Raw genomic sequence first — 56,451 nt, 5'->3', positions numbered from 1 at the left:
CCAGCCGGCGAAAGGATGTCAATGGTGCTCATTACCTCAAGCCCCCTTGGCCGCGGTACGGACCAGGACGAGGCCGCCGTTCGGACCGGGGACCGCGCCCTTGATGAGGAGCAGACCCTTCTCCGCGTCAACCGCGTGGATGGTCAGGTTCTGGGTGGTGACGCGCTCGTTACCCATGCGACCGGCCATGCGCATGCCCTTGAAGACACGCCCAGGGGTGGCGCAGCCACCGATCGAACCGGGGGAGCGGTGCTTGCGCTGCACACCGTGACCGGCGCCGAGGCCCCGGAAGTTGTGGCGCTTCATGACACCGGCGAAGCCCTTGCCCTTGCTGTTGCCCGTGACGTCAACCTTGACGCCGGACTCGAACACGGCAGCCGTGATCTCCTGGCCGAGCGTGTACTCGCTGGCGTCGGAGGTACGGAGCTCCACCAGGTGGCGGCGCGGGGTCACGTCGGCCTTGGCGAAGTGGCCCTTGAGGGGCTTGTTCACCTTGCGCGGGTCGATCTCGCCGAAGGCGATCTGGACCGACTCGTAGCCGTCGGTGTCGTTGGTACGGACCTGGGTAACGACGCAGGGCCCGGCCTTGACGACGGTCACCGGGACGACACGGTTGTTCTCGTCCCAGACCTGGGTCATGCCGAGCTTCTCGCCCAGGACGCCCTTGATCTGCTTTGCCATCTTCTCGACGCCTCTCAGAGCTTGATCTCGATGTCAACGCCGGCCGGAAGGTCCAGGCGCATCAGCGAGTCAACGGTCTTGGGCGTCGGGTCGAGGATGTCGATCAGGCGCTTGTGCGTGCGCATCTCGAAGTGCTCGCGCGAGTCCTTGTACTTGTGCGGCGACTTGATGACGCAGTACACGTTCTTCTCAGTGGGCAGCGGCACCGGGCCCGCGACCGACGCACCAGTGCGGGTCACCGTCTCGACGATCTTCTTCGCCGAGGAGTCGATGACCTCGTGGTCGTAGGCCTTGAGCCGGATGCGGATCTTCTGTCCCGCCATGGCTACTCCGTAGTCCTGTCTCGTGTGGAAACGCTCTGGCTCCCGGTCGGCTGCGGAACGGGATTCCGCGGCCTCTCCTCCGACCCACGCGGTCGGGCGTGTCGCACTCCCTCCGAAAAAATTCCCATACGGGAATTCCCTCATCCAAGGGGGTGCGGTCCTGGACCGCGCATCGGGGGAGAAACACCCACCGAGTGCCTGGTGCGGACCGTGCTGACACTTCCCAGAAGATTCCCGTACGTCCGCCCTCATTGCTGCCCCGAGAGGCAGATTAAGGACGACGAGTACCGTGGGACTCGCTTCCGGTCCTCCCGGCGGGAGGCGCGCAGCATCGGCACACAGCCGAGCAACTTGAGTAGTCTGCCATACGAGACACCCGCCTGGCCAATCGGGCCGAAGAGAATACCCCGCCGCGCGATCACGTCAAACCGCGGCACGCAACGGGGATCCCTGGTCAGGAGCGGGATGCCGTACCGCAGCCCTCCGGCCGGCCGGTGTCGATGCCCTTGGAGCGGTCGTACGGGTCCACCGGGGTGCCGGAAGGCGCCGGTCCACTGTCCCGCGGGTCCGAGAAGAAGCCCGGGTGCAGGTAGCCGTCGGGCCGGTCGCAGGCGCTGTTGGCGATGTCCTGCGCGGCGCCGTACAGCCACAGCCTCCCTTCGGGAGCGCCCCGTTCCCGCCCGTGGAAGACCTGGAAGGTGGCCTCGCGGCGGACGACGGTCCGGGCGACGTCCTCCGGGTTGCCGCCGATCTTCACGAACGGGTAGACGAAGCTGTAGTCCACCTTCACGTCGGCCTGGCCGGGCTTCTCCCCCGCCTCCACCCACATGCGGCCCCGCACCTTGACCACCTCGCCCACGGGCTTGAGCTCGGCCGGGTCGTAGCGGGTGAACAGCTCCAGCGGGTCGTGCTCCCGGCTCGGGTGCTCGTACGCCCGCGCCGTCTCCTCGCGCCGCCCGGTGTCCTTGGGGTCCAGCAGGTCCAGGGCCGCCGCGGGCCGCTCGCCCCGCAGCACGGCCGGATCCAGGTTGGCCGCCACCAGGAACCGCTTCGCCAGGGCCAGCCCCTCGGCGACGCGCTCCCGGGGCACCCCGTTCACGTCCTCGGCGGCCGGCACCTCGATACCGGCGGCGCCCTCCGCCCACTGCGCCGCCGGCGAGCCGCGGAAGGGCTCCTTCAGGGTCGGGCGGTCCGGGTACACGGCCTCCGGGGCCGCGGTCGGACGTACGGACTCCGCGGGCAGCGGGGCGGCGTCACGGGCGTCCTGGCGGGCCTGCGCCTTCCCCGTCAGCCGGTCGACGACCAGCTCGGGCCGTACGGCGACCAGCGCCAGTCCCGCGACGGCGACGACGGCGGCCGCCGCCTTGAGCCGGCGTTTCCCCCGTCCCCGGCCCTCCATCTCCTGCCAGGCGGGCCCGGTCCGCCAGCCGGGCGGCTCGTTGCGCGCCGCCTTCGGCGCCCGTCCGAACCGGCGCCGGCCGGCCCGCGCCCGCTCCTCGTCCTCGGCCCGCAGGCGGGCGGTGACCATCCGCGCCCGCGCCGAGGGCTCCTTCGGCGCGTCGGCGCTCTCCCGCGCGACCTGCTCGCTGAAGCGGGCCCACTCCTCGTCGGATACCTCCGGCCGTCCGCCGCCCTGCCGATCCATGCTTCCCACCCTGAACGCTCCGTCGTACGTGATCTACTGCGGAGCTTCTCACGGGTCCTTTATCCCGCCCTTACGGGGGCCTTGCCCCCGGGGACGACGAAGGGCCCCTCCCCCGCCGCCGGAGCGGTGGGAAAGGGGCCCTCCCGTCAAACATGGTGCCCGCTGGAGCGAGCTACCAGGTCAGAACACGAATTACTTCGTGATCTTGGTGACCTGGCCGGCGCCGACCGTACGACCACCCTCACGGATGGCGAACTTCAGGCCCTCCTCCATGGCGACCGGCTGGATCAGCTGGACGGACATGTCGGTGTTGTCGCCCGGCATGACCATCTCGGTGCCCTCGGGGAGGGTCACGACGCCGGTCACGTCCGTGGTACGGAAGTAGAACTGCGGGCGGTAGTTGTTGAAGAACGGGGTGTGACGGCCACCCTCGTCCTTCGACAGGATGTACGCGGCGGCCTCGAACTCGGTGTGCGGCGTGACCGAACCGGGCTTGATGATGACCTGGCCGCGCTCGACGTCCTCGCGCTTGATGCCACGGAGGAGCAGACCGACGTTCTCACCGGCCTGGCCCTCGTCGAGCAGCTTGCGGAACATCTCGATGCCGGTGACCGTGGTGGTGGTCTTCTCCTGCTTGATGCCGATGATGTCAACGGTCTCGTTGACCTTCAGGACACCACGCTCGATGCGGCCGGTGACGACGGTGCCACGACCGGTGATCGTGAAGACGTCCTCGACGGGCATCAGGAACGGCTTGTCGGTGTCACGCGGCGGGGTCGGGATGGCCTCGTCCACGGCGTCCATCAGGCCGAGGAGCTTGTCGCCCCACTCCTTGTCGCCCTCGAGCGCCTTGAGCGCGGAGACCTGGACGACCGGCAGGTCGTCGCCCGGGAAGTCGTACTCGGAGAGCAGCTCACGGACCTCGAGCTCGACGAGCTCCAGGATCTCCTCGTCGTCCACCATGTCGGCCTTGTTCAGGGCGACGACGATGTACGGAACGCCGACCTGGCGGGCCAGGAGCACGTGCTCCTTGGTCTGCGGCATCGGGCCGTCGGTGGCGGCGACCACGAGGATGGCGCCGTCCATCTGCGCGGCACCGGTGATCATGTTCTTGATGTAGTCCGCGTGACCCGGGCAGTCGACGTGGGCGTAGTGACGCGCCTCGGTCTGGTACTCGACGTGCGCGATGGAGATGGTGATACCGCGCTGGCGCTCCTCAGGAGCCTTGTCGATCTGGTCGAACGCCGACGCCGCGTTCAGGTCCGGGTACTTGTCGTGCAGCACCTTGGTAATGGCGGCCGTGAGGGTCGTCTTACCGTGGTCAATGTGACCGATGGTGCCGATGTTGACGTGCGGCTTAGTCCGCTCGAACTTCGCCTTCGCCACGGGGGTCCTCCTGAGAGTGGTTCTGTACGCCTTGATCGTCGGCGCCAGGTGATCTTTGCTGGATAGCCGGTTCCCCCGGGGCAACGGGAGGGTTGCTCCTGTTGCCCCAGAGGCTCCGGTGGCAAGCCTAAAGCGTGTACTCGGAAGAGTTACTCGCCCTTGGCCTTCGCGATGATCTCCTCAGCGACGTTCCGGGGAACCTCGGCGTAGGAGTCGAACTGCATCGAGTAGCTGGCGCGACCCGAGGTCTTGCTGCGGAGGTCTCCGACGTAGCCGAACATCTCCGAAAGCGGCACGAGGCCCTTGACGATCTTGGCTCCGTGACGGTCCTCCATGGCCTGGATCTGGCCACGGCGGGAGTTGATGTCACCGATGACGTCGCCCATGGACTCCTCCGGCGTGGTGACCTCGACGGCCATCATCGGCTCGAGGAGCACGGGAGAAGCCTTGCGCGCGGCCTCCTTGAAGGCCTGCGAACCGGCGATCTTGAAGGCGAGCTCGGAGGAGTCGACCTCGTGGTAGCCACCGTCGAGAAGCGTGACGCGGACGCCCGTCATCTCGTAGCCGGCGAGGATGCCGAACTGCATGGCCTCCTGCGCACCGGCGTCGACCGAAGGGATGTACTCCTTCGGCACGCGGCCACCGGTGACCTTGTTCACGAACTCGTACGCCGGACCATCGGCGTCCGTGATCGGCTCGATCGCGATCTGCACCTTGGCGAACTGACCGGTACCACCGGTCTGCTTCTTGTGGGTGTAGTCGTGGCGCTCGACGGCCTTGCGGATCGTCTCGCGGTACGCGACCTGCGGCTTGCCGACGTTGGCGACGACCTTGAACTCGCGCTTCATACGGTCGACCAGCACCTCGAGGTGCAGCTCGCCCATACCGCCGAGGATGGTCTGGCCGGTCTCCTCGTCCGAGTGGACGTGGAACGACGGGTCCTCTTCCGCGAGACGCTGGATGGCGACACCCAGCTTCTCCTGGTCACCCTTGGAAGCGGGCTCGATGGCGACCTGGATGACCGGAGCCGGGAAGTCCATGGACTCCAGGATCACGGGCGCCTTGTCGTCGCACAGCGTCTCACCGGTGGTGGTCTGCTTCAGGCCCATGACGGCGACGATGTCGCCGGCGCCCACCGCGTCGATCTCCTCACGCTTGTTCGCGTGCATGCGGTAGATCTTGCCGATGCGCTCCTTCTTGCCCTTGACGGAGTTCAGCACCGCGGTGCCGGCCTCCAGGCGGCCCGAGTAAACCCGGACGAAGGTGAGCTTGCCGAGGTGCGGGTCGCTCATGATCTTGAACGCGAGCGCGGCGAGGGGCTCCTCGTCCGACGGCTTGCGCTTGACGACGACCTCGGCGTCCTTGACGTCGTGGCCCTCGATGGCCTCGATGTCGAGCGGCGACGGGAGGTAGCGCACGACGGCGTCGAGCAGGGGCTGGACGCCCTTGTTCTTGAACGCCGTACCGCAGAACACCGCGGTGATCGTGGGCTCGCCCTTGCCCTTGCCGGAGCCGAGGATGATGCGGCGGACGGCCGCGTGCAGCTGCTCGGCGGTGGGCTCGGTGCCCTCCAGGAACAGCTCCATCATCTCTTCGTCGTTCTCGGCGACCTGCTCGACGAGGGTGGCGCGCCACTCCTCGGCAAGCTCGGCGTGCGAGGCCGGGATGTCGACGACGTCGTACATCTCGCCCTTGGTGGCCTCGGCGGACCACACGAGGGCCTTCATGCGGACGAGGTCGACGACACCCTGGAAGTCGGCCTCGGCACCGATGGGCAGCTGCATGACGATCGGAACCGCACCGAGGCGGTCCTTGATCATGTCGACGCAGCGCATGAACTCGGCGCCCGTACGGTCGAGCTTGTTGACGAAGCAGATACGCGGGACGCCGTAGCGGTCCGCCTGACGCCAAACGGTCTCGGACTGCGGCTCCACACCGGCGACACCGTCGAACACGGTGACGGCACCGTCGAGGACGCGGAGCGAACGCTCCACCTCGACCGTGAAGTCCACGTGACCCGGGGTGTCGATGATGTTGATGGTGTGGTCGACGTCCTCGAGCGGCCAGTGGCAGGTCGTCGCGGCGGACGTGATCGTGATGCCGCGCTCCTGCTCCTGCTCCATCCAGTCCATCGTGGCAGCGCCGTCGTGGACCTCACCGATCTTGTAAGACACACCGGTGTAGAACAGGATGCGCTCGGTGGTGGTCGTCTTGCCCGCGTCGATGTGGGCCATGATGCCGATGTTGCGCACCTTGGCCAGGTCAAGCGAAGTGGTAGCCATAAGGCTTCAGTCTTCTCTCGGTCTCGATGTGGGTTGCGACTACCAGCGGTAGTGCGCGAAGGCCTTGTTGGACTCGGCCATCTTGTGCGTGTCCTCGCGCTTCTTGACGGCCGCACCGAGGCCGTTCGAGGCGTCGAGAAGCTCGTTCATCAGGCGCTCGGTCATGGTCTTCTCGCGGCGGGCGCGGGAGTAACCCACGAGCCAGCGGAGGGCCAGGGTCGACTGGCGACCCGGCTTGACCTCGACGGGAACCTGGTAGGTCGCGCCACCGACACGGCGGGACTTGACCTCGAGCGACGGCTTGACGTTCTCCAGCGCGCGCTTCAGCGTGATGACCGGGTCGTTGCCGGTCTTCTCGCGGAGGCCTTCCATGGCGCCGTAAACGATGCGCTCGGCGGTGGAGCGCTTGCCGTTCAGGAGGATCTTGTTGATGAGCGAGGTCACCAGAGGAGAGGCGTAGACCGGGTCGATGATGACCGGGCGCTTCGGGGCGGGGCCCTTACGAGGCATTCTTACTTCTCCTTCTTGGCGCCGTAGCGGCTGCGGGCCTGCTTGCGGTTCTTGACAGCCTGGGTGTCAAGCGCACCGCGGATGATCTTGTAACGAACACCCGGCAGGTCCTTCACACGGCCACCACGCACGAGCACGATCGAGTGCTCCTGCAGGTTGTGACCCTCACCCGGAATGTAAGCGGTGACCTCGATGCCGGAGGTCAGACGCACACGCGCGACCTTACGGAGCGCCGAGTTCGGCTTCTTCGGGGTGGTCGTGAACACACGCGTGCAGACACCACGACGCTGAGGCGAGGCCTCGAGCGCGGGGGTCTTCGTCTTCTCGACCTTGTCCTGCCGGCCCTTCCGGACCAGCTGCTGGATCGTAGGCACTACTTCTCCGGTTTCTGTGTGCCGTGTAGTGAAGCTAACCTGGAACTTTTCCGACCCACGCGGTCGGGTGTGTCGGATCCGGCGGATCTCCGCGCAAGCGTGGAGGCGCATGAATCTCGGTGGCCGATGCGGCTCGCCGTGCGGTTGATGGACACGCGCGGGAGCCCAGGCACACCCCAGGCACAAGGTCTGAGCGTACCCACCGCATCCACTCCGGTCAAAACATAAGCCTCGACGCCGCCGCCCGCACGGCCGCGCAGCTCAGGCGCCCCTTGGGTGTGGGGCCCCCGAGCCGGGGCGGCCTCGCGGAGGTCACACGGGCGTGGTAGTGCGGGCGAACTACACTGCCAGCGAATCCCAGCGAGTCAGTTCAAAAACGTACGAGCGCCAGGAGCAGGACATTGGGGACGGTCACCTCGGAGCCGACGACGGCGGCAGCCCCGCCCCCCGGCGGCGGCCGCGCCCCCGTGGCACGGCGGCGCGCGGCCCTCGCGCGCCTGTACGGGCCCCTGCTGGCCTTCCTCCTCGCCTCGGGCGCCTTCTGCGCGGCCTGGGCGGCCCGCGGCAGCTTCCCCTTCGGCAACACCGGCCGGGCCATCAACGACCAGGCCAACCAGTACGTGCCCTTCCACCGCGCCCTGTGGGACCTGGTCCACGGCCAGGCCGCCGGCGACGTCCTGTTCAGCTGGCGCGGGGGCTTCGGTCAGCAGTTCCTGTCCGACTACTACACGTATCTGGGCAACCCCTTCTCGTGGCTGGCCGTACTGGTCCCCCGGGCCCACGTGGACCTGGCCGTCTTCCTGATCACCCCGGTCACGTTGGGCGCGGCGGCCGCCCTGATGACGGTCTACCTCGGCAGGCTCCAGAGCGGGCCGTGGTGGCAGCGCGGCGTCCTCGGCGCCTGCTACGGGCTGTGCGGCTGGGCCCTCAGCGACGCCTCGTACATCCCGATGTGGCTGTGGGGCCTGGTGGCCCTCCCCCTCCTCGGCATCGCCGTCGAGTGGTGCCTGGAGGGCCGGCGCTGGCCGGGAGCGGCGCTCCTGGTGGCGCTCGCCTGGTACGGGAACTTCTACACGGCGATGATGGCCACGATGGCCGCCTGCGTGCTGCTGGCCGTCCGGATGCTCACCCTCGACATGGCGGGCGCCCAGCGCCTGCGGGCCCTGTGGCGCGCGGCCACCGCCGCCGGGACGGGCATCCTCCTGACCCTGCCGCTCCTCCTGCCGTCGTTCCTCTCCAGCGGCGCCTCGCAGCCCACGAAGGCCGCGGCCTTCGACCCCGTGCGCGTCGACGTCTTCCTGGCGGGCATGCTCCCGGCCACCCACCTGTGGGGCGGCCGGCCGCGCCTGTACGTGGCCTCGCTGGGGCTGATCCTGGCGGGCGCCTTCCTGCTGAACACCCGGATCGCCGGCCGGACCCGTCTGGTCTGGGCGGCGGCCACCCTCCTCGTCCTGGTCTCCTTCCAGTTCCCGCCGACCCAGTACGTGTGGCACGGGCTGGCGGTGCCGAACGGCAACCCGTACCGCGAGACGTTCGTGTTCAGCGGGATGGTCGTGGTCCTGGCCTGGCTGGCCCTGGCCAACCGGCCCCGCCCGCCGCACCTGGCCGCCGCCGCCGGCCTGCTGGTCGCGGCCGCCTTCGTCCTGCGCCACACCAACGACTTCGGCGGCTGGACCTGGCCGGCCGTCCTGGGCGGCGGCGCGCTCTCCCTGCTGGCCCTGACCCTGCTGTCCCTGGGCGAGAAGCGGCGCTTCCTCGTCCCCCTCGCCGCGGTCCTCATGATCGGCGTGGTCTTCGCCGAATCGACGGTCGCGGCGGCCAACGCGGACGCCCGCCGCTCCCGCGAGCGCTGGGCGGCGCCCGCCCCGACCTCCAACCGCTCGATCACGAACCACTTCGAGGCGGTCCGCCGGGTGGACGGCTGGCCCGCCTACCGGACGGACTCGGGCGCGCCGCAGACCTCGTACAACGACGCCCTGGCGCTTCGGGCGGAGGGCCCGCAGTACTACAGCAGCTACCTCCCGGAGGCCACGTACAAGGCCCTGGAGCCCCTGGGGTACGGCTACAAGAACGACGGCCGGACCTTCTTCGGCGCCGACAACCCGGTCCTCGACGCGATCTTCTCGATCGGTGCCCGGGTCCGCCCGGGCACCGCCCCCGGCACCTGGACGGCGACGAAGCAGCCGGCCCCGCCCCTGGTCACCCTGCGCACGGCCCCGTACACCTCCCCCAACCCCCCGGTCAGTGTCTACGCCCGCCAGGAGAACGTCCTGGGCGCGACGGTCTACGAGGTCCCGCAGACCACCCGCACGGGCACGCCGGCCTCCCAGACCTACACGGCCGCCTGCACCCCGGGCGCGGAGGCCTACTGGTACTCCCCCGCCCTCTACGGCACCCTCCGCGCCGGCGACCGCACCCTCCCCCTGGAGGACCGGATGAGCGGGGTCCTCCCCCTGGGCCCGGTCCCCGCGTCGGGCTCGGTCACCGCCACGGTCGAGACCCGCACCGAGAACGCCACGGCCGGCCCCCACCCGATCGGCTGCCTGAACCGCACGGCCCTGGACACCCGCGTCCGGGACCTGGGCACCACCATGGGCGCCACCGCGGTCCGCGTCGGCGGCCACACGATCGAGGCCACCCTCCCGGCGACCGCCACCGGCACCGCCGTCTTCGCGATGACGGACATCCCGGGCTGGCAGTGCTCGGCCCCCACGACGGACTTCCACGGCCTCCTGGCCGTCCCCCTCACCCCGGGCACCCGCCACCTCTCCTGCACCTACACCCCCAAGGGCCTCACCCCGGGCCTCGCAGCGGCCACCCTCGCCCTCCTGACCCTCACCTCGGTCACCACAGCCGGCCACCTCCGCCGCCGCCGCGAGCGCGGGGCCCGCTAGCCCCCGTACGACGAAGAGGACCGGCCGGAGCCCCAAGGCTCCGGCCGGTCCTCTTCGTGCTGCCCGGGGAGCCCCCGGGAACGCCGCAGGGCGGCCACCCTGTCGGGTGACCGCCCTGCGGTTACTGCGTGTGCTCGACTCAGCCGTTGTACGGGCCGTAGTCGTAGTCCTCCAGCGGGACAGCCTGGCCGGAGCCGGTGCCGAAGGGGGAGTAGTCGATGTCGTCGTAGCCGACGGCCGAGTACATCGCGGCCTTGGCCTCCTCGGTCGGCTCGACCCGGATGTTGCGGTAGCGGGACAGACCCGTACCGGCCGGGATGAGCTTACCGATGATGACGTTCTCCTTGAGGCCGATGAGGCTGTCGGACTTGGCGTTGATCGCCGCGTCCGTCAGGACTCGGGTCGTCTCCTGGAAGGAGGCGGCCGACAGCCAGGACTCCGTCGCCAGCGAGGCCTTGGTGATACCCATCAGCTGCGGACGGCCGGAGGCGGGGTGACCGCCCTCGGTGACCACACGACGGTTCTCGGTCTCGAAGCGGGAGCGCTCGACGAGCTCGCCCGGGAGGAGCTCCGCGTCGCCGGACTCGATGATCGTCACGCGGCGCAGCATCTGCCGGATGATGATCTCGATGTGCTTGTCGTGGATCGACACGCCCTGCGAGTTGTAGACCTTCTGGACTTCGCCGACCAGGTGGACCTGGACGGCACGCTGGCCGAGGATGCGCAGCACGTCGTGCGGGTTGGTGGCACCCATGGTGAGCTTCTGGCCCACCTCGACGTGGTCGCCCTCGTGCACGATGACCTTGGCGCGCTTGGAGATCGGGAAGGCCGTCTCCTCGCTGCCGTCGTCGGGCGTGATGACGATCTTCTTCGTCTTCTCGGTCTCCTCGATCCGCACGCGGCCGGCGGCCTCGGAGATCGGGGCGACACCCTTCGGGGTACGGGCCTCGAAGAGCTCGACGACACGCGGCAGACCCTGCGTGATGTCGTCACCGGCCACACCACCGGTGTGGAAGGTACGCATCGTCAGCTGGGTACCGGGCTCACCGATGGACTGGGCGGCGATGATGCCGACCGCCTCACCGATGTCGACCAGCTTGCCGGTGGCCAGCGAGCGGCCGTAGCAGAAGGCACAGGTGCCGACGGCGGACTCACAGGTCAGGACCGAGCGGGTCTTGACCTCCTCGACGCCGTTCGCGATGAGGGCGTCGATGAGCACGTCACCGAGGTCCACGTTCGCCGGCGCGATGACCTTGCCGTCGATGACGACGTCCTCGGCCAGCATGCGGGCGTACACGGAGGTCTCGACGTCGTCCGCCTTGCGGAGGACACCCGCCTCGTCCTTGGTGCCGATCTTGAGCTTGAGGCCGCGCTCGGTGCCGCAGTCCTCCTCGCGGATGATGACGTCCTGCGAGACGTCCACCAGACGACGGGTGAGGTAACCCGAGTCGGCGGTACGCAGGGCGGTGTCCGCCAGACCCTTACGGGCACCGTGCGTGGAGATGAAGTACTCCAGAACGGTGAGGCCCTCACGGAAGGACGCCTTGATCGGACGCGGGATGGTCTCGTTCTTCGCGTTCGACACCAGACCACGCATACCGGCGATCTGTCGCATCTGCATCATGTTTCCTCGGGCACCCGAGTCAACCATCATGAAGATGGGGTTGGTCTTGGGGAAGTTCGCGTTCATCGCCTCGGCGACCTCGTTGGTCGCCTTGGTCCAGATCGCGATGAGCTCCTGCGTGCGCTCGTCCTTGGTGATCAGACCGCGCTCGTACTGCTTCTGGACCTTCTCGTCCATCGCCTCGTAGCCCGCGACGATGGCCTTCTTGGCCTCGGGCACGACGACGTCGGAGATGGCCACGGTGACGCCCGAACGGGTCGCCCAGTGGAAGCCGGCCGCCTTCAGGTTGTCGAGCGTCGCCGCCACGATCACCTTGGGGTAGCGCTCCGCCAGGTCGTTGACGATCTCGGAGAGCTGCTTCTTGCCCACCGAGTAGTCGACGAACGGGTAGTCCTCGGGCAGCAGCTCGTTGAAGAGCGCACGGCCCAGGGTCGTCTTCAGACGGAAGCTGTCGCCCGGCTGGAACTCCTGCTCGCCCTCTTCGGCGACCGGCGCCACCCAGCCGCGCGGCGGGATGGTGCCCACCGGGAAGCGGATGTCGACGGACGACTGCAGCGCGAGCTCGCCGGCGTCGAACGCCATGATCGCCTCGGCGGTCGAGCCGAACGCGCGGCCCTCGCCCTTGACGTCACGGAGCTCACCGTCGGTGGTCAGGAAGAACAGACCCAGGACCATGTCCTGCGTCGGCATCGTGACCGGACGGCCGTCGGCCGGCTTGAGGATGTTGTTCGAGGACAGCATCAGGATGCGGGCCTCGGCCTGCGCCTCCGCGGAGAGCGGCAGGTGGACGGCCATCTGGTCACCGTCGAAGTCCGCGTTGAACGCGGTGCAGACGAGCGGGTGGATCTGGATGGCCTTGCCTTCGACCAGCTGGGGCTCGAAGGCCTGGATGCCGAGGCGGTGCAGCGTGGGCGCACGGTTCAGCAGGACCGGGTGCTCGGCGATGACCTCTTCGAGCACGTCGTACACGACCGTGCGGCCGCGCTCGACCATGCGCTTCGCCGACTTGATGTTCTGCGCGTGGTTCAGGTCGACCAGGCGCTTCATCACGAACGGCTTGAAGAGCTCCAGCGCCATCGCCTTCGGCAGACCGCACTGGTGCAGCTTCAGCTGCGGACCGACGACGATCACGGAACGCGCGGAGTAGTCCACGCGCTTGCCGAGGAGGTTCTGACGGAATCGACCCTGCTTGCCCTTGAGCATGTCGCTCAGGGACTTCAGCGGGCGGTTGCCGGGACCGGTGACCGGGCGACCGCGACGACCGTTGTCGAAGAGGGCGTCCACGGCCTCCTGGAGCATGCGCTTCTCGTTGTTCACGATGATCTCGGGGGCACCGAGGTCGAGAAGGCGCTTCAGGCGGTTGTTGCGGTTGATGACGCGGCGGTACAGGTCGTTCAGGTCGGAGGTCGCGAAGCGGCCACCGTCGAGCTGCACCATCGGACGCAGGTCCGGCGGGATGACCGGGACGCAGTCCAGGACCATGCCCTTGGGGCTGTTGCTGGTCTGCAGGAACGCGGAGACGACCTTGAGGCGCTTGAGCGCACGGGTCTTCTTCTGGCCCTTGCCGGTGCGGATGATCTCGCGGAGGCGCTCGGCCTCCTCCTCCAGGTCGAAGGACTCCAGGCGCTTCTGCAGCGCCGCGGCACCCATCGAGCCGTCGAAGTACGTGCCGAAGCGGTCACGCAGCTCGCGGTAGAGGAGCTCGTCGCCCTCGAGGTCCTGGACCTTGAGGTTCTTGAAGCGGTTCCACACCTCGTCGAGGCGGTCGATCTCGCGCTGGGCGCGGTCGCGGAGCTGCTTCATCTCGCGCTCGGCGCCCTCGCGCACCTTGCGGCGCACGTCGGCCTTGGCGCCCTCGGCCTCGAGCTCGGCCAGGTCGCTCTCGAGCTTCTTGGCGCGGCCTTCGAGGTCGGCGTCGCGGCGGTTCTCGATCTGCTGGCGCTCGACGGAGACGTGGGCCTCCAGCGACGGCAGGTCGCGCTGACGGCGCTCGTCGTCGACGAACGTGATCATGTACGCGGCGAAGTAGATGACCTTCTCGAGGTCCTTCGGCGCGAGGTCCAGCAGGTAGCCCAGGCGCGACGGGACGCCCTTGAAGTACCAGATGTGGGTGACGGGAGCGGCGAGCTCGATGTGGCCCATCCGCTCACGGCGCACCTTGGCGCGCGTGACCTCGACGCCACAGCGCTCACAGATGATGCCCTTGAAGCGGACACGCTTGTACTTGCCGCAGTAGCACTCCCAGTCCCGGGTCGGACCGAAGATCTTCTCGCAGAAGAGTCCGTCCTTCTCGGGCTTGAGGGTGCGGTAGTTGATGGTCTCCGGCTTCTTGACCTCGCCGTGCGACCAGGTTCGGATGTCGTCCGCGGTGGCAAGGCCGATCCGCAGCTCGTCGAAGAAGTTGACGTCGAGCACTGTGCGTCAATCCCTCTTTCGGGGTCGAGTCTCAATCATGGTCTGAACGGTCCCGGGGCGGCCGGGGGATCGATCGGATCCCCCGGCCAGGCCCGTCAGACCTCTTCGACGCTGCTCGGCTCGCGCCGGGACAGGTCGATACCGAGCTCCTCCGCCGCGCGGAAGACGTCCTCGTCGGTGTCGCGCATCTCGATGGACATGCCGTCCGAGGACAGCACCTCCACGTTGAGGCAGAGCGACTGCATTTCCTTGATGAGCACCTTGAAGGACTCGGGAATGCCCGGCTCGGGGATGTTCTCGCCCTTGACGATGGCCTCGTAGACCTTCACGCGGCCGGTCACGTCGTCGGACTTGATCGTCAGGAGTTCCTGGAGCGCGTACGCGGCGCCGTATGCCTCAAGCGCCCACACCTCCATCTCACCGAAGCGCTGACCACCGAACTGCGCCTTACCACCCAGCGGCTGCTGCGTGATCATCGAGTACGGACCGGTCGAACGGGCGTGGAGCTTGTCGTCGACCAGGTGGTGCAGCTTGAGGATGTACATGTACCCGACCGAGATCGGGTCCGGGAACGGCTCGCCGGAGCGGCCGTCGAACAGGCGCGCCTTGCCGGTCGGGAGCACCATGCGCTCGCCGTCGCGGTTCGGGATGGTGTGCTGGAGCAGGCCGGCCAGCTCGTCCTCGCGCGCACCGTCGAAGACGGGGGTGGCGACGTTGGTGCCGGGGGCGACCTGGTCGGCGCCGATCGCCTGGAGGCGCTGCGCCCACTCGTCCGCGAGGCCGGAGACGTCCCAGCCGCGGCTGGCGAGCCAGCCGAGGTGGATCTCCAGGACCTGTCCCGGGTTCATTCGGGACGGGACACCCAGCGGGTTGAGGATGATGTCGACCGGGGTGCCGTCCTCGAGGAAGGGCATGTCCTCGATCGGGAGGATCTTGGAGATGACACCCTTGTTGCCGTGACGGCCGGCGAGCTTGTCACCGTCGGTGATCTTGCGCTTCTGGGCGACGTAGACGCGGACCAGCTGGTTCACGCCCGGGGGAAGCTCGTCGCCCTCCTCGCGGTCGAAGACGCGGACACCGATGACCTTGCCGATCTCACCGTGGGGCACCTTCAGCGAGGTGTCACGGACCTCGCGCGCCTTCTCGCCGAAGATCGCGCGGAGCAGGCGCTCCTCGGGGGTCAGCTCGGTCTCACCCTTCGGGGTGACCTTGCCGACGAGGATGTCACCGGCGACGACGTCCGCACCGATGCGGATGATGCCGCGCTCGTCGAGGTCGGCGAGGACCTCCTCGGAGACGTTCGGGATGTCCCGGGTGATCTCCTCGGGGCCCAGCTTGGTGTCACGGGCGTCGACCTCGTGCTCCTCGATGTGGATCGAGGAGAGGACGTCGTCCTGCACGAGGCGCTGCGACAGGATGATCGCGTCCTCGTAGTTGTGGCCTTCCCACGGCATGAACGCGACGAGCAGGTTCTTGCCGAGGGCCATCTCGCCCTCTTCGGTGGCCGGGCCGTCGGCGAGGACCTGGGCCTCGACGATCCGGTCGCCCTCGTTGACGATGACCTTCTGGTTGACCGAGGTGCCCTGGTTCGAGCGGGAGAACTTGGCGACGCGGTACGTGGTGTACGTGCCGTCGTCGTTGGCGACGGTGATGTAGTCGGCCGAGACCTCCTGGACGACACCGTCCTTCTCCGCCTTGATCGAGTCGCCGGCGTCGACCGCACAGCGGTACTCCATGCCGGTGCCGACGAGCGGGGCCTCCGCCTTGATGAGCGGAACGGCCTGGCGCATCATGTTCGCGCCCATGAGGGCGCGGTTGGCGTCGTCGTGCTCGAGGAAGGGGATCATCGCGGTCGCGACGGACACCATCTGGCGCGGCGAGACGTCCATGTAGTCCACGTCGGACGGCTCGACGTAGTCGACCTCGCCGCCACGCTTGCGGACGAGGACGCGGCCCTCGGTGAAGCGCATGTCGTCGTCGAGGCGGGCGTTCGCCTGGGCGATGACGAAGCGGTCTTCCTCGTCGGCGGTGACGTAGTCGACCTCGTCGGTGACGACACCCTCGACGACCTTGCGGTACGGGGTCTCGATGAAACCGAACGGGTTGATGCGGCCGTAGGAGGCGAGCGAGCCGATCAGACCGATGTTCGGGCCTTCGGGCGTCTCGATCGGGCACATGCGGCCGTAGTGCGACGGGTGGACGTCACGGACCTCGAAGCCGGCCCGCTCACGGGACAGACCACCCGGGCCGAGGGCGTTGAGACGACGCTTGTGCGTCAGGCCCGACAGCGGGTTGTTCTGGTCCATGAACTGCGACAGCTGGCTGGTGCCGAAGAACTCCTTGATGGAGGCGACGACCGGCCGGATGTTGATCAGGGTCTGCGGCGTGATCGCCTCGACGTCCTGGGTGGTCATGCGCTCGCGCACGACGCGCTCCATACGGGCGAGACCCGTACGGACCTGGTTCTGGATGAGCTCGCCGACGTTGCGGATACGACGGTTGCCGAAGTGGTCGATGTCGTCGGTCTCGACGACGATCTCCCGGCCGGACTCGCCGACGGTCTCGGTCTCGCCCGCGTGGAGCTTCACGAGGTACTTGATCGTCGCGATGATGTCGTCGGTGGTGAGCACACCGGCGTCGAGCGGCTCGTCGGCGCCGAGCTTCTTGTTCACCTTGTAGCGGCCGACCTTCGCGAGGTCGTAGCGCTTCGGGTTGAAGTAGAGGTTCTCGAGCAGCGTCTGGGCGGCCTCGCGGGTCGGCGGCTCGCCCGGGCGCAGCTTGCGGTAGATGTCGAGCAGCGCGTCGTCCTGGCCCTGGGTGTGGTCCTTCTCCAGGGTGGCGCGCATGGACTCGTACTCGCCGAACTCCTCGAGGATCTGCTCGGTGGTCCAGCCGAGGGCCTTGAGGAGGACGGTGACGGACTGCTTGCGCTTGCGGTCGATGCGGACGCCGACCATGTCGCGCTTGTCGACCTCCATCTCCAGCCAGGCACCCCGGGAGGGGATGATCTTGGCGGAGAAGATGTCCTTGTCGGACGTCTTGTCGATGGAGGAGTCGAAGTAGACACCCGGGGAACGGACGAGCTGCGACACGACGACGCGCTCGGTGCCGTTGATGACGAAGGTGCCCTTGTTGGTCATGAGCGGGAAGTCGCCCATGAAGACCGTCTGAGACTTGATCTCACCGGTCTCGTTGTTCGTGAACTCGGCCGTGACGAAGAGCGGCGCCGCGTACGTGAAGTCGCGCTCCTTGCACTCGTCGACGGAGTTCTTCGCCGGCTCGAACCGGTGGTCGCGGAACGTCAGCGACATCGACCCGGAGAAGTCCTCGATCGGCGAGATCTCCTCGAAGATCTCTTCCAGACCGGACTTGGTGGGGACGTCCTGTCCACTCTCAAGCGCCGACTCGACGCGAGACTTCCAGGCGGCGTTGCCGAGCAGCCAGTCAAAGCTCTCGGTCTGCAGCGCCAGGAGGTTCGGAACCTCGAGGGGCTCCTTGATCTTTGCAAAGGAGATGCGCAGCGGGGCGGTGCTGGCACCGGTGTTCGTATTGGTCGAGGCGTTGCGCGAGGCGGCCAAGAGGGGGTCCTTCCGAGGGCTCGGACTCACTACGCGCGTACCGGTCCCAGCCGACACAGAAGACAGAGCCTCCCCAGCTGGACTCAAAAGACCAGGTCAGGGCGTATCAATCCGGTGTGCTCGAGCGTGGGCATGCCCCTGGCGACGGGCAGGGGACAGCTAACAGGCAGCGCAAAGGGTCAGTGTAGCCACTTGGCTCACTGATGTCCAGACCAGGTTTCCGGAAACCGGCAACAGGCCCTTCCCCACGTCCTCAACCAACACCGCGTCCTACCAACACCGCGGCCGATGCCGCAGCGCCCGCACACAGAGCGCGTATCAGTACTGCCCTCTTCGTAGTCGATCCATGCCTCGGATCTCGGATCGACCCGGGCGACCTCACGACGGGACTGAGAATTGCGCGCCGCTGGCCGTTCGTCAAGGCCCCGTGCTCCGAGCGGATCATCTCCGGACCCTGCGTCGGGGCAACGATGATCACCCTACTCCCCAACGAGAGCAGGGCAAGTCAGGCACCGCGAATACGCCAAAGGGCGACCACCCTTACGGGTGATCGCCCTTGGTTGAGGCCGTCAGGCGGCCTCAGAGGTGTTACTTGACCTCGACCGAGGCGCCAGCGGCCTTGAGGGCCTCAGCGGCCTTGTCAGCGGCTTCCTTGTTGGCCTTCTCGAGGACCGGCTTCGGGGTGCCGTCGACGAGGTCCTTGGCCTCCTTCAGACCCAGGGAGGTCAGCTCGCGCACGACCTTGATGACCTGGATCTTCTTGTCGCCGGCGCCGGTGAGGATGACGTCGAACTCGTCCTTCTCCTCGACCTCGGCGGCCGGGGCACCCGGGGCGCCCGGGGCGGCAACGGCGACGGCCGCGGCGGCGGTGACGTCGAACTTCTCCTCGAAGGCCTTCACGAACTCGGAGAGCTCGATGAGGGTCATCTCCTCGAACTGGGCGAGGAGGTCTTCCTGAGAGAGCTTCGCCATGATGGGCGATCCTTCCACTAATTCGGCAGGTGCCGAAAATGTCTAGAGAGGCGGGCGTAACGGCCCGCTACGACCCACGCACTAGGCGGCGTGGGTCAGTGCGCGAGCCGAATTACTCGGCACCGCCCTGCTCGGCGAGCTTGACGCGAAGCGCTTCCGCGGTGCGGACGAACTTCGACGGCAGCGCCTGGAAGAGCGAGGCAGCCTGGGACTGCTTGCCCTTGAACGCGCCGGCCAGCTTGCTGAGCAGAACCTCGCGGGACTCGAGGTCCGCAAGCTTCTTGATGTCATCGGCGGACAGCGCCTTGCCATCAAGGACACCGCCCTTGATGATCAGGTTCGGGTTCTCCTTGGCGAAGTCACGAAGACCCTTGGCCGACTCCACCGGGTCACCGGTGATGAAGGCGGCACCCGTCGGACCAGTGAACTGGTCGTCGAGCGAGGTGATCCCGGCGTTGTTCGCCGCAATCTTGGTCAGCGTGTTCTTCACCACGGCGTACTGGGCGTTCTCACCGAGCGAACGACGCAGCGTCTTGAGCTGCTTCACGGTGAGACCCCGGTACTCGGTCAGCACAACGGCGTTCGAGCTGCGGAACTTGTCCTCAAGCTCGGCTACGTCGGCAGCCTTGTCGGGCCTTGCCATAGAGCGTCGGCCTCCTTCCGGGTGATGAGGACCGCTCAGAAGGGGCTGACATACAAAACGCCCCGACGCAGGCGTCAGGGCGTAGCTCAACCGGATGTACATCCAGGAACGATTCCACAGTCACCTGCGCGGGTCGTCCGCAGTAGCGGATCCTTCGGCCGCCGCACCCTCGACGGGCACGGCAACGACCAGCGGTCTTTGGCTTCTGGGGAAGCGTACGCGAAGCATGCGAGCCGGAGCAAATCGTCCCCCGGACCCGCCCCCCGACGGGTCCGGGGGACGGTCCGTCAGCCCTGGCCGGAGCCGCCCTTGGCCGCCTGGCCGAGGTCCAGGACCTGGTCGGCCGGCGGGGCCGCGACGTCGACCGGCTTGTTGTAGTCCAGGAACTTGATCGTCACGTCCATCGGGCCGCTCTTGGCGTCGGCGCGGTTGCGGAACTGCCTGGTGTGGCCGCTCTCGTCGATCCACATGTCCATGTTCACGGTCGTGACGCCCTCGCCCTCCAGCGCCTGGAGGGACTTCTCGCGGCGCTCCCTGGCCCCGGGCGCGGCGGTGGCGAGGGAGGCCCTCATCTGCTCGACGGTGACCGTGCCGGAGACGTGCCGGGTCTTCACCCCGTCGACCGTCTCCTCGCCGACGGTCTTGAGGTCCTTGGCGCCCATCAGGTCGCCGGCGCGGTCGCCCGGGTTCTCCGCGGGGCCGCCGGCGCCCTGCATCCGCTTCGAGGCCGCCGGGTCCGGGTTCCTCGCGTCGAACTTCAGCCACTGGCCCTCGGAGCCCATGTACACGGCGTCGTCGACCACGCGGATCTCCGCCGCCCCCTCCTGGCCCGGCGCCGCCATCTTCACGGACATGGCCGGGGTGGGCTTGAGGCGGACGGAGGTCTCCGCGCTGACCGGCTGGCCCCCGGAGGTGCCGGTCATGGTGTAGCGGAGGGAGGTGATCTCCTCGGAGCTCTTCCTCACCGTCTCCAGGTAGGCCGCCGGCGTCGCCCCGGCCGCCCCCTGGGCGGGCTTGCCGGCCGCGGAGGGCTCCGCGGACCGCGCGGCCCCCGCCGCGGCCCCCTCGTCCTTCTTGCCGCCCTCACAGGCGGTCGTGGCCCCGCCCACGAGCAGTACGGCGGCCAGTGCGGCCATGGCGGTCTTGTTCTTGCGGTGCACGAGCATGGAGTCCCCACCCCTGGTGTGATCGACCAACCGTTCGACCCTACGGTAAAGAGAACGAAAAGTCGTTCCGGATTTCGGTCGCACGGGTCGCGGTCGCCTGGCCGGGCGGAGAACGAAACGGGCCCCTCACCTCCCCGTGGGGGAGGTGAGGGGCCCGTTCAGCCACTCAGGCGAGCCGTGAGGCTCAGACCGCGGCCGGGTCTTCCTCGACGAGGAGGTTCCGGGTGCGGTTGGAGTCCAGCTGGATGCCGGGGCCCATCGTGGTGCTCAGGGCGGCCTTCTTGATGTAGCGGCCCTTGGCGGCGGACGGCTTCAGACGGACGATCTCGTCCAGCGCCGCGGCGTAGTTCTCGACCAGCTGCTCATCGGAGAAGGAGACCTTGCCGATGATGAAGTGCAGGTTCGAGTGCTTGTCGACGCGGAACTCGATCTTGCCACCCTTGATGTCGGTGACAGCCTTGGCGACGTCCATGGTGACGGTGCCGGTCTTCGGGTTCGGCATGAGACCACGCGGACCGAGCACGCGGCCGAGGCGGCCGACCTTGCCCATGAGGTCCGGGGTCGCCACGACGGCGTCGAACTCGTTCAGGCGGTTGCCCTTGGCGATCTCGTTGATCAGCTCGTCGTCGCCGACGATGTCGGCGCCGGCGGCTTCCGCGGCCGCAGCACGGTCACCGGTCGCGAAGACCAGGACCCGGGCGGTCTTACCGGTGCCGTGCGGGAGGTTCACGGTGCCGCGGACCATCTGGTCGGCCTTGCGCGGGTCGACACCCAGGCGGAAGGCAACCTCGACGGTGGCGTCGAACTTGGTGGTGCTGGTCTCCTTGGCGAGACGGACGGCCTCGAGGGGAGCGTAGAGCTTCTCCCGGTCGACCTTGGCGTCCGCAGCGCGGAGAGTCTTGCTGCGCTTCACTTCTGCTCCTGTGTAAGTGCTTCAGGCATGGAGTCGTGGTACGGACCAGCGCTTGGCCCTACCACTGGGGAACTGCGAGGGGCGGGATCAGCCCTCGACCGTGACACCCATCGAACGGGCGGTGCCGGCGATGATCTTCTCCGCGGCGTCCAGGTCGTTCGCGTTGAGGTCGGGCATCTTGATCGTGGCGATCTCGCGGACCTGGTCACGCGTGAGCTTCGCGACCTTGGTCTTGTGCGGCTCGCCGGAGCCCTTCTCGATGCCGGCGTGCTTCAGGATGAGGCGCGCGGCCGGCGGCGTCTTGGTGATGAAGGTGAAGGAGCGGTCCTCGTAGACCGTGATCTCCACCGGCACGACCATGCCACGCTGCGACTCGGTCGCGGCGTTGTAGGCCTTGCAGAACTCCATGATGTTGACGCCGTGCTGACCGAGCGCGGGGCCGACCGGCGGAGCCGGGTTGGCCGCACCGGCCTTGATCTGGAGCTTGATAAGCCCCGTGACCTTCTTCTTCTTGGGAGGCATTGCTCTCTCCGGGTCCTAGTGAGAGTTTTCCAGCCTTCCGTCCGGTCATCCGGATGGAGGCATACCGCACCACGATAACGGGTATCAGTGCGGGGCTAAAAACCGAGCAGGTCAGACCGCCTTTTTCGGGCCGGTCTGACCTGCTTCGGAAGCGTCGCTCAGAAGATCTGGATCAGTTCTTCTGGATCTGGTCGAAGCTCAGCTCGACCGGGGTCTCGCGGCCGAAGATCTCGACGAGGCCCTTGACCTTCTTCGAGTCCGGGTTGATCTCGTTGATCGTCGCCTGGAGCGTCGCGAACGGGCCGTCGGTGACGGTGACCGAGTCGCCGACCTCGAAGTCCAGGACCTCGATGGTGCGCTTGACGGCGGGCGCGGGCAGGCCGGCCTCCTCGGCAGCCTGCTTGGCGGCCTTCTCCTGCGCCTCCGGGGCGAGCATCTTGACGATCTCGTCCAGGGTCAGCGGGTACGGGTCGTACGCGTTGCCGACGAAGCCCGTGACACCGGGGGTGTTGCGGACGACGCCCCAGGACTCGTTCGTCAGGTCCATGCGGACGAGCACGTAGCCGGGCAGCTTGTTCTGCCGGACGTTCTTGCGCTCGCCGTTCTTGATCTGGACGATCTCTTCCTCGGGCACCTCGGCCTGGTAGATGAACTCCTCGACGTTCAGCGAGACGGCGCGCTGCTCCAGGTTCGCCTTCACGCGCTTCTCGTAGCCCGCGTAGGTGTGGATCACGTACCACTCGCCGGGGAGCAGGCGGAGCTCGTCGCGCAGCGCCTGGATCGGGTCGACGGGCTCGGCGGGGGCGGCCTCCTCGGCCTCCTCCTCGGCGGCGGCCTCGACGTCGCCCTCGTCCTCGGCGTCCTCGTCGGCTTCCTCGGCCTCGACCTCGGCGTCGTCCTCGTCGCCCTCGACGTGCAGGGCGGCGTCCTCGGCGGCGATGCCGGCCTCGGCGTCGGCGAGCTCGGCCTCGTCGGGGTCCACAGCGTCTGCCGCCTCGACGATGTCGAGCTCGTCCTCGACGGACTCGACGGAGTCGTGGCTCGCGTTCAGGTTCGGGTCAGACACGGTGGCTGCTTCTTCCTGGATACAAAAGGTGGTGGAACATGCGAAAAGGGGCGGCACCCATCAAGGGGCCGCCCTCCGCGGGGATCAGCCGAAGACGAACTTGATGGCTTCCTGGAATCCATAGTCAATCACGGTCACCAGACCGATCATGATGACCACGAAGACAATCACCACGGTGGTGTACGTCGTGAGCTGGTTTCGAGTGGGCCAGACGACCTTGCGGAGCTCCGCGACGATCTGGCGGTAGAACAGCGCGAGGCGGCCCAGAGGGCCCTTCTTCCCGCGCTTGCCACCCTTGCGGGTCTTCTTCTCGCGCGTGTCGCTGTCGGCGTCAGGCATGTCGATGGAGCCCAGGGCGTCCGTCACGTCTCTCACCTGAATCCGGGTCGTGGCCGTAGCCGCGCCCGGTTGCGCCGCACGGCGTTGCATCGAAATACGTACCTGCGCACACACATCCGAAGGAGTGTGGAGCAGGGCCGGAGGGACTCGAACCCCCAACCGCTGGTTTTGGAGACCAGTGCTCTACCAATTGAGCTACGACCCTTTGCGTTCCCCAACCTACCGCATCCGGACGAGTGCACGGAGTGCTCACGCCCCGGGGCGTTTGGTGAGGACCAACGACAGCAGAGCATACGTGGTCCTGGGCCTGACGTCGAACGGAGAAGATCCGGACGTGCCCCGTCCGGTGACTGAAACGTTGTGCGGGGCCTCCGGAGCGTCTGGGACGATTGGCCGCATGACCTCTGCAACGCCTTCCTCCGAGCGCCGGGTGTCCGCCCGTATCGGCGCCATCTCCGAGTCCGCGACCCTCGCCGTCGACGCCAAGGCCAAGGCCCTCAAGGCCGCCGGGCGCCCGGTGATCGGCTTCGGCGCGGGCGAGCCCGACTTCCCGACCCCGGACTACATCGTCGAGGCGGCGGTCGCGGCCTGCCGCGACCCGAAGTTCCACCGCTACACGCCGGCGGGCGGCCTGCCCGAGCTCAAGAAGGCCATCGCCGCCAAGACGCTGCGCGACTCCGGCTACGAGGTGGACGCGTCCCAGGTCCTGGTGACCAACGGCGGCAAGCAGGCCATCTACGAGGCGTTCGCGGCGATCCTCGACCCGGGCGACGAGGTCATCGTCCCGGCCCCGTACTGGACCACGTACCCGGAGTCGATCCGTCTCGCCGGCGGCGTCCCGGTCGAGGTGGTCGCCGACGAGACCACCGGCTACCGGGTCTCCGTCGAGCAGCTGGAGGCGGCGCGCACCGAACGCACCAAGGTCGTCCTGTTCGTCTCCCCCTCCAACCCGACGGGCGCGGTCTACAGCGAGGCCGACGCGAAGGCGATCGGCGAGTGGGCCGCCGCGCACGGCCTGTGGGTGCTGACCGACGAGATCTACGAGCACCTGGTCTACGGCGACGCGAAGTTCACCTCGCTGCCCGTGCTGGTCCCGGCGCTGCGCGACAAGTGCATCGTGGTCAACGGCGTCGCCAAGACGTACGCGATGACCGGCTGGCGCGTGGGCTGGGTCATCGCCCCGCAGGACGTCATCAAGGCCGCGACGAACCTTCAGTCGCACGCCACCTCCAACGTCTCCAACGTGGCCCAGGTCGCCGCGCTGGCCGCCGTCTCGGGCGACCTCGACGCCGTCGCCGAGATGCGCAAGGCCTTCGACCGCCGCCGCCAGACGATGGTGAAGATGCTCAACGAGATCGACGGCGTCTTCTGCCCGACCCCCGAGGGCGCGTTCTACGCGTACCCGTCGGTCAAGGAGCTGCTCGGCAAGGAGATCCGCGGCAAGCGCCCGCAGACCTCGGTCGAGCTGGCCGCGCTGATCCTGGACGAGGCCGAGGTCGCGGTCGTCCCGGGCGAGGCCTTCGGCACCCCCGGCTACCTGCGCCTGTCCTACGCCCTGGGCGACGAGGACCTGGTCGAGGGCGTGTCCCGGATCCAGAACCTCCTGGCCGAGGCGAAGGCGTAGCCGAGGGCGAAGCGCGAGCGTCCGGCGACCGGAGCGGCGTCACCCGTGGGGGTGGCGCCGCTCCGGCGCGTCCGGGTCGGATTCATGTTCGGGCAATGTCCCGTTCGGGTAATCCCCTGCCAATCGGGTGACCGATACGGCAGGATCACCAGATGGAGCACGTACGCGATCTCACGCTTCTGCCGAAGGCCCATCTGCACCTGCACTTCACCGGCTCGATGCGCCCGTCGACCCTGCTGGAGCTGGCCGACAAGTACGGCGTCCGGCTGCCGGACGCCCTGACCGCCGGGGAGCCGCCCAAGCTCCGCGCCACGGACGAGCGGGGCTGGTTCCGCTTCCAGCGGCTCTACGACGCCGCCCGCTCCTGCCTGCGCGAGCCCGAGGACATCCGGCGCCTGGTCCGCGAGGCCGCCGAGGAGGACGTGCGGGACGGCAGCGGCTGGCTGGAGATCCAGGTGGATCCCACCTCCTACGCCCCGCTGCTCGGCGGCATGATCCCGGCGGTGGAGATCATCCTCGACGCCGTCGACGCGGCCTCCCGCGAGACCGGCCTGGGCATGCGGGTGCTGATCGCCGCCAACCGGATGAAGCACCCCCTCGACGCCCGCACCCTCGCCCGGCTGGCCGTCCGCTACGCCGACCGGGGGATCGTCGGCTTCGGCCTCTCCAACGACGAGCGCCGCGGCATGGCCCGCGACTTCGACCGGGCCTTCGCCATCGCCCGCGAGGGCGGCCTGCTGGCGGCCCCGCACGGCGGCGAGCTCACCGGCCCCTCCTCGGTCCGCGACTGCCTCGACGACCTGCACGCCGCCCGCATCGGGCACGGCGTCCGGGCGGCCGAGGACCCGCGGCTGCTGAAGCGGCTCGCGGACCGGCAGGTCACCTGCGAGGTCTGCCCCGCCTCCAACGTCGCGCTGGGCGTCTACGAGCGGCCCGAGGACGTCCCGCTGCGCACCCTCTTCGAGGCGGGGGTGCCCATGGCGCTGGGCGCCGACGACCCGCTGCTGTTCGGGTCCCGGCTGGCGGCCCAGTACGAGATCGCCCGCCGCCACCACGCCTTCACGGACGCCGAGCTCGCCGAGCTGGCCCGCCAGTCGGTGCGGGGTTCGGCCGCGCCGGAGGAGGTCAAGGCGAAGCTGCTCGACGGGATCGACCACTGGCTCAGCGGGTGAGCCGCAGGTCCCCCTGGTGGCAGTCGGCCCGTACCCGGTGACCGTCGGGGAAGCCGATCTCCAGGTGGGTGCGGCCCTGCTCGGGCAGGGCGAACTCGGCGACCGATTCGACGGTCTGGCCGAGGTGGCGCAGGAAGGGGTGCTCCCCGAGGTCCTCGCCGACCTCGACCCGGCCCCACTCCCCCATGTCGTACGGGTCGTGGGGCGGGGCGCACTCGACGATGAGGCAGTGGTCGGACCCGGTGGTGATGCGGGTGGACTCGCCGGCGCTGTCGATCAGCCAGACGTCGAGCGGGGCCTCGGAGCGTTCGCCCTCGCAGATGTGCCAGGACGCGACGACCCTGCTGATCTGGCGTCCCACCAGGCGTGTGGGGTCCGTGCCGGCCCCGTGCAGGGGGCAGTTCATGTCAGATGCGGACGCCGACCGTCACCGGCTCGTTGACGAGGGTGACGCCGAAGGCCGCGTGGACCCCGGCGACGACCTCGCGGGCCAGGGCCAGCAGGTCCTCGGTGGTGGCCTCGCCGCGGTTGGTGAGGGCGAGGGTGTGCTTGGTGGAGATGCGGGCGGGGCCGGTGCCGTAGCCCTTGGTGAAGCCGGCCTTGTCGATCAGCCACGCCGCGCTGGTCTTCGTACGGCCCTCGCCGGCCGGGTAGGCGGGCGGGGCGGTGTCGGGGCCGAGGCGGTCCTGGGCGCGGGCGAGGAAGGCGGCGTAGGCCTCGTCGGTCAGGATCGGGTTGTGGAAGAAGGAGCCGGCGGACCAGGTGTCGTGGTCGGCGGGGTCGAGGACCATGCCCTTGCCGGCGCGCAGGCGCAGGACGGTCTCGCGGGCGGTGGCGGCCGGGACGCGGTCCCCGGCCTCGACGCCGAGGGCGCGGGCCGTCTCGGGGTACTTGATGGGCGCGGAGAGGCCGCCCGCGTCCTCCAGGGCGAAGCGCACGCGCAGGACGACGTAGCGGTCGGGCTGGTCCTTGAAGAGGCTGTGGCGGTACCGGAAGGCGCACTCGGCGGCGGTCAGGGTGACGGTCTCGCCGGTGGTGCGGTCGTAGGCGACGACCTCGGTGATGGTGTCGCACACCTCCTGGCCGTACGCCCCGACGTTCTGGATCGGGGTGGCGCCGGCGGAGCCCGGGATCCCGGCGAGGCACTCGATGCCCGCGAGGCCGGCCTCGACGGTGCGGGCGACGGCGTCGCTCCAGTTCTCGCCGGCGGCGAGCTCCAGGGTGGTGCCGTCGAGGGCGAAGCCGGTGGTGGCGATGCGCAGGGCGGTGCCGGCGAAGCCCTCGTCGCCGATGACGAGGTTGCTGCCGCCGCCGATGACCAGGAGCGGGGTGCCGCTCGCGTCCGCGGCGCGGACGGTTTCGACGACCTCGGCGTCGGTGGTCGCGGTGACCAGCCGGGTCGCGGGGCCGCCGAGGCGGAAGGTGGTCAGCGGGGCGAGGGGGGCGTCGTGGAGTTCCTGCACGTGGACAAGAGTACGGTCCGTCCCCCTCGCATCCCGGCGGGGCACTCAGTGGCCCTGCTTCGGCTCGTCCTGCCGGGCGCTCTCGGCGGCCAGGCGCCGCTCGGCCTCGGCCCAGGTGAGGGGCAGTCGGGCGGCGGGGGCGGTCCAGAAGGTGAAGGCGGATTCCTTCGTGTACGCGGCGGCGGCGCGGGCGCTGGAGCGGTGGGGCTCGCTGCGGGCGAAGCGGTGGAGGGCGTCACGGTCCTCCCAGGCGGAGAGGGTGAGGAAGGTGCGGCGCAGGACGCGGGCCCGGAGGGCGGCGCCGTGGGCGCCGGGGGCCCTGCGGACCTGGGCGATGATGCCGGGCGCCTTGAGGAGGAACCTGAGGGCGCCGGTCAGGGTGGCGGTCTCGAAGCGGGAGGCCATGACGTAGACCTCGGCGTCGGGGGCGGGCGCGGTGGGCGTGGTCCAGGGGATGTCGGGCATGACGGGGTCTCCTTCGCGCGGGGCGGGACGGCCGGGGCGGGACGGGACGGGCAGGACGGGGCGGCCGGGGCGGCACGGGACGGGGCTGGACGGACGGGACGGGCCGGACAGGCCGGGGCGGATCAGCCGGCGTGGGCCGGGGCGGGCTCGGGGGCGGCCGCGGGGGCGGGGTCGGCCTTCGTCCGGCGCGGGACGAGCAAGGCCAGGGCGGCGGCCAGGGCGACGGCGGCGGCGCCGATCCACAGGGCGGGGACGGTGCCGTCGGTGAAGGCCTGCGGGGTCTCGTAGCCGCCGCGGGAGGAGAAGACGGAGGCGAGGACGGCCACGCCGAGGGCGCCGCCGACCTCCCGCAGGGCGTTGTTGGTGCCGGAGGCCTTGCCCTGGTCGCCGGGGACCACGGTGGACATCAGCACGTGGCCGGCCGGGGCGAAGTACAGGGACATCCCGATCCCGCTGAGGACCAGGGCGGGCAGCTGGGCGGCGTAGGAGACGCCGGGGGTCAGGACGAGGGCGAACCAGGCCAGGCCGAGGGCCTGGAGGGTCAGTCCCGCGACGACGACGGGGCGGCCGCCGATCCGGTCGGAGAGCATCCCGGCGAGCGGGGCGACGACGATGCCCATGCCGGTCCAGGGGAGCATGCGCAGGCCGGCCTCGGTCGGCGAGTAGCCGGCGACGCCCTGGAGGAACTGGCTGAGCAGGAAGATCGACCCGAACATGCCGAGGTACATCAGCAGGCCGGCCAGATTGATCCCGAAGAAGCCCCGGTGGCGGAAGAGGCGCATGGGCAGGATGGGGTTGGCGTTGCGGAAGCCGTGGTGGACGAAGCCGCCGACGAGGGCGCTGCCGGCGATGAGGCCGGTGAGGACGGGGGCGCTGGTCCAGCCGTGGGCGTTGGCGTTGACCAGGCCGTAGACGATGCCGAAGAGGCCGCCGCTGACGAGGAGGGTGCCGGGGACGTCGAGGCGGGCGTCCGGGGCGGTGGATTCGGCGAGGCGCAGGCGGGCGAGCGGGATCAGGGCCAGCCCGACGGGCACGTTCAGCCAGAAGATCCACTGCCAGGAGACGTGCTCGGTGAGGCTGCCGCCGATGAGGGGGCCGCTGGCGACGGCCAGGCCGGTGACGGCCCCGTAGATCCCGAGGGCCGCGCCGCGGCGGGCGGCCGGGACGGCGGCGGTGAGCAGGGTGAGGCTGAGCGGCATCATGACCGCCGCGCCGGCGCCCTGGACGGCGCGGGCGGCGATGAGCTGGCCTATGCCGGGCGAGAGGGCCGCGGCGGCGGAGGCGCCGCTGAAGAGGGCGAGGCCGGCGGTGAAGAGCCGGCGGCGGCCGAAGCGGTCGCCGAGGGCGGAGCCGAACAGCAGCAGGACGGCGAAGGTGAGCGTGTAGGCGTTCACCGTCCACTCCAGGTCCTCCAGCTTCCCGCCGAGGTCGGCGCGGACGGCGGGGAGGGCGGTGGTGACGACGAGGTTGTCGAGGGCGGCCATGAAGCCCGCGGCGCCGGTGAGGACGAGGGCCCAGACCGCGGACGGCCCGAGTTTCTGCTGGGTCATGCTTCCCCCTGGGAGAGTTTTGTTAGTTATTGCTGACTAACTTTCGAGGGCAGACGGACGCGGGGCCGCGCTCGGCCCCGCACCTCACACCGCGCGGTCGCCGGCCGGGCCGCGCACCGAGCCGGCCGCCTTGTCGACGCCGCCCGGGAAGCCGTTCCAGATCCGGTGGCCGGACGGGAACCCCATGGCGGACAGGGTGTTGATCAGCATCCCCTGCGCCATGAAGGCGGTGGTCTCGCCGACGTCGCCGAGCGGGATCCCGACGGTGTCCCACAGCTCCAGCCAGCCGGCCCGCACGAGCTCGCCGAGCTCGTGGTCCCCGGCGGCCTCGGCGGCGGCCACGGTGACGTACATCTGGAGCTGCATCTGGAGCATCGCCGGATCCTCGGCGATCAGCCGGATGTAGGCCTCGCCCATGGCGGCGCGGGCCTCCTCGCCGTGCAGCCCTTCGGCGGCCTCGGCGAAGACCCTGCGGGTGCTCTCCAGGCACCGCCCGGCGGCGGCCAGGAAGATGGCCTTCTTGCCCGGGAAGAGGCGGAAGAGGTAGGGCTGCGAGACCCCGACGCGCTTGGCGATCGCCTCGGTGGAGGTCCCGTGGTAGCCGCCGCGCGCGAACTCGTGGATCGCGGCACGGATGACGCTCTCGCGCCGCTCGTCCGCACTCATCCTTGCCATGCATAGAAAGTTAGTACTCAATCACTAACTTGGTCAAGGGGGTGCGTCCTGGGGAACGGGCGGAGGGGGCGCGGGGGTCTCCCCCCGCGCCTCGGCCCGTCGGGCAGGCGGCCGCTCAGGCCAGCCTGACCACCGCGCGGGACATGCCCAGGACCTTCTGGCCGGCGCTCATCGCCGTCAGGTCGACCCGGACGCGGTTGTCGTCCAGCTTCTGGGCGACCTTGGCCGTGACCTCGATCAGCGCGCCCTGGTCGTCGTTCGGGACCACGACCGGCTTGGTGAAGCGGACGCCGTACTCGACGACCGCGCCCGGGTCGCCGACCCAGTCGGTCACGACGCGGATCGCCTCGGCCATGGTGAACATGCCGTGCGCGATGACGTCCGGCAGCCCGACCTCCTTGGCGAACTTCTCGTTCCAGTGGATCGGGTTGAAGTCGCCCGAGGCGCCGGCGTAGCGGACGAGCGTGGCGCGGGTCACGGGGAAGGACGCCGCCGGGAGCTCGGTGCCGACCTCGACGTCGGCGTACTGGATCTGCGCGGTCATCTCAGGCCTCCTCGGGGGCGCGGGACACGAGCTTGGTCCACGCGGTCACCACGTGCTCACCGGACTCGTCGTGGACTTCGCCTCGGATGTCGATGATGTCGTTGCCGGCGAGCGACTTCACGGCCTCGATGGTGGAGGTGACGGTGAGCCGGTCGCCCGCGCGCACGGGGCGGACGTAGGCGAACTTCTGGTCGCCGTGCACGACGCGGCTGTAGTCCAGGCCCAGCTGCGGGTCCTCGACGACCTGGCCCGCCGCCGCGAAGGTGATGGCGAACACGAAGGTCGGCGGGGCGATCACGTCCTGGTGGCCGAGCGCCTTGGCGGCGTCGGGGTCGGTGTAGACGGGATTCGCGTCGCCCACCGCGACCGCGAATTCGCGGATCTTCTCCCGGCCGACCTCGTACGGCTCGGTGGGCGGGTAGGTCCGCCCCACGAAGGTCTGGTCGAGTGCCATGGCTCACTGCCTCCTGTTGAAGGAACTCCGGATCAAGGAAAGGGTGCGGAAACGACACGAGGCCGCCCCCCTGGAAGGGGACGACCTCGTGACGGTGCCTATGCGGAGACTTCGCCAGTGATTAGCGGGTCTCGCGGTGCGCGGTGTGCGAGTTGCAGCGCGGGCAGTGCTTCTTCATCTCCATGCGGTCCGGGTTGTTACGCCGGTTCTTCTTGGTGATGTAGTTCCGCTCCTTGCACTCCACGCAGGCCAGCGTGATCTTCGGGCGGACGTCGGTGGCAGCCACGTGAGTGCTCCTTGACGGACTATGGGACGGATGAACGCATAAAAGAGTAGCCGATCGGGAGACCGACCCCGCAATCGGCTACTGGGTGTGGTAGCGGCGACCGGACTTGAACCGGTGACACAGCGATTATGAGCCGCTTGCTCTACCGACTGAGCTACGCCGCTTTGATGAGATCCGTTCCCCGCCCGAGGGCGGGGAACCTCTCTCACCAGAGCCCCAATGCGGAATCGAACCGCAGACCTTCTCCTTACCATGGAGACGCTCTACCGACTGAGCTATTGGGGCGAGCGAGGAAGACATTACACGGTTGCGCGCCGATCGCCCAAATCCTTTGGGGGGACTGGGCTCGGAAGGCCTCCGCAGATCTTTCCCGAACCGCCGCAGGCCTCTCCCGGGGCACTTTCGGGCCGTTTTGTGGCCGGGGTCACAGCGACCCTCCCACCCCCCGGGCCCCGCCCGCCCCTTCGGTACGCACGCCGGCGCGTCCGGACGCGCCCGAGCGCGCGGGCACCACACCGGTACGACTATTGCGCTCTTCCCCGAACCGGGGAGCCCCGCGCCCTAGGCTCTGAGCACGCTGCGTGATCTTGGGCCGCGGGCTGCGGCCACGGCACAGGAACCGCCCGAGCCACCGCAGGGAGCGCGATGTCCGACAGCCAGCCGCAGCAGCCGTCCCCCTCCCCGCGCAACCCGGCGGGCGGTCCGTCCGGCGGCTCCGCCGGCGGGCCCGGCGCAGGACCCGGCGCAGGACCCGGCGCAGGACTTGGCGGAGGGCCCGGCGGGGGGCCCGGCGGCGGCCCGCCCAAGGGCTCCGCGGGAGGCCCGCCCCGGGGCGCCGGCGGCCCGGGGCGGGCCTCCGCGAGCGGCCCGGTACGCGGTCCGGGCGACGGCCCCGGGCGCACCCCGGGCCGCGCTCCCGCCGGCGGCGCGGCCCCCGAGGGCACCGGACTCCTGCTCACCGGGGCCCGGCTCACCGACGGCCGCACCGTGGACGTCCGGCTCAGCGGGGGCCGCATCCAGGCCGTCGGCACCGCGGGCAGCCTCCCGGCCCCCTCCCTGGCCCGGGTCGACCTGCGCGGCTACCTGCTCCTGCCCGCCCCCGCCGAGCCCCACGCCCACGGGGACACCGCCCTGACCGCCGACGGGGAGGGGCCCGTCTCGTACGCCCGCGACGAGGTGCAGCGCCGGGCCACCGAGGCGGCGCTGCTCCAGCTCGGGCACGGCGCCACGGCCGTGCGCTCCCACGTCCGGATCGGCGACGTGCACGGGCTGGGCCCGATGGAGGCCTCCCTCCAGGCCCGCCGCTCCCTGCGGGGGCTCACCGACCTGACCACGGTGGCCGTGCCCCGGCTGCTGACCGGCGTCGCCGGGGCCGACGGGCTCGCGATGCTGCGCGACGCCGTCAAGATGGGCGCCTCGGTGATCGGCGGCTGTCCCGACCTGGACCCTGATCCGACGGGCTTCGTCGAGGCGGTCCTGGAGCTGGCCGCGGAGCACGGCTGCCCCGTGGACCTGCACACGGACGGTGACGACCCCGGCCGCCTCGCCCGGCTCGCGGCGATGGCCGGGGGGCTGCGGCCCGGGGTGACCATCGGCCCCTGCGGCGGCCTGTCCCGGCTGCCGCTGGAGGCCGCCTCCCGCGCCGCCGACCAGCTCGCGGCGGCCGGCGTACGGGTCACCTGCCTGCCCCAGGGCGACTGCGCCGCGCTGGAGCGCCGCGGGCTGCGCACCGCCCCGGTGCGCCTCCTGCGGGCCGCCGGGGTCCGGGTCGCGGCCGGGAGCGGGGCGCTGCGGGACGCGGGCAACCCGGTCGGACGGGGCGACCCCCTCGAAGCCGCGTTCCTGCTGGCCTCCCAGGGCGGGCTGCGCGCCGCCGAGGCGTACGCGGCGGTCAGCGCCGCCGCCCGGGAGGCGATGGCCCTGCCGGAGGTGCGGGTGGAGGCGGGGTTCCCGGCGGAGCTGCTGGCCGTGCGCGGGGAGCGGATCGCCGGGGTGCTGTCGCTGGCCTACAGCCGGATCGTGATCCACCGGGGCCGGGTGGTAGCCCGGACGAGTGCCGTGCGGGAGTACTGCGACTCGGCGGTCGCGGTGGCCCTGGACCTGCCCCGGCAGGGCCGGGCGGAGCCCGGCCCCTGAGGGATCGCCCGGCCGTTCGCGGGCGGGGGCGCCCGGGGCGTCGTACGGTCGGGACATGCGCATCGTCATCGCGGGTGGACACGGTCGGATCGCGCTGCGGCTGGAGCGCCTGCTCGCCGCGCGCGGGTACGAGGTCGCCGGGATCGTCCGGGATCCCGGACAGGGCGCCGATCTGCGCGCGGTCGACGCCGAACCGGTGCTGTGCGACCTGGAGTCGGCCACCGTCGAGCACGTGGCGGGGATCCTCCAGGGCGCGGACGTGGCGGTGTTCGCCGCCGGGGCCGGTCCCGGCAGCGGTCCGGCACGCAAGCGGACCGTGGACCGGGGGGCGGCGCTGCTGTTCGCCGACGCCGCCGAACGGGCCCGGGTGCGCCGCTTCCTGATGGTCTCGACGATGGGGTCGGACGCGCGGCACGAGGGGGGCGAGGTCTTCGACGAGTACCTGCGGGCGAAGGGCGAGGCCGACGACCACCTGCGCACCCGGCTCGGCCTGGAGTGGACGATCGTGCGCCCGGGGGTGCTGACCGACGACCCCGGTACGGGGCTGGTCCGGCTGGAGGCGCGTACCGGACCGGGCAGCGTGACGCGTGACGACGTGGCGGCGGTGCTGGCGGAGCTGGTCGAGACCCCGGCCACGGCCGGCCTGACGCTGGAGCTCCTGACGGGCTCGACACCGGTCTCGGTCGCCGTGAAGGACGTGGCCGGCAACTGAGGAACCCGCCCGGAGACGGGGGCGCCGGCGGCCGGGGCCGTGGGCTCGACGGCCCGTCAGCCCCCGTGCGGGCGGGGGGTCAGAACCCGGCCTCCACCTGGTCGTCGGAGCGCCCCACCGCGTCCTGCTGGAACCGCTTCTCGTAGGCCCGCCGGATCCGCTCGACGCGGGCGCCGCGCTCGTCCGCCTCCTTCTCGGGGTAGAGCAGCACGACGTCGTACGAGGCCTCGCGGACGATCGTGCCGTCCTCGGCGCGCCGCTGGCCGTACCCGTCCCGGAGGGTGAGGCCCTCCGGGAAGGCCGGGGTGACCTCGCGGTCCAGGAAGCGCATGAACTCCTCCTTCGCGACGGGCGGGCGGCCGTCGGGCCGCTGGGTGCCGAAGGACAGCCGCGTCTCCCGGTGGGGCTCCCCCGCGTGGCTGTGCAGCGCCGCCCCGACCAGGGCCGGGAGGCCGGCGCCGAGCAGGGCGAGCAGGACGCCGCCCCCGGCCTTTCCGCGTGTGTCCGAAGTCCATTTCACGCCCCGTGAACGACCGGCCGCCCGGTTCGGTGCGCGGCGGGGGCCGATAGGGTCACCCGGAATCCGGCCGCAGGGGGCGGCCGTACGGGGGACCGGGGCGCGGCATGGGCGACGGGAACTGGCGGGTCGACGCGGCGGAGGGCGGCCGGCTCGCGGCCCGGTGGTGGAGGTGGGCGCTGTCGGCCCCGGAGGACGAGAGCCCGGTGGCGGACGCGACCGGCGCATACGCCGGGCGGAGGCAGCCCGGGGACCTGTGGTTCCTGGCGGGCACCTACGGCGGACGGGTGGTGCGCCGCTGCGAGGTCCCCACGGGCCGTCCGCTGTTCTTCCCGGTGCTGAACACCAGGCGCCCGGCGGTCCCGTTCCTGACGAAGCCGTGGCGGCTGGAGACGACGCGGGCTTCGGCGGCCCTGAACGGCTCCGCGCTGCCCCTGCGCGAGTTCGCCTCGAAGCCCTTCCCCGTGCGGGGGGTACCGCAGGTCGCCTGGGGGCTGTGGTGCGCCCTGGAGCCGCTCCCGCCGGGCCAGTTCGTCCTGGAGGTCGAGGCGGCGGCCGCGAACGGCTTCTGGGTCGACACGACCTATCACCTGACGGTGACCGCTCCCTAGGAGCATCCGAGGAAGCGGAGCATGCGAAGAAACCCCCGTCCCCTGCGTTTCAGCAGGGGACGGGGGTTCCACTCGCGTGGCGGCGCCAGGATTCGAACCTGGGTAGGCTAAGCCGACGGATTTACAGTCCGCTCCCATTGGCCACTCGGGCACACCGCCATGGGATGTCGCCCGGATTCCTCCGCCTTGCGGCGTCGTTCCCTGGCAACGACGTAAACGATACCTGATGCGCGGGGGTGCTTCGCCACCGGATTGATCAGCCGTTCACCCGGGTGCGGTGGCTAGGCTTTGCGGAGCGGTCCGGGCATGTCCGGCCGTGGCCCTCCGGGGCCCACCACAGCCGATTTCAAGGAGCCACAGCACATGGCCGACTCCAGTTTCGACATCGTCTCGAAGGTCGAGCGGCAGGAGGTCGACAACGCCCTCAACCAGGCCGCCAAGGAGCTCTCGCAGCGCTACGACTTCAAGGGCACCGGCGCCTCGATCTCCTGGTCCGGCGACAAGATCCTGATGGAGGCGAACTCCGAGGACCGCGTCAAGGCCGTCCTCGACGTGTTCGAGACCAAGCTGGTCAAGCGCGGGATCTCGCTCAAGGCGCTGGACGCCGGCGAGCCGCAGCTGTCCGGCAAGGAGTACAAGATCTTCGCTTCCATCGAGGAGGGCATCTCCCAGGAGAACGCCAAGAAGGTCGCGAAGATGATCCGCGACGAGGGCCCCAAGGGCGTCAAGGCCCAGGTCCAGGGCGAGGAGCTGCGTGTCAGCTCCAAGAGCCGTGACGACCTCCAGGCCGTCCAGGCCCTGCTCAAGGGCAAGGACCTGGACTTCGCCATCCAGTTCGTGAACTACCGCTGACCTGCGCGTACGTCGCAGATCGGACCCCGTGGGGCACAACGGGGGCGGATCGCCGGGGCTTCCCGGCGGGCGCCCGCGTTGTGCCCTTCGCCGTTTCGGCGCCCGTGGCGTGTGCCCGGCGTGAGCGGCGCACGCTCCCGCCCGGCCCCCCGGTGGCCACTGGGCGCGGCCGGGCGCGCCCCACAGGCTGGGTGACGTCCGTCACCGCGTTCACGAGGGGGTTCCCTGATGCCTGGGGCCGGCACATTCCGAGCGGACCTCGGGGCGTCCGTCGTCGTCGCGCTGGTGGCGCTCCCCCTCTGCGTGGGGGTCGCCGTCGCCTCCGGCGTGCCCGCCGAGCTGGGGATCGTCACCGGGGTGGTGGGCGGGCTGGTCACCGGCTGGTTCCGGGGCAGCGCGCTCCAGGTCAGCGGGCCCGCCGCCGGGCTGACCGTCCTGGTCTACGAGGCCGTGGACGCCTACGGCCTGCCGGCGCTGGGGGTCCTGGTGCTGGCCGCCGGCCTGGTGCAGCTGGGCCTGGGCGCGCTGCGGCTCGGGCGGTGGTTCCGGGCGATCTCCCTGGCCGTGGTGCACGGGATGCTGGCCGGGATCGGGCTCGTGCTGATCGCCGGGCAGCTCTACGCCCTCGGCGGGGTGAAGGCCCCCGGGGAGACCCTGGCCAAGCTGGGCGGGGTGCACCAGCTCGGGACGCGGGCCGACTGGGCCGCCGTGGCGCTGGGGGCGGGGACCATCGCGGTCCTGGTGCTGTGGCGGCGGGTGCCGGCGCGGCTGCGCGTCGTGCCGGGGGCGCTGGTCGGGGTCGCGGCCGCCACCGCCGCGGCGGCGCTGCTGCGGCTGCCCGTGGAGACCGTCCGGGTGACGGGGGTGCTGGAGTCCGTGGCGCCGCCGGGCTGGTCGGACTTCGGCGCGCTGGCCTCCGCGGGGGCCGTCGGGACGGTGGTCGCGCTGGCGCTGATCGCCTCCGCCGAGACCCTGTTCAGCGCGGCCGCCGTCGACCGGATGCACGAGGGGCCGCGCACCGACTACGACCGGGAGCTGGTCGCCCAGGGCGTCGGGAACGCGGTGTGCGGGCTGCTCGGCGCCCTGCCGATGACCGCGGTCATCGTGCGCAGCTCCGCGAACGTGGAGGCCGGTGCCCGCACGCGGGCGTCCCGGATCCTGCACGGCGGCTGGCTGCTGCTGTTCGCCGTGGCGCTGCCGCAGGTGCTGGAGGTGGTGCCGCTCGCGGCGCTGGCCGGGGTGCTGCTGCACGCGGGATGGAAGCTGCTGCCGGCGCGGGCGGTGGCCACGCTGTGGCGGACCCACCGGGGCGAGGCGGTGGTGCTCGTGGTCACGGCCGTCTCGATCCTGGCGACGAGCCTCTTCGAGGGGGTGCTGGTCGGGCTGGGCCTCGCCGTGGCCAAGGCCGCCTGGGAGACCTCCCACGTCCACGTCGAGGAGGTCTGGGAGGGCGAGGAGCTGTGCGTGCGGATCGTGGGGAACGCCAGCTTCCTGCGGCTGCCCAAGCTGCTGGACTCCCTGGAGGCGCTGCCGCACGGGCCGTCGGTACGGCTCGACCTCAGCGGGCTGCGGCACCTGGACCACGCCTGTCTGACCGCGCTGGAGAGCTGGGAACTCAGGCGGTCGCCACTCCCCGGACGGGAGGGCGTCGCCTAGCCCGGCTACTCTCCCGCCCGTGGACAACGAGCTGAAGCGCACCCTGGGGGTCTTCGACGCCGTCGTGGTCGGCCTCGGCGCGATGGTCGGCGCCGGCATCTTCGCCGCCCTCGCCCCGGCGGCGCGCGCGGCGGGCGGCGGACTCCTGGCCGCCCTGGCCCTGGCCGCGTTCGTGGCCTACTGCAACGCGCACTCCTCGGCGCGGCTCGCCGCACGCTACCCGTCCTCCGGCGGCACCTACGTGTACGGGCGCGAGCGGCTCGGCCCCTTCTGGGGGTATCTGGCCGGCTGGGGTTTCGTCGTCGGCAAGACGGCTTCCTGCGCGGCGATGGCGCTGACCGTCGGGGCGTACGTGTGGCCCGGGCGGGAGCACTCCGTGGCCGTGGCGGCGGTGGTGGCGCTGACCGCCGCGGGCTACGGCGGGGTGCAGAAGTCGGCCCGGATCGCCCGGCTGATCGTGGCGGCGGTCCTGGCCGTGCTGGCCGGGGTGGTCGTGGCGTGCCTGTCGTCCGGGGCGGCCGCCGCGGACCGTCTGGGGGGCGGGGGCTGGGGAATCGCCGGGCTGCTGCAGGGCGCCGGGCTGCTGTTCTTCGCCTTCGCGGGTTATGCCCGGATCACCACCCTGGGCGAGGAGGTGCGCGATCCGCGGCGCACCATCCCGCGTGCGGTCCCGCTGGCGCTGGGGATCGCCCTGCTGGTCTACGCCGCCGTGGCGGTGGCGGCCCTGTCGGTGCTCGGGGCCGACGGGCTGGCGGGGTCGTCGGCCCCGCTGGCCGACGCGGTGCGCGCGGCCGGGCGGCCCGGACTGGTCCCGGTGGTCCGGGTGGGTGCGGCGCTGGCCGCGCTGGGGTCCCTGCTGGCCCTCGTGCTCGGGGTGTCGCGGACCACTCTGGCGATGGCCCGGGACGGCCATCTGCCGCGCGCGCTGGCCGTCGTACATCCCCGGCATCAGGTGCCGCACCATGCGGAGCTGGCCGTGGGTGCGGTGGTGGCGGTGCTCGCGGCCACCGCCGATCTGCGGGGCGCGATCGGCTTCTCCTCCTTCGGAGTGCTCGCCTACTACGCGATCGCGAACGCCTCCGCGTGGACTCTCGGTTCAGGTGTCAAGGGCCGGGCCGTGGCAGCGGCGGGGCTGTCCGGCTGCGTCCTGCTGGCCTGCGCCCTGCCCGCCGCCTCGGCGGTGTCGGGCGCGGCGGTCCTGGCGCTGGGCGCACTGGCCTACGGGGTGCGGGGCCGGTTCAGGTCCGGGAGCTGAACTCCGCCCAGAGATCCGTCTCCGTCTCGTCCTCGTCCCACTCCTCGCGGAACCAGCCGGTGCCGTCGAGCCAGTCGCGCAGCCAGCGGGCCAGGCCCGGGGAGTGGTGGTACCAGGCGAGGTCGCGATCCCCGGGGTTGGGCTCGAAGAGCAGGACCTGGGCGGTGTCGGAGCGGCAGTCCACGCACGCGTACATGCCGCAGCCGAGGTCGGCCAGGGGCAGGACGCCCTCGGGCCAGCCCCATGCGGACGCGCGTCCCGCCTCGTACTCCGCCATGGCCCGGCGCAGCGGCAGCAGTCCGTACTCGGGCCCGAATCCGCCGTCGCCGACGCGCGTGTAGAGCGCGGCGAGCAGGGGCGGCAGGGCGAAGCCCAGGGTCCGCTCGGCCCGGTCGGCCTCCCCGGCCGCCAGGGGCACGGGCGGGGGCTTGCCGTGCGCGCGCACGGAGTCCCGTACGCGCTCGGTCACTTGCTCCAGCAACTGCTCGGTCTCGTTCATGTGTTCATGGTGGGGCAGAGCACTGACAGCCGTCCCGGCCTGTGGACAACCCGGCTGTGGACGAGCCGCCTGTGGACAACCCGGCTGCCGACAACCCGGCTGCGGACGACCCGGCCGTGGACGACTCAGCTCAAGACGACCTCGATGCGCTTCTCCCGGAAGAAGGCGAGCAGTTCGGGGAAGGAAGCCGGGCCGAAGGTCAGCGGCTGTACGCCCAGGCAGCGGCGGGCGGTCTCGTGGTCGTGCCAGACGAGGGTGAACGGGCCGGTCGCCCCGAATCCCCCGCCCAGGGCGTCCGAGAGGCCGTCGAGGCAGCGGCCGAAGTACCCGCCGGGGCCGTTGACGGCCTCACCGAGGGCGCAGAAGAAGCCCTCGTAGTCGGTCACGTGCCGCCCGTCGAGGTGGTAGGTGCCTCCGGCCGGGCGGTCCGGGCCCGTGCGGTGGTGCAGGGCCGGGTCCAGCCAGCGGGCCCGGCCCGCGGGGGCGAACGGCGCCCACAGGTTGGGGACGGCCGGGCGGCCCCCGCGCCACAGCGGCCAGATCCCCGCGACGACCGACGGCTGGGGATCCATGTGCACGGTCAGGTCGTAGAGGCCGGGGCCGCGCGGGGACGGCTCCCACTCGACGATGTCCGGGTTCCCCGCCTGGGTGAGGACCTCCCCCGCGTCGTCCAGCGCGTCGAGGTGCCGGTAGGCGAGGTACCGCTGCTTCTTGCGGCCCTCGACCACGTCCAGCAGCGGGCCGTGCAGCGAGCAGCCGAGGAGGCGCACGGGGTGCGGACCGGGTTCCTCGGCGGGGAGCACCTCGGCGAGGTCCCGGAAGTGGCCCAGGGGCCGGTCGTCGACGTCCGAGAGGCTGAAGCCCACCGACAGGGCCACCCGCTGCGGGTAGTCCGGCTGGTGCTCGCAGCGCACGGCCTCGATGGTCACGTCCAGCCGCGACAGGTCACGGGCGCACGGGCGCGTGGCGAGGACGCGGGCGTCCTCCAGGTACCACTCCCACAGCGGGTTGCCGTGTTTGTCGAGGGGCTTCAGGGTCAGGAAGCCAAGCGCCGACGGCGGCTCCCCCTCGAAGGCGCAGCCCAGCAGCTCGTAGTGGCGCCGCGTGGGCTCCGGCGGGTCGGCGAAGAGGTTCTCCGCCTCCTCGCACAGGGCCCACAACTGCTCCTCCTCGTGGTCCTCGTCCTCGCCCCACAGGGCGAAGCGCGCGCCGGCCGTCACCGGGAGGCGAAGGGGGCGTCCGTGGGGACGATTTCACGGCCGAGCGGGAACAGGGAGAGGGGGACCATCTTGAAGTTGGCGATGCCGAAGGGGATGCCGATGATCGTGACGCAGAGGGCGATTCCGGTGGCGATGTGGCCGAGGGCCAGCCACCAGCCGGCCAGGAGCAGCCACAGGACGTTGCCGATGCAGGAGGGCGCGCCCGCGTCGCGGCGCTCGACGGTGGTGTAGCCGAAGGGCCAGAGGGCGTAGACGGCGATGCGGAAGGCCGCGATGCCGAAGGGGATGCCGATGATGGTGATGCAGAGGATCAGACCGGCCACGCAGTAGCCGAGGAACAGCCAGATCCCGCTGAGTACGAGCCAAATGACGTTCAGGATGGTTTTCACTGGCTGCGTCCTGCCATCTGTTCGAGCCGGGCGATGCGCTCGGCCATCGGGGGGTGTGTCGAGAACAGCTTGGAGATTCCCTGGCCCGGGCGGAAGGGGTTGGCGATCATCATGTGGCTCGCCGTCTCCAGGCGGGGCTCGGGGGGCAGCGGAAGCTGTTTGGTGCCGGCGTCGAGCTTGCGCAGGGCTCCGGCCAGGGCGAGCGGGTCACCGGTGAGCTGGGCTCCGGAGGCGTCCGCCTCGTACTCGCGCGAGCGGCTGATGGCGAGCTGGATCACGGAGGCGGCCAGCGGGCCGAGGATCATGATCAGCAGCATCCCGACGAGTCCGGGGCCCTCGTCGTCGTCGGAGCGGCCGACCGGGATCAGCCAGGCGAAGTTCACCAGGAACATGATCACGGAGGCGAGGGCTCCGGCCACCGACGAGATGAGGATGTCGCGGTTGTAGACGTGGCTCAGCTCGTGCCCGATGACCCCGCGCAGCTCGCGCTCGTCGAGGATGCGCAGGATGCCCTCGGTGCAGCAGACGGCGGCGTTGCGCGGATTGCGTCCGGTGGCGAAGGCGTTGGGGGCCTCGGTCGGCGAGATGTACAGCCGGGGCATGGGCTGGCGCGCGGACGTGGAGAGCTCGCGGACCATGCGGTAGAGCTCGGGGGCCTCGAACTCGCTGACGGGCCGTGCGCGCATCGCGCGGAGGGCCAGCTTGTCGCTGTTCCAGTACGCGTAGGCGTTCGTCGCCAGGGCCACGAGGACGGCGATGATCAGGCCGCCCCGGCCGAAGAAGCTGCCGATGAGGATGATGAGTGCGGACATCCCGCCGAGGAGTACGGCGGTCTTCAGCCCGTTGTGCCGGCGGTGCACGGTTCGCCCTCCAAGTGGTGCGTCAGGGGAGCCCCGTCGTGGTTCTGAGGGTCTTCGGTCCAGTGGACCCTCCCTTTGTGGTCAACGCGAGGTGGGGGCGTCTGGTTCCCGGGCGCGGCGGGGCCCCGCCGCCCCGGTGGCAGGGTCCGGGGGCGGCGGCGGGGGTTGCTCCGTACGGGTGAGGGTGTGCGGGGCGGTCGCGTCGGGGCGGGGTTACAGCGGGAAGAGGGAGCCTTCGGCGAAGCGCAGGACCAGCTGGGGGGCGCCCGAGAGGACCAGGGCCGTCACGGCGGTGAGGGCGATGGCGGCCGCGACGGGCCAGGGCGCCCGGGCGCGGGCGGGCGCCTCCCCCGGCGCCCCGGAGCCCTCCGGGGCGCGGAAGAGGAGGGAGGTCCAGCGCAGGTAGTAGTACAGGGCGATGACGACGTTGACGGCCATGAGGACGGCGAGCCAGCCGAGGCCGGCGCCGACGGCGGACTGGAAGACGGTGACCTTCGCGAAGAGGCCGATGACGCCCGGCGGCAGTCCGGCCAGGCAGAGCAGGAAGAAGGCCAGCGACAGGGCGGCGGCGGGGCGCTCGGCGTACAGGCCGCGGTAGTCGCTGATGCGGTGCAGCGGCTTGGTCCGGGCGACCAGCGCGGCGACGGCGAAGGCGCCGAGGTTCACGGCGGCGTACATGAGCGCGTAGGCGACGGTGGAGCCGATCTGGTCGCGGTCGGAGTACGCGGCCGCGGCGATCGGGACCAGCAGGTAGCCGGCCTGGCCGACGGACGACCAGGCGAGCAGCCGTACGGCACCGTGCGGGCGGTCCGGGGACTGGCGCAGGGCGGCGGTGTTGCCGAGCGTCATGGTGAGCGCGGCGAGCACGGCCAGGGCGGGGCCCCAGACGTCGGAGTACGCGGGGAAGGCGATCACCGTGACGAGGATCAGCCCGGTGAAGCCGACGGCCTTGCCGATCACCGAGAGGTAGCCGGCGACGGGCAGCGGGGCGCCCACGTAGGTGTCGGGGACCCAGAAGTGGAAGGGGACCGCCGCGGTCTTGAAGGCGAAGCCGACGAGGGTGAGGGCGACGCCCGCCATGGCGAGGGCGTCGAGCTGTCCGGGGACGTCCTCCAGCCGGTCGGCGACCCGCACCAGGTGCAGGGAGCCGGTGGCGGCGTAGACGAGGCTGACGCCCATCAGGGAGACGGCGGTGGCGGTGACCGAGGACAGGAAGAACTTGAGGGCGGCCTCGGAGGACATCCGGTCGCCGCGGCGCATGCCGACGAGGGCGAAGGCGGGCAGCGAGGCGACCTCGAGGGCGACGATCAGGGTGGCGAGGTCGCGGGAGGCGGGCAGCAGGGCCGCGCCGGCGGCGGAGGAGAGCAGCAGGAACCAGTACTCGCCGGCCGGCATGCGGCCCTCGTGGACGGCGGTGACCGACAGCAGGGCGGTGACCAGGGCTCCGGCCAGGACCAGGAACTGGATGACGAGCGCGAAGTGGTCGACGGTGTAGCTGCACGCGCCGGGGTCGCCGGTGAGGCAGAAGGTGGCGCGGTCTCCGGCGCGCAGCGGCAGCAGGGCGGCGGTCGCGGCGGCCAGGCCGGCGACCGCGATCCAGCCGAGGACCGGCTTGCGGGCCTCGGGCAGGAAGAGGTCGGCGACCAGCACGACCAGGGCGACGGCGGCGGGCAGGACCACGGGCGTGATCGCGAGCCAGTCGACGGACTGGACCAGGCTGGGGGTGTCGGCTGCCAGGGCCGTCAGGGCCGTCATGCGTTGCCTCCTGCGAGGAGCTTCTGGACGGCCGGGTCGGTCAGGCCGAGGAGGGTGGCGGGCCACAGGCCGGCGAGGACGGTGAGGGCGACGAGCGGGGTCCAGGCGGCGAACTCGTAGTGCTGGACGTCCGCGAGGGCCGGTTCGGGACCGGCCTTGGGGTCGCCCATGCAGACGCGCCGCACGACGATCAGCAGGTAGGCGGCGGTGAGCAGGGTGCCCAGCGCGCCGAGCGCCATGTAGGTGAGGAAGGCCGGGCGGGACAGGCCCGCGGCCGGGTCGAAGGCGCCGAAGAGGGCCAGCATCTCGCCCCAGAAGCCGGCCAGGCCGGGCAGGCCGAGGGAGGCGACGGCGGCGAAGGCCAGGAGCGCGCCGAGGCGGGGGGCGCGGCCGTAGAGGGCGGCGCCGGTGGCTCCGGCGAGGGTGTCGAGGTCGCTGCTGCCGTAGCGGTCCTTGAGGGCGCCGACCAGGAAGAAGAGGAGGCCGGTGATCAGGCCGTGGGCGATGTTCGCGAACAGCGCGCCGTTGACGCCCGTGGGGGTCAGGGTCGCGATGCCCAGGAGCACGAAGCCCATGTGGCCGACGGAGGAGTACGCGACGAGGCGCTTGAGGTCGCCCTTGGCGCCCTTGCGGGTCAGCGCGAGGCAGGCGAGGGAGCCGTAGACGATGCCGACCGCGGCGAAGGCGCCGAGGTAGGGGGCGAGGGCCTGCATGCCCTCGGGGGTGGTGGGGAGCAGGATGCGGACGAACCCGTACGTGCCCATCTTCAGCATGACGCCCGCGAGGAGCACGGAGCCGACGGTGGGGGCGGCGGTGTGGGCGTCGGGCAGCCAGCTGTGCAGGGGCCACATCGGGGTCTTGACGGCGAGGCCGAGGCCGATGGCCAGGACGGCCAGGATCTGGGTGGTGTGGCCCAGTCCGCGGCCGTTGTCAGAGGCGAGTGCCACCATGTCGAAGGTGCCGCTGTCCAGTCCGATCAGCAGCAGTCCGAGGAGCATGACCACGGAGCCGAGGAGGGTGTAGAGGATGAACTTCCAGGCGGCGGGACGCCGCTGAGCACCGCCCCAGCGGGCGATGAGGAAGTACATCGGGATGAGGACCGTCTCGAACGCGAGGAAGAACAGCATCAGGTCGAGGACGGCGAAGGTCGCGAGGGTGCCGCATTCGAGGACGAGCAGCAGGGCCACGAAGGCCTTCGGGGAGGGGCCCTCGGGGAGCTTGAAGTAGCTGTACACCGCGCAGAGGAAGAACAGCAGCGCGGTCATCAGGAGGAGGGGGAGCGAGATGCCGTCGACACCGAGGTGGATCCGGATGTTCAGCGCCGGGATCCAGCTGATGTCCGTCGTCGCCTGGAAGCGGGACGGGGTGTCGTGGTCGAAGCCCAGGGTGAGGGCGACGGCCGCGGCGAGGACGACACCGGTGAGGGTGACGCCGTGGCGGAGCACGGCCTGTTCGGGGCTCCTGCCCTTGAGCCCGGGCGGGGCCGGGAGGAGGGCCGCGACGGCCCCGAGGAGCGGTGCGGCCACCATGAACGCCAGAAGGAACTGCATCACGGACGGGCTGATATCGATCACGGCTGACTCTCGGCTCACGATCCGGCGTTGACGTTGGCGAGGACGGCGGTGGCGATCGCCAGGACCACGGCGCCGGCGAGCAGGGCGCTCAGGTAGCTCTGCACGTTGCCGGTCTGGGCCCGGCGGACGAGTCCGCCGAGCAGCCGGGGTCCGGCGCCCGCGCCGCGGACGTACGTGTCGACGACCTCGCGGTCGAGGAAGCGCACCAGGCTCGCGCCCGCGCGGACGGGGCGGACGAAGAGCCGGTCGTAGACGGCGTCGAGGTGGAAGCCGTCGGCGGCGTGCCGGTGCAGCGGGCCGAGGAGGGCCCGGCCGGGGTCGGCCGCGGGGGCGGCCGGCACGGCGGGGTGGTCGTGGGTGACCTCGGCGACCTCGGGGGTCTCGGCGGCGGATTCGGCGGCGGCGACGGACGCCGGGACGGCGTCTCCGTTGCGGATGCCGGCGGCGGCCCGGGCGGTGGCGCGCTGCCACAGGGCGTAGGTGAGCATCACGCCGACGAGCGAGGCGCCGGTGCCGAGGACCGAGGTGGTCACGGTCGGGGTGAGCTCCTTGCCGTCGAACCAGTCGGCGAGGGGGACGGCGGCGAGGCCGAAGGCGATCGAGGGGACGGACAGCAGCCACAGCACGCCGGTCATGGCGAGGGGCTCCCGGCCGTGGTCGGGGGCGGCGGCGCCCCGGCCGCGGAAGGCCATCAGCCACAGGCGGGTGGCGTAGGCGGCGGTGAGCAGGGCGGTCAGCACGCCGGCGACGAGCACCACCCAGCCGGCCGTGCTGGGCGCGACGTCGGAGCGTCCGCCGGCGGCGTGTTCGGCGGCGACGAGGACGGCTTCCTTGGAGAAGAAGCCGGCGAAGGGCGGGACGGCGGCGAGCGCGAGGAGCGCGATCGTCATGGTCCAGAAGGCGTCGGGGATGCGCCGGGCCAGGCCGTCCATGCGGGACATGGCGGCGAGGGAGTTCGTGCCGGCGGCGTGGATGATCACGCCGGCGCCGAGGAAGAGCAGTGCCTTGAAGGCGCCGTGGGACATGAGGTGGAAGACGGCGGCGCCGCGGTCGCCGACGGCCAGGGCGCCGATCATGTAGCCGAGCTGGCCGACCGTGGAGTAGGCGAGCACGCGCTTGATGTCGTCCTGGGCCAGGGCGGCGAGGCCGGATCCGACCATCGTGATCCCGGCCATGAGGGCCATGACCACCAGGGTGGCCTGCGAGGCGGTGAAGACCGGGAGGAGGCGGGCGATGAAGTAGACGCCGGCGGCGACCATCGTCGCGGCGTGGATCAGCGCGGAGACCGGGGTGGGGCCGGCCATGGCGTCGGGGAGCCAGGTGTGCAGCGGGAACTGCGCGGACTTGCCGGCGACGCCGGCGAGCAGGAGCAGCCCGATGAGCGTCGGGTGGTCGAGTCCGCCCGAGGCCACGGTGCCGAGGACCTTGGTGATCTGGAAGGAGCCGGCGTCGGTGGCGAGGGCGAACAGTCCGATCAGGAAGGGGACGTCGCCGAGCTTGGTGACGAGGAAGGCCTTGAGGGAGGCGGAGCGGGCCGCCTCGGTCTCCCAGTAGTGGCCGACCAGGAAGTACGAGCAGATGCCCATGACCTCCCAGCCGACCAGCAGCACCATCAGGTCGCCGGAGTAGACGACGAGCAGCATGGCGGAGGTGAAGAGGGAGACCAGGGCTGCGTACGACGGATAGCGCGGGTCCTCGCGGAGGTACGCCGTCGAGTAGACCTGGACGCAGGTGGCGACCACGCCGACCACGACGGCGACCAGGGCGGCGAAGCCGTCGATGTGGAACGAGAGCTCGATCGGCACCGAGCCGGTCGGGGTCAGCTCGGTCGCCGTGTTGATCGCCGCGCCGCCGCCCTGCCGGACGGCGACGAGGACGGCCAGGACGGCGGCGGCCAGCGTCGGCAGGACGGCCAGCGGCTTGACGAAGCCGGGCGCCGTCCGGCCGAGGAGGAGTCCTGCGACCGCCCCCAGGAACGGGAGGAGCGGGACGAGGACCGCGAGGGTCGTGGTGCTCACGCGGCGACCTCCGGCCGGGCAGTGGTGTCGTCGGGCCGGGCGGGCTCGTGGCCCTCGGCGGTGTCGCGCAGCTTGTCCACGTCCGAGGTGCCCCGGTTGCGGTACACCATCAGCACGATCGCGAGGCCGATGCCGATCTCGGCGGCGGCGATGGCGATGGTGAAGAGGGTGAGGGCCTGGCCGGCGTGCAGGGTGTCGCGCAGCCAGACGTCGAAGGCCACCAGGTTGAGGTTGACGGCGTTGAGCATCAGCTCGACGGACATCAGGACCAAGATGGCGTTGCGGCGGGCGAGCACGCCGTAGAGGCCGATGGCGAAGAGGAGGGCCGCGAGGACGGCGGGGTAGGCGAGGTGCATCAGCGCTGCCCCTTCCCGGCGCCCGTGCGGGCGGCGGCTTCGGCCGCGTCGGCGGCTTCCTCGGCGGGGGTGGTGCGGCGCGAGAGCACGATGGCGCCGATCAGGGCCGCGAGGAGGAGGACGGAGAGCGCCTCGAAGGGCAGCACCCAGTGCTGGAAGAGGATCTCGCCGGAGACCTTGGTTGAGCCCTGGGCGGGGCCGTCGAGGTCGATCCAGGTGGTGCGGAACGCGTCGGCCACCACCCAGACGAGCGTGGCGCCGGCGGCGCCGGCGACGCCGAGGGCGACCCACCGGTTGCCGGAGTCGGCGTCCGGTGAACGGCCGATGGGGGCCTTGGTGAGCATCAGTCCGAAGAGGAGGAGGACGACCACGGAGCCGAGGTAGATCAGGACCTGGACCCAGGCGATGAACTCGGCGGTCAGCAGCAGGTACTCGACGGCGATCCCGCCGAGAGCGACGACCAGCCAGAGGGCGGCGTGCACGAGCTGCTTGGTGGTGACCGTGACGAGGGCCGCGCCGAGGGTGGCGAGGCCGACGAGGAGGAAGGCGATCTCGACGCCGGTCGGCGAGAGGAAGCCGGGGCCGGGCGCGGGGGCGGGGCCGCCGGGCACGGCCGCCGTGACGGCGCCGGCGGCTGCGGCGAAGTGGGCGGCGTACATCAGGCGGTGCCTCCCGCCGGGGTGTCGGGGGTGCCGTCCGCGGGCGGGGTCGCCCCGGACTCGGCCGCGGCCGCGGCGGCCTCCGCCTTCTCGGCGGCCTTGCGGGCGGCGGCGATCTCCTTGGGCTCCTCGGCGCCGGGGTCCAGCGCGGGCGGGGCCGGGACCGTCCACATCCACTCGCGCAGCTTGTCGCGCTCGTGGGTGAGGTCGTGGATGTCGGTCTCCGCGTACTCGAACTCCGGCGACCAGAAGAGGGCGTCGAAGGGGCACACCTCGATGCAGATGCCGCAGTACATGCAGAGGGAGAAGTCGATGGCGAAGCGGTCGAGGACGTTGCGGCTGCGCTCGCGGCCACCGGGGGTGGCGGCGGGCACCGTCTCCTTGTGGGAGTCGATGTAGATGCACCAGTCGGGGCACTCTCGGGCGCACAGCATGCAGACCGTGCAGTTCTCCTCGAACAGGCCGATGACCCCGCGGCTGCGGGGCGGGAGCTCGGGCTGCACCTCGGGGTACTGGGCGGTGTGCGCGCGCTTGGTCATCGTGCGCAGGGTGACGGCCAGGCCCTTGGCGAGGCCGGATCCGGGGATCGGGGGCATTACTGGATCGCCACCTTCACGATGCCGGTGAGCGCGATCTGGGCGAGCGCGAGGGGGATGAGTACGGTCCAGGCGAGCTTCTGGAGCTGGTCCTCGCGCAGGCGCGGGTAGCTCACGCGGAGCCAGATGACCACGAAGGCGAGGACGGCGATCTTCAGGAGGGTCCAGACCCATCCGAGGCCGTCGCCGCCGAAGGGGCCGTGCCAGCCGCCGAGGAAGAGGACGGTGGTCAGGGCGCACAGGACGACGATGCCGGCGTACTCGGCGAGCAGGAACAGCGCGAAGCGCAGGCCGGTGTACTCGGTGTACGCACCGAAGATGATCTCGGAGTCGGCGACGGGCATGTCGAACGGGGGCCGCTGGAGCTCGGCGAGGCCGGCGGTGAAGAAGACGAGCGCGCCGATGATCTGCCAGGGCAGCCACCACCACTCGAAGGCGCCCACGATGCCGGGCAGCGACACCGTCCCGGCGGCCATCGCCACGGAGGCGGCGGCGAGCAGCATCGGCAGCTCGTAGGCGAGCAGCTGGGCTGCGGTGCGCAGGCCTCCGAGGAGGGAGAACTTGTTGGCGGAGGCCCAGCCGCCCATGAGGCTGCCGAGCACGCCGATGCCCATGACGGCGAGGGCGAAGAAGAGGCCGGCGTCGATGACCTGGCCGACGGCGCCCTCTCCGGGACCGATGGGAATGGCGAGGAGGACGAGGAGGTACGGCAGCAGCGCGACGGCCGGGGCGATCTGGAAGATCCTCCGGTCGGCGTTGGCCGGGACGATGTCCTCCTTCTGCGCGAACTTCACGCCGTCGGCGACGAGCTGGGCCCAGCCGTGGAAGCCGCCGGCGTACATGGGGCCGAGGCGGCCCTGCATGTGCGCCATCACCTTGTGCTCGGTCTGCCCGATGACGAGCGGGAGCACGAGGAAGACGGCGAAGACGACGATCAGTCGCAGGGCGACGTCGAGGACGTCGTTCACGCGTCGCCTCCGGTGGTGTCGTGGTCGGGGTCGGGGTCGGGCCCGGCTTCGGGGTTCGGGCCGGGCTCGGGGGCCGGCTCGTCGAAGGCGGGCTTCGGGTTGTGCCAGGGCGCGTCCGTGCTGCGCGGGGCCGGGCGCCGGGGCGCCTCCGGCTCCGGCGCGGGGGTCTGACCGGCGGATCCCTCCGAGGCGGACCGGCTGCGCCGGGCGGGGCGCGCGGCGCCCGCTTCCGGTGCCGGGGGCTCGGCGCCGTCGGCCGGGGCCGCCTGGCTCGCCGAGCCGTCCGCCGCCGAGCGGCTGCGGCGCGCCGGGCGCGGGGCCTCGGCCGCCTGCTCACCCGGGACGTCCGCCGCCGGGGCCGCCTGGCTCGCTGAACCGTCCGCCGCCGAGCGGCTGCGGCGCGCCGGGCGCGCGGCGCCCGCTTCCGGTGCCGGGGGCTCGGCGCCGTCGGCCGGGGCCGCCTGGCTCGCCGAGCCGTCGGCGACCGGGCGGGTGCGGCGGGCCGGGCGCGGGGCCTCGGCCGCCTGCTCACCCGGGACGTCCGCCGCCGGGGCCGCCTGGCTCGCCGAGCCGTCGGCGACCGGGCGGGTGCGGCGGGCCGGGCCGGGGGATTCGGGGGTGGCCTCGGCGGGCTGGGTGGCCGAGCCCTCCGTCACCGAGCGGGTGCGGCGGACCGGCGCCCCCTCGCGGGGGGTGCGGGCGGCCGCGCCCGCGGCGCGGGGGGTGCGGGCCGGGCGGGCCGGGGCCGGCGGGAGCTGGCCCTTCAGGGGGCCCCACTCGTTCGGGTCCGGTACGCCGGGCGGGAGCATCTGGCGGCGCTTGGGCGCGTCCGGGTCGTGCGCCTCGCCCGGCTCCTTGGCTCCGGGCCAGGCCTTGGCGACGCGCGCCGCCAGGACGAAGTCCTTGCGCAGCGGGTGGCCCTCGAAGTTCTCGGGGAGCAGGAGGTGGACGAGGTGCGGGTGGTCGGTGAAGACCACGCCGAACATCTCGTACGTCTCGCGCTCGTGCCAGGCCGCCCCCGCGTACACGGCGACCACCGACGGGAGGCTCGGGGCGCTGTGCGGGACGGTCGTGCGCAGCAGGAGGCGGCGTACGCGCCCGCCCTCCAGGGCGACGACGTGCGCGCAGACCCGGAAGCCGGTGCCCGGCTCGTCGACCGCGCTCAGCCAGTCGAAGTAGGTGCAGCCCAGCTTGTCGCGGGCGATCTCCAGCGAGGGGATCCAGGAGCCGGCCGGAACGTCCACGGTGAGGACGTCGTACGCGACGGAGGCCACGGCCTCGGCGCCGAAGACGGTCGGGGCCGCGTCGGGGAGGGAGTCGTAGAGGTTCACGCGCCGGCCCCCGGGGCGGGCGGGGGCGTCACCAGGCCGCTGGTGAGCTGCCCGACCGACGGCCGGTCGCTGTAGCGCTCGGCCAGCGATTCCCGGGCGATCTTCTCCTGGAGCTTGAGGATGCCCTGGAGCAGGGCCTCGGGACGCGGCGGGCAGCCGGGCACGTAGACGTCGACGGGGATGATCTGGTCGACGCCCTTCGTGACCGAGTACGAGTCCCAGTACGGGCCGCCGCAGTTGGAGCAGGCGCCGAAGGAGATGACGTACTTCGGCTCGGGCATCTGCTCGTAGAGCCGCTTGACGGCCGGGGCCATCTTGTCCGTCACCGTGCCCGAGACGATCATCAGGTCGGCCTGGCGCGGGCCGGGCGCGAAGGGGATGACACCCAGGCGGATGAAGTCGTGACGCGCCATGGACGCGGCGATGAACTCGATCGCGCAGCAGGCGAGGCCGAAGTTGAAGACCCACAGGCTGTAGCGGCGGCCCCAGTTCAGGACCACCTTCATCGGCTCGGGGGCCAGGCGGGAGAGGACCCCCAGCCTCCTGGGTTCCGGAAGCGGAACGGGCTCCGGGGTCACGGCAGCCGGTGTCACGTCCATTCGAGGACGCCCTTCTTGTACGCGTAGAGCAGGCCGACGGCCAGGAATCCCAGGAAGACGAACATCTCCACCAGGGTCGTGGCGCCGTAGCCGGCGGCGGCGAAGACCGTCGCCCACGGAAAGAGGAAGATCGAGTCGACGGCGAAGATGACGTAGAGGAACGCGTAGACGTAGTAGCGGACCTGGGTGTGCGCCCAGCCCTCCCCCACGGGGTCCACGCCGCATTCGTACGTCAGCAGCTTCTCCGGGGTGGGGACCACGGGCCGCAGCAGGCGGCCGGCGCCGAAGGCCACGGCGACGAAGAGCACGCCGAGGACGGCGAGCAGGCCGACGACGGAATAGCTCTGGAAGTAGTCCGCGGCGGTCACGGTCCCGGTCGATACCGTTGGTTCGGGCACGTCCGTTCCTCGCTCCTCGGCCACTGTCGACGTTCTCGGTGATCTGGTACGGACGGGAGTCTAGGCCCTGGTCCGCACGGGGTGGGGTTACCCCCCGTTTACTCGCGCCTGGCCACCCCATGGCATTGCCGGGGCGGAATTGACAGGCTGGGCCGCATGACCGCGAACGATCAAGCTTCCTCCCCTCCTCCCGTCCGGCCCGTTTTCGCCGCGGCCACGTGGAAGGAGATCGCCTATCTGGTCACCAATCTGCCGGTGGCGTTGATCGGGTTTGTTTACACGGTTGTCATGCTTGCGACGGCGGGCGGCCTGGCCGTGACGGTGGTCGGGCTGCCGCTGCTGCTGGCCGGGCTGTACCTGTCCCGGCAGCTCGGAGTGCTGGAGCGGATACGGGCCCGGGCCCTGCTGGGGCTGCGGGTCGACGAGCCGAGCCCGCTGCCGGGGCCGGGCCGCTCCGGCGGGTTCTTCCCCTGGCTGTGGTCGGGGATCAAGGACCCGGTGGCGTGGCGGACCGTGCTGTTCGAGCTGGTCCGGCTGCCCTGGGGGGTGCTGACCTTCAGTATCGCCCTGCTCGGGCTGTTCGTGCTGTGGCCGGTGCTGCCGTACGTCGTGCGCCTGATGGCGAACCTGGACCGGGCGATGGTGCGGGGCCTGCTCTCGCCTTCGGACGGGCTGGAGCGGCGGATCGCCGAGCTGGAGTCGGGGCGCGGGGTGGTCGTGGACACGGCGGCCGCCGACCTGCGGCGCATCGAGCGGGACCTGCACGACGGGGCCCAGGCGCGGCTGGTGGCGCTGGCGATGGGGCTGGGCCTGGCGAAGGAGAAGCTGCTGGAGGACCCCGAGGGCGCGGCGGCCATGGTCGACGAGGCGCACGGGGAGGTCAAGCTCGCGCTCCAGGAGCTGCGCGACCTGGCGCGGGGGATCCACCCGGCGGTGCTGACGGACCGGGGGCTGGACGCGGCGCTGTCGTCGGTGGCGGCACGGTGCCTGGTGCCGGTGAAGGTGTCGGTGCGGCTGGAGGAGCGGCCCGCGGAGGCGATCGAGGGGATCGCGTACTTCGTGGTGTCGGAGCTGCTGCAGAACGTCAGCAAGCACGCGCAGGCGCGGGGCGCGGGCGTCGAGGTGTGGCGGGAGGAGACCCGCCTGCTGATCCGGGTGTGGGACGACGGGCGGGGCGGAGCCCGTACGTCCGCGGGGAGCGGCCTGGCCGGCCTCGCGGAACGGATCCGGGCGGTCGACGGGGGCTTCGTGGTGGAGTCCCCGTCGGGTGGGGGGACGGTGGTGGCGGCGGAGCTGCCGTGGCGCGGGCGCGGCTGAGGGGGTGGGGTTAACCCCCCGGGCGGGACGCCGACCCGCCGGATGGTTCCGGGGCGGGGGGCCGACGGAGGGTGGAGGGGTCGGCGAACGGGATGGAAGGTGGTCCGGACATGGCGGAGCGCAGGGGTGGGATGCGGGCGGCGCTGCTGGCGCCCGTGGCCGGGCGGACCTGGCGGGAGCTGCTGTACCTGGTGGTCGGGCTGCCGTTGAGCACGGTGTACTTCGGGCTCGCGATCGCCGGGCTGTCCGCCGGGGCCGGTCTGCTCGTGACGTTCGTCGGGGTGCCGGTCCTGGCCGGGGTGCTCGCCATGTGCCGGGGGTTCGGCCTCGTGGAGCGGGCCCGGGTGCGCGGGCTGCTGCGGGTGCCGGTCGGGGCGCCGGCGCCGGTGCGGGCGGGGAGGCCGGGGGTGCCGGCCGCGATGGGGGCGCTGCTGAAGAGCGGCAGCGCCTGGCGGCACGTGCTGTACTCGCTGGTCCACTTCCCCTGGGCGGTGTTCTCCGCCTGCCTCGCCCTCGTCCTGTGGGGCTACGGGTGGAGCATGCTGCTGTACCCCCTGTGGTTCTGGGTCTTCCCGGCCTTCACCGACCAGCCCGGACTGCAGCTGTTCCAGAACGGCGACTACACCTTCTATCTGGATTCGCCGCCTGCCGTCGCCGTCGCCGCTCTGATCGGGCTGGGCCTCACGCTGGCCGCCCCCTGGGTCATCCGGGGCCTGGTGACCGTCGACCGGGTCCTGGTCACGGGGCTGCTCGGCCGGTCGCGGCTCGACGACCGGGTCAGCGAGCTGGAGTCCGACCGCGGGGCGGTCGTCGACACCGCGGCGGCCGACCTGCGGCGCATCGAGCGGGAGCTGCACGACGGGGCCCAGGCGCGGCTGGCGGCGCTGGCCATGGACCTGGGGCTGGCGAAGGAGAAGCTGGCCGAGGACCCGCGGGCCGCCGCCCGCATGGTGGACGAGGCCCACGGGGAGGTGAAGACCGCCCTCCAGGAGCTGCGGCACCTCGCCCGGGGGATCCACCCCGCGGTGCTGACCGACCGGGGGCTGGACGCGGCGCTGTCGGCGGTGGCCTCGCGGTGCGCGGTTCCGGTACGGGTGGAGGTGGACCTGCCGTCCCGGCCCGCGGCGGCGATCGAGGGGCTCGCGTACTTCACCGTGTCCGAGCTGCTCCGGGACGTGAGCGGGCACGCGGGGGCGCGGAGCGCGAGCGTGGAGGTGTGGAGGTCCGGGGGGCGGCTGATGATCCGGGTCGCGGGCGACGGGCCGCGCCCGGCCGGCCCCTCCGCCGGGCGCGGCCCGGCGGGGCTCGCGGAGCGGCTGGACGCGGTGGACGGGGTGCTGGTCGTGGACGTGTCGCAGGGCCACGGCACGACGGCGACAGCGGAGCTGCCCTGGCGCGCCTGAGGCCGCCCCGTCCTTGATCCCGGCCGGACCGGAACCGCGGCTTCGGCTGGGATGCTTGGCGTGCCATACGGGTATGCGAGCGGGCGGGAGCTTCACAACGTGGAAAACAGGGTGCGGGTCGTCATCGCCGAGGATTCAGTGCTGCTCCGTGAGGGCCTGACCCGGCTGCTGACCGACCGGGGGCATGACGTCGTGGCGGGCGTCGGGGACGCGGAGGCCCTGGTCAAGACGGTGGCGGACCTGGCGGCCGAGGGAGCCCTGCCGGATGTGGTGGTGGCCGACGTGCGGATGCCGCCGACGCACACCGACGAGGGGGTGCGGGCCGCCGTACGGCTGCGCCGCGATCACCCCGGGATCGGGGTGCTCGTGCTGTCGCAGTACGTGGAGGAGCAGTACGCCACCGAACTGCTGGCCGGTTCCAGCACCGGGGTGGGGTACCTGCTGAAGGACCGCGTCGCCGACGTGCGCGAGTTCCTCGACGCCGTCGTCCGGGTGGCGCAGGGCGGTACGGCCCTTGATCCCGAGGTCGTGGCGCAGCTGCTGGGCCGCAGCCGCAAGCAGGACGTCCTGGCCGGTCTGACCCCGCGCGAGCGCGAGGTGCTCGGACTGATGGCGGAGGGACGGACGAATTCCGCTGTAGCCAAGCAGCTCGTGGTGAGTGACGGGGCCGTGGAGAAGCACGTCAGCAATATCTTCATGAAGCTGGGCCTGTCTCCGAGTGACGGGGATCACCGGCGCGTGCTGGCGGTTCTGACCTACCTCAGGTCCTGATCGACTGACAGTCTGTCAGTTACGGCACGCGACGGCGACGCCACCGTGCGACGGCCGGGTGATTTGGAATATTTCGAGTAGAGCACGACGTCTGTCGGACAGACCGCCTCGAAACGGGCGGTCCAGAATGCGGGCGGCCCAGGGACGGATCACGTCACGGACGTAGGGTTGGCCTTGGGAGTGAACGCCCACGCCTCGAAGGAGGTCCAGTTCAGTGACCAGCCAGGTCAGTAGCCCGGCCGAGCAGGCCGACGGGGCCGGCGGGGCCATCGGTGAGCAGCGCGGCGCGCCTCGGACCGATGGAGCCGGCAAGGAGATCCGCCGTGTCGACCGGGTGATCATCCGTTTCGCGGGTGACTCGGGTGACGGTATGCAGCTGACGGGTGACCGTTTCACCTCGGAGACGGCGTCCTTCGGCAACGACCTCTCGACG

Annotated in this window: 52 protein-coding genes, 4 tRNA genes and 1 pseudogene (1 of these 57 only partly in view); 13 read left to right on the top strand and 44 right to left on the bottom strand. The window is 71.2% G+C overall.

The annotated features are described in order from the left end of the window. The 8 genes from rplD to rpsL form a co-directional block, all read right to left on the bottom strand. Positions 1–32, bottom strand: partial view of a 50S ribosomal protein L4 gene (rplD, locus tag ACIRBY_RS06490; protein WP_042812330.1) — the beginning only. Its footprint begins 619 nt before the window's first position; 32 of the gene's 651 nt are visible here — the first part of the coding sequence; the start codon lies at positions 30–32; its stop codon lies off the left edge, out of view. A 4-nt stretch (positions 33–36) separates the two neighbouring features. Beyond that, the gene (rplC, locus tag ACIRBY_RS06485) at positions 37–681 is read right to left on the bottom strand and encodes a 50S ribosomal protein L3 (protein ID WP_042812328.1); all 645 of its coding nucleotides are present in this window, start codon (positions 679–681) and stop codon (positions 37–39) included. Positions 682–695: 14 nt separating this feature from the next. Continuing rightward, the gene (rpsJ, locus tag ACIRBY_RS06480; RefSeq protein WP_003948644.1) at positions 696–1,004 is read right to left on the bottom strand and encodes a 30S ribosomal protein S10; all 309 of its coding nucleotides are present in this window, start codon (positions 1,002–1,004) and stop codon (positions 696–698) included. A 454-nt stretch (positions 1,005–1,458) separates the two neighbouring features. Next, positions 1,459–2,649 (bottom strand): hypothetical protein, encoded by a 1,191-nt coding sequence (locus ACIRBY_RS06475; protein WP_403897019.1) that lies wholly within the window; start codon positions 2,647–2,649, stop codon positions 1,459–1,461. Between the two features lie 192 nt (positions 2,650–2,841). Beyond that, positions 2,842–4,035 (bottom strand): elongation factor Tu, encoded by a 1,194-nt coding sequence (gene tuf / locus ACIRBY_RS06470; RefSeq protein WP_042812325.1) that lies wholly within the window; start codon positions 4,033–4,035, stop codon positions 2,842–2,844. A 149-nt stretch (positions 4,036–4,184) separates the two neighbouring features. Then, a complete protein-coding gene (fusA, locus tag ACIRBY_RS06465) occupies positions 4,185–6,317 on the bottom strand; it encodes an elongation factor G (RefSeq protein WP_390687613.1) in 2,133 nt (710 codons plus the stop codon). A 39-nt stretch (positions 6,318–6,356) separates the two neighbouring features. After that, the gene (gene rpsG, locus ACIRBY_RS06460; protein WP_007265894.1) at positions 6,357–6,827 is read right to left on the bottom strand and encodes a 30S ribosomal protein S7; all 471 of its coding nucleotides are present in this window, start codon (positions 6,825–6,827) and stop codon (positions 6,357–6,359) included. A 2-nt stretch (positions 6,828–6,829) separates the two neighbouring features. Continuing rightward, positions 6,830–7,201 carry a 30S ribosomal protein S12 gene (rpsL, locus tag ACIRBY_RS06455; protein ID WP_007265893.1) on the bottom strand — a complete coding sequence of 124 codons (372 nt, stop codon included), beginning with the start codon at positions 7,199–7,201 and terminating at the stop codon, positions 6,830–6,832. A 401-nt stretch (positions 7,202–7,602) separates the two neighbouring features. On the opposite strand from rpsL, the gene ACIRBY_RS06450 reads away from it, so the two are divergent. Next, positions 7,603–10,095 carry a YfhO family protein gene (locus tag ACIRBY_RS06450; protein WP_403897016.1) on the top strand — a complete coding sequence of 831 codons (2,493 nt, stop codon included), beginning with the start codon at positions 7,603–7,605 and terminating at the stop codon, positions 10,093–10,095. A 139-nt stretch (positions 10,096–10,234) separates the two neighbouring features. On the opposite strand, the gene ACIRBY_RS06445 is transcribed toward ACIRBY_RS06450, so the two are convergent. The 10 genes from ACIRBY_RS06445 to ACIRBY_RS06400 form a co-directional block, all read right to left on the bottom strand. Further along, positions 10,235–14,134 (bottom strand): DNA-directed RNA polymerase subunit beta', encoded by a 3,900-nt coding sequence (locus ACIRBY_RS06445; protein ID WP_389610009.1) that lies wholly within the window; start codon positions 14,132–14,134, stop codon positions 10,235–10,237. Between the two features lie 95 nt (positions 14,135–14,229). Further along, complete coding sequence (rpoB, locus tag ACIRBY_RS06440; protein WP_366450450.1) at positions 14,230–17,712, bottom strand: DNA-directed RNA polymerase subunit beta; 3,483 nt, start codon at positions 17,710–17,712, stop codon at positions 14,230–14,232. Positions 17,713–18,300: 588 nt separating this feature from the next. Then, positions 18,301–18,684: a 50S ribosomal protein L7/L12 gene (gene rplL / locus ACIRBY_RS06435; RefSeq protein WP_403897012.1), complete on the bottom strand. Its 384-nt coding sequence runs from the start codon at positions 18,682–18,684 to the stop codon at positions 18,301–18,303. Between the two features lie 112 nt (positions 18,685–18,796). After that, positions 18,797–19,327 carry a 50S ribosomal protein L10 gene (gene rplJ, locus ACIRBY_RS06430; RefSeq protein WP_042818555.1) on the bottom strand — a complete coding sequence of 177 codons (531 nt, stop codon included), beginning with the start codon at positions 19,325–19,327 and terminating at the stop codon, positions 18,797–18,799. A gap of 287 nt (positions 19,328–19,614) precedes the next feature. Further along, complete coding sequence (locus ACIRBY_RS06425) at positions 19,615–20,523, bottom strand: LppX_LprAFG lipoprotein (protein WP_403897008.1); 909 nt, start codon at positions 20,521–20,523, stop codon at positions 19,615–19,617. 154 nt (positions 20,524–20,677) lie between these two features. Then, positions 20,678–21,406, bottom strand: a complete 729-nt coding sequence (gene rplA, locus ACIRBY_RS06420; protein WP_042818557.1) for a 50S ribosomal protein L1 — start codon at positions 21,404–21,406, stop codon at positions 20,678–20,680. Positions 21,407–21,493: 87 nt separating this feature from the next. Continuing rightward, positions 21,494–21,928 carry a 50S ribosomal protein L11 gene (rplK, locus tag ACIRBY_RS06415; RefSeq protein WP_351878424.1) on the bottom strand — a complete coding sequence of 145 codons (435 nt, stop codon included), beginning with the start codon at positions 21,926–21,928 and terminating at the stop codon, positions 21,494–21,496. 172 nt (positions 21,929–22,100) lie between these two features. Continuing rightward, entirely contained in the window at positions 22,101–22,994 is an 894-nt protein-coding gene (gene nusG, locus ACIRBY_RS06410; protein WP_403897003.1) for a transcription termination/antitermination protein NusG, read from the bottom strand. A gap of 84 nt (positions 22,995–23,078) precedes the next feature. Beyond that, positions 23,079–23,360 (bottom strand): preprotein translocase subunit SecE, encoded by a 282-nt coding sequence (gene secE, locus ACIRBY_RS06405; RefSeq protein WP_366450453.1) that lies wholly within the window; start codon positions 23,358–23,360, stop codon positions 23,079–23,081. A 105-nt stretch (positions 23,361–23,465) separates the two neighbouring features. Continuing rightward, positions 23,466–23,538, bottom strand: a tRNA-Trp gene (locus ACIRBY_RS06400). A 192-nt stretch (positions 23,539–23,730) separates the two neighbouring features. On the opposite strand from ACIRBY_RS06400, the gene ACIRBY_RS06395 reads away from it, so the two are divergent. Both ACIRBY_RS06395 and ACIRBY_RS06390 read left to right on the top strand, forming a co-directional pair. After that, on the top strand, positions 23,731–24,957 hold the full coding sequence (locus ACIRBY_RS06395) for a pyridoxal phosphate-dependent aminotransferase (RefSeq protein ID WP_403897000.1): 1,227 nt from the start codon (positions 23,731–23,733) through the stop codon (positions 24,955–24,957). A 152-nt stretch (positions 24,958–25,109) separates the two neighbouring features. Beyond that, positions 25,110–26,129 carry an adenosine deaminase gene (locus tag ACIRBY_RS06390; protein WP_403896997.1) on the top strand — a complete coding sequence of 340 codons (1,020 nt, stop codon included), beginning with the start codon at positions 25,110–25,112 and terminating at the stop codon, positions 26,127–26,129. Here the strand turns inward: ACIRBY_RS06390 and ACIRBY_RS06385 are convergent. The 10 genes from ACIRBY_RS06385 to ACIRBY_RS06340 form a co-directional block, all read right to left on the bottom strand. After that, positions 26,119–26,535, bottom strand: a complete 417-nt coding sequence (locus tag ACIRBY_RS06385; RefSeq protein ID WP_403896994.1) for a hypothetical protein — start codon at positions 26,533–26,535, stop codon at positions 26,119–26,121. The two genes, ACIRBY_RS06390 and ACIRBY_RS06385, sit on opposite strands and share 11 nt — an antisense overlap. Position 26,536: 1 nt before the next feature. Next, on the bottom strand, positions 26,537–27,637 hold the full coding sequence (locus ACIRBY_RS06380) for a UDP-N-acetylmuramate dehydrogenase (protein WP_403896991.1): 1,101 nt from the start codon (positions 27,635–27,637) through the stop codon (positions 26,537–26,539). Continuing rightward, entirely contained in the window at positions 27,638–28,057 is a 420-nt protein-coding gene (locus ACIRBY_RS06375; protein ID WP_403896988.1) for a DUF3291 domain-containing protein, read from the bottom strand. 122 nt (positions 28,058–28,179) lie between these two features. After that, complete coding sequence (locus tag ACIRBY_RS06370) at positions 28,180–29,607, bottom strand: MFS transporter (protein WP_403896985.1); 1,428 nt, start codon at positions 29,605–29,607, stop codon at positions 28,180–28,182. Between the two features lie 84 nt (positions 29,608–29,691). Further along, on the bottom strand, positions 29,692–30,282 hold the full coding sequence (locus tag ACIRBY_RS06365) for a TetR/AcrR family transcriptional regulator (protein WP_403896983.1): 591 nt from the start codon (positions 30,280–30,282) through the stop codon (positions 29,692–29,694). Between the two features lie 115 nt (positions 30,283–30,397). Further along, positions 30,398–30,826, bottom strand: a complete 429-nt coding sequence (locus tag ACIRBY_RS06360) for a MaoC family dehydratase (protein ID WP_045945265.1) — start codon at positions 30,824–30,826, stop codon at positions 30,398–30,400. Between the two features lies 1 nt (position 30,827). Then, positions 30,828–31,280, bottom strand: a complete 453-nt coding sequence (locus tag ACIRBY_RS06355; RefSeq protein ID WP_403896980.1) for a MaoC family dehydratase N-terminal domain-containing protein — start codon at positions 31,278–31,280, stop codon at positions 30,828–30,830. 121 nt (positions 31,281–31,401) lie between these two features. Further along, positions 31,402–31,566 (bottom strand): 50S ribosomal protein L33, encoded by a 165-nt coding sequence (gene rpmG, locus ACIRBY_RS06350; protein WP_007265873.1) that lies wholly within the window; start codon positions 31,564–31,566, stop codon positions 31,402–31,404. An 88-nt stretch (positions 31,567–31,654) separates the two neighbouring features. Beyond that, a tRNA-Met gene (locus ACIRBY_RS06345) sits at positions 31,655–31,730 on the bottom strand. 48 nt (positions 31,731–31,778) lie between these two features. Then, positions 31,779–31,851: transfer RNA gene (locus ACIRBY_RS06340), tRNA-Thr, on the bottom strand. A 360-nt stretch (positions 31,852–32,211) separates the two neighbouring features. Between ACIRBY_RS06340 and ACIRBY_RS06335 the strand changes: the two genes are divergently transcribed. Further along, entirely contained in the window at positions 32,212–33,702 is a 1,491-nt protein-coding gene (locus ACIRBY_RS06335; protein ID WP_403896977.1) for an amidohydrolase family protein, read from the top strand. Positions 33,703–33,757: 55 nt separating this feature from the next. Next, complete coding sequence (locus ACIRBY_RS06330; protein ID WP_403896975.1) at positions 33,758–34,414, top strand: SDR family oxidoreductase; 657 nt, start codon at positions 33,758–33,760, stop codon at positions 34,412–34,414. Positions 34,415–34,493: 79 nt separating this feature from the next. Here the strand turns inward: ACIRBY_RS06330 and ACIRBY_RS06325 are convergent, their stop codons facing one another. Then, positions 34,494–34,934 (bottom strand): DUF3574 domain-containing protein, encoded by a 441-nt coding sequence (locus ACIRBY_RS06325; protein ID WP_403896972.1) that lies wholly within the window; start codon positions 34,932–34,934, stop codon positions 34,494–34,496. Positions 34,935–35,038: 104 nt separating this feature from the next. On the opposite strand from ACIRBY_RS06325, the gene ACIRBY_RS06320 reads away from it, so the two are divergent. Continuing rightward, positions 35,039–35,542, top strand: a complete 504-nt coding sequence (locus tag ACIRBY_RS06320) for a hypothetical protein (protein ID WP_403896969.1) — start codon at positions 35,039–35,041, stop codon at positions 35,540–35,542. Between the two features lie 77 nt (positions 35,543–35,619). Here ACIRBY_RS06320 and ACIRBY_RS06315 read toward each other — a convergent pair. Beyond that, positions 35,620–35,701: transfer RNA gene (locus ACIRBY_RS06315), tRNA-Tyr, on the bottom strand. Positions 35,702–35,905: 204 nt separating this feature from the next. Between ACIRBY_RS06315 and ACIRBY_RS06310 the strand changes: the two genes are divergently transcribed. The 3 genes from ACIRBY_RS06310 to ACIRBY_RS06300 all read left to right on the top strand — a co-directional run bounded on the left by ACIRBY_RS06310 (position 35,906) and on the right by ACIRBY_RS06300 (position 39,305). Beyond that, complete coding sequence (locus ACIRBY_RS06310; RefSeq protein WP_042817112.1) at positions 35,906–36,394, top strand: YajQ family cyclic di-GMP-binding protein; 489 nt, start codon at positions 35,906–35,908, stop codon at positions 36,392–36,394. A 228-nt stretch (positions 36,395–36,622) separates the two neighbouring features. Next, on the top strand, positions 36,623–38,050 hold the full coding sequence (locus ACIRBY_RS06305; protein WP_403896965.1) for a SulP family inorganic anion transporter: 1,428 nt from the start codon (positions 36,623–36,625) through the stop codon (positions 38,048–38,050). Between the two features lie 19 nt (positions 38,051–38,069). Further along, complete coding sequence (locus ACIRBY_RS06300) at positions 38,070–39,305, top strand: APC family permease (protein ID WP_403896962.1); 1,236 nt, start codon at positions 38,070–38,072, stop codon at positions 39,303–39,305. Here the strand turns inward: ACIRBY_RS06300 and ACIRBY_RS06295 are convergent. The 14 genes from ACIRBY_RS06295 to ACIRBY_RS06230 all read right to left on the bottom strand — a co-directional run bounded on the left by ACIRBY_RS06295 (position 39,289) and on the right by ACIRBY_RS06230 (position 52,527). Beyond that, on the bottom strand, positions 39,289–39,804 hold the full coding sequence (locus ACIRBY_RS06295) for an SMI1/KNR4 family protein (RefSeq protein WP_403896959.1): 516 nt from the start codon (positions 39,802–39,804) through the stop codon (positions 39,289–39,291). The genes ACIRBY_RS06300 and ACIRBY_RS06295 overlap by 17 nt on opposite strands. Before the next feature lie 125 nt (positions 39,805–39,929). After that, on the bottom strand, positions 39,930–41,024 hold the full coding sequence (locus ACIRBY_RS06290; protein ID WP_403896956.1) for a barstar family protein: 1,095 nt from the start codon (positions 41,022–41,024) through the stop codon (positions 39,930–39,932). Beyond that, the gene (locus tag ACIRBY_RS06285; RefSeq protein ID WP_403896953.1) at positions 41,021–41,413 is read right to left on the bottom strand and encodes a YccF domain-containing protein; all 393 of its coding nucleotides are present in this window, start codon (positions 41,411–41,413) and stop codon (positions 41,021–41,023) included. Before ACIRBY_RS06285 ends, ACIRBY_RS06290 begins: the two co-directional genes overlap by 4 nt. Next, entirely contained in the window at positions 41,410–42,273 is an 864-nt protein-coding gene (htpX, locus tag ACIRBY_RS06280; RefSeq protein WP_403896950.1) for a zinc metalloprotease HtpX, read from the bottom strand. The genes ACIRBY_RS06285 and htpX overlap by 4 nt, the downstream gene beginning before the upstream one ends. Before the next feature lie 213 nt (positions 42,274–42,486). Then, complete coding sequence (locus tag ACIRBY_RS06275) at positions 42,487–44,028, bottom strand: NADH-quinone oxidoreductase subunit N (protein ID WP_403896947.1); 1,542 nt, start codon at positions 44,026–44,028, stop codon at positions 42,487–42,489. Further along, entirely contained in the window at positions 44,025–45,578 is a 1,554-nt protein-coding gene (locus tag ACIRBY_RS06270; protein WP_403898189.1) for a NuoM family protein, read from the bottom strand. The genes ACIRBY_RS06275 and ACIRBY_RS06270 overlap by 4 nt, the downstream gene beginning before the upstream one ends. Before the next feature lie 38 nt (positions 45,579–45,616). Continuing rightward, entirely contained in the window at positions 45,617–47,620 is a 2,004-nt protein-coding gene (locus tag ACIRBY_RS06265; protein WP_403896945.1) for an NADH-quinone oxidoreductase subunit L, read from the bottom strand. Beyond that, positions 47,617–47,976 (bottom strand): NADH-quinone oxidoreductase subunit NuoK, encoded by a 360-nt coding sequence (nuoK, locus tag ACIRBY_RS06260; protein WP_403896942.1) that lies wholly within the window; start codon positions 47,974–47,976, stop codon positions 47,617–47,619. The genes ACIRBY_RS06265 and nuoK overlap by 4 nt, the downstream gene beginning before the upstream one ends. Beyond that, a complete protein-coding gene (locus ACIRBY_RS06255; RefSeq protein WP_403896939.1) occupies positions 47,976–48,635 on the bottom strand; it encodes an NADH-quinone oxidoreductase subunit J in 660 nt (219 codons plus the stop codon). The genes nuoK and ACIRBY_RS06255 overlap by 1 nt, the downstream gene beginning before the upstream one ends. Then, positions 48,635–49,231 carry a NuoI/complex I 23 kDa subunit family protein gene (locus tag ACIRBY_RS06250; RefSeq protein WP_403896936.1) on the bottom strand — a complete coding sequence of 199 codons (597 nt, stop codon included), beginning with the start codon at positions 49,229–49,231 and terminating at the stop codon, positions 48,635–48,637. Before ACIRBY_RS06250 ends, ACIRBY_RS06255 begins: the two co-directional genes overlap by 1 nt. Beyond that, positions 49,231–50,199 carry an NADH-quinone oxidoreductase subunit H gene (locus tag ACIRBY_RS06245; protein ID WP_403896933.1) on the bottom strand — a complete coding sequence of 323 codons (969 nt, stop codon included), beginning with the start codon at positions 50,197–50,199 and terminating at the stop codon, positions 49,231–49,233. Before ACIRBY_RS06245 ends, ACIRBY_RS06250 begins: the two co-directional genes overlap by 1 nt. Next, the gene (locus tag ACIRBY_RS06240; RefSeq protein ID WP_403896931.1) at positions 50,196–51,530 is read right to left on the bottom strand and encodes an NADH-quinone oxidoreductase subunit C; all 1,335 of its coding nucleotides are present in this window, start codon (positions 51,528–51,530) and stop codon (positions 50,196–50,198) included. Before ACIRBY_RS06240 ends, ACIRBY_RS06245 begins: the two co-directional genes overlap by 4 nt. Next, positions 51,527–52,129: an NADH-quinone oxidoreductase subunit B gene (locus ACIRBY_RS06235; RefSeq protein WP_403896928.1), complete on the bottom strand. Its 603-nt coding sequence runs from the start codon at positions 52,127–52,129 to the stop codon at positions 51,527–51,529. The genes ACIRBY_RS06240 and ACIRBY_RS06235 overlap by 4 nt, the downstream gene beginning before the upstream one ends. Beyond that, on the bottom strand, positions 52,120–52,527 hold the full coding sequence (locus ACIRBY_RS06230) for an NADH-quinone oxidoreductase subunit A (RefSeq protein ID WP_042820021.1): 408 nt from the start codon (positions 52,525–52,527) through the stop codon (positions 52,120–52,122). The genes ACIRBY_RS06235 and ACIRBY_RS06230 overlap by 10 nt, the downstream gene beginning before the upstream one ends. 156 nt (positions 52,528–52,683) lie before the next feature. On the opposite strand from ACIRBY_RS06230, the gene ACIRBY_RS06225 reads away from it, so the two are divergent. The 4 genes and pseudogenes from ACIRBY_RS06225 to ACIRBY_RS06210 form a co-directional block, all read left to right on the top strand. After that, positions 52,684–53,844 (top strand): sensor histidine kinase, encoded by a 1,161-nt coding sequence (locus ACIRBY_RS06225; protein ID WP_403896925.1) that lies wholly within the window; start codon positions 52,684–52,686, stop codon positions 53,842–53,844. Positions 53,845–53,954: 110 nt separating this feature from the next. Next, positions 53,955–55,247, top strand: a complete 1,293-nt coding sequence (locus tag ACIRBY_RS06220) for a sensor histidine kinase (protein WP_403896922.1) — start codon at positions 53,955–53,957, stop codon at positions 55,245–55,247. Between the two features lie 111 nt (positions 55,248–55,358). Further along, on the top strand, positions 55,359–56,018 hold the full coding sequence (locus ACIRBY_RS06215; RefSeq protein WP_366450496.1) for a response regulator transcription factor: 660 nt from the start codon (positions 55,359–55,361) through the stop codon (positions 56,016–56,018). 214 nt (positions 56,019–56,232) lie between these two features. Further along, a pseudogene (locus tag ACIRBY_RS06210) lies at positions 56,233–56,451 on the top strand (2-oxoglutarate ferredoxin oxidoreductase subunit alpha); the annotation flags it as partial.

It is taken from the genome of Streptomyces sp. NPDC096136, from assembly GCF_044763325.1.
Taxonomy (GTDB): Bacteria; Actinomycetota; Actinomycetes; order Streptomycetales; family Streptomycetaceae; genus Streptomyces.
This window is presented reverse-complemented; position numbering and strand designations above follow the sequence as displayed.

What these genes read in the sequence shown, in the direction of transcription:
- ACIRBY_RS06390 (WP_403896997.1), top strand. Translation starts at nt 25,110, where the DNA reads ATGGAGCACGTACGCGATCTCACGCTTCTGCCGAAGGCCCATCTGCAC.
- ACIRBY_RS06355 (WP_403896980.1), bottom strand. Translation starts at nt 31,280, where the DNA reads ATGGCACTCGACCAGACCTTCGTGGGGCGGACCTACCCGCCCACCGAG.
- rplJ (WP_042818555.1), bottom strand. Translation starts at nt 19,327, where the DNA reads ATGGCAAGGCCCGACAAGGCTGCCGACGTAGCCGAGCTTGAGGACAAG.
- ACIRBY_RS06475 (WP_403897019.1), bottom strand. Translation starts at nt 2,649, where the DNA reads ATGGATCGGCAGGGCGGCGGACGGCCGGAGGTATCCGACGAGGAGTGG.
- ACIRBY_RS06320 (WP_403896969.1), top strand. Translation starts at nt 35,039, where the DNA reads ATGGGCGACGGGAACTGGCGGGTCGACGCGGCGGAGGGCGGCCGGCTC.
- ACIRBY_RS06220 (WP_403896922.1), top strand. Translation starts at nt 53,955, where the DNA reads ATGGCGGAGCGCAGGGGTGGGATGCGGGCGGCGCTGCTGGCGCCCGTG.
- ACIRBY_RS06310 (WP_042817112.1), top strand. Translation starts at nt 35,906, where the DNA reads ATGGCCGACTCCAGTTTCGACATCGTCTCGAAGGTCGAGCGGCAGGAG.
- ACIRBY_RS06330 (WP_403896975.1), top strand. Translation starts at nt 33,758, where the DNA reads ATGCGCATCGTCATCGCGGGTGGACACGGTCGGATCGCGCTGCGGCTG.
- ACIRBY_RS06370 (WP_403896985.1), bottom strand. Translation starts at nt 29,607, where the DNA reads ATGACCCAGCAGAAACTCGGGCCGTCCGCGGTCTGGGCCCTCGTCCTC.
- ACIRBY_RS06385 (WP_403896994.1), bottom strand. Translation starts at nt 26,535, where the DNA reads ATGAACTGCCCCCTGCACGGGGCCGGCACGGACCCCACACGCCTGGTG.
- ACIRBY_RS06375 (WP_403896988.1), bottom strand. Translation starts at nt 28,057, where the DNA reads ATGCCCGACATCCCCTGGACCACGCCCACCGCGCCCGCCCCCGACGCC.
- ACIRBY_RS06270 (WP_403898189.1), bottom strand. Translation starts at nt 45,578, where the DNA reads ATGCAGTTCCTTCTGGCGTTCATGGTGGCCGCACCGCTCCTCGGGGCC.
- ACIRBY_RS06365 (WP_403896983.1), bottom strand. Translation starts at nt 30,282, where the DNA reads ATGGCAAGGATGAGTGCGGACGAGCGGCGCGAGAGCGTCATCCGTGCC.
- ACIRBY_RS06335 (WP_403896977.1), top strand. Translation starts at nt 32,212, where the DNA reads ATGTCCGACAGCCAGCCGCAGCAGCCGTCCCCCTCCCCGCGCAACCCG.
- ACIRBY_RS06255 (WP_403896939.1), bottom strand. Translation starts at nt 48,635, where the DNA reads ATGTACGCCGCCCACTTCGCCGCAGCCGCCGGCGCCGTCACGGCGGCC.
- ACIRBY_RS06395 (WP_403897000.1), top strand. Translation starts at nt 23,731, where the DNA reads ATGACCTCTGCAACGCCTTCCTCCGAGCGCCGGGTGTCCGCCCGTATC.
- ACIRBY_RS06235 (WP_403896928.1), bottom strand. Translation starts at nt 52,129, where the DNA reads ATGGACGTGACACCGGCTGCCGTGACCCCGGAGCCCGTTCCGCTTCCG.
- ACIRBY_RS06275 (WP_403896947.1), bottom strand. Translation starts at nt 44,028, where the DNA reads ATGACGGCCCTGACGGCCCTGGCAGCCGACACCCCCAGCCTGGTCCAG.
- ACIRBY_RS06360 (WP_045945265.1), bottom strand. Translation starts at nt 30,826, where the DNA reads ATGACCGCGCAGATCCAGTACGCCGACGTCGAGGTCGGCACCGAGCTC.
- rpsG (WP_007265894.1), bottom strand. Translation starts at nt 6,827, where the DNA reads ATGCCTCGTAAGGGCCCCGCCCCGAAGCGCCCGGTCATCATCGACCCG.
- ACIRBY_RS06250 (WP_403896936.1), bottom strand. Translation starts at nt 49,231, where the DNA reads ATGCCCCCGATCCCCGGATCCGGCCTCGCCAAGGGCCTGGCCGTCACC.
- rpsJ (WP_003948644.1), bottom strand. Translation starts at nt 1,004, where the DNA reads ATGGCGGGACAGAAGATCCGCATCCGGCTCAAGGCCTACGACCACGAG.
- ACIRBY_RS06305 (WP_403896965.1), top strand. Translation starts at nt 36,623, where the DNA reads ATGCCTGGGGCCGGCACATTCCGAGCGGACCTCGGGGCGTCCGTCGTC.
- ACIRBY_RS06295 (WP_403896959.1), bottom strand. Translation starts at nt 39,804, where the DNA reads ATGAACGAGACCGAGCAGTTGCTGGAGCAAGTGACCGAGCGCGTACGG.
- fusA (WP_390687613.1), bottom strand. Translation starts at nt 6,317, where the DNA reads ATGGCTACCACTTCGCTTGACCTGGCCAAGGTGCGCAACATCGGCATC.
- rplK (WP_351878424.1), bottom strand. Translation starts at nt 21,928, where the DNA reads ATGCCTCCCAAGAAGAAGAAGGTCACGGGGCTTATCAAGCTCCAGATC.
- rplL (WP_403897012.1), bottom strand. Translation starts at nt 18,684, where the DNA reads ATGGCGAAGCTCTCTCAGGAAGACCTCCTCGCCCAGTTCGAGGAGATG.
- ACIRBY_RS06225 (WP_403896925.1), top strand. Translation starts at nt 52,684, where the DNA reads ATGACCGCGAACGATCAAGCTTCCTCCCCTCCTCCCGTCCGGCCCGTT.
- rplC (WP_042812328.1), bottom strand. Translation starts at nt 681, where the DNA reads ATGGCAAAGCAGATCAAGGGCGTCCTGGGCGAGAAGCTCGGCATGACC.
- nuoK (WP_403896942.1), bottom strand. Translation starts at nt 47,976, where the DNA reads ATGCACCTCGCCTACCCCGCCGTCCTCGCGGCCCTCCTCTTCGCCATC.